Raw genomic sequence first — 55,433 nt, forward strand, 5'->3', positions numbered from 1 at the left:
CGAGCTGACCGGCCGGGCGGCCGCACAGAGCCGTCAAGGCCGGTGGCGGGAGCTGACCGGCCGGGCGGCCGCACAGAGCCGTCAAGGCCGGTGGCGGGGGCTGACCGGACGGTGGTTCGGGAGCCGTCAGTCGGGTGGCGGGCTGTCGGCGCAGGGCGGGGCCGCAAGGTCGGGGCGCCCTGATCCGTCGCAGGGGGCGCGGGCAGCCGGGCCCCCGCCCCTCCGCGACCCGTTCCGGTCGGACCGGCGGCACGTCGCGACGACGTGGTCCGGGCCGTCAGCCGATGGTGAAGGATCCGCCCGGAGGGACCGGGGAGGGGATCGCGGTCGTGTCCGTCACCGGGTGGGCGGTGCCCGTGAAGCGGGTGAGGGAGGCGCCGTGCTCCACGCGCGCGGGGAACGCGTCCGCGGCCGCCCGGCGGGACAGATGGGCCGTGTCGATCTCCTGGTCGGAGGCGACCAGGACCGCGTTGCCGAACCGGCGGCCGCGCAGCACCGCCGGCTCGGCGATCAGGGCGAGCTCGGGGAAGACCTCCGCGAAGGTCGCCAGTTGGGAGCGGAGGAACGCGAACGGCGCGCCGTCGGCCAGGTTCGCGGCGTAGAGGCCGCCCGGCCGCAGGACCCGCCGCGCCTCCCGCGCGTACGCCACGGAGGTCAGGTGCGCGGGCACCCGTGAGCCCCCGAAGACGTCGGCGATCAGCACGTCCGCCGACGCTCCGGGCGCCCGCTCCAGCCACGCTCGGGCGTCCGCCGCGTGCACGGTGACGCCCGAGCCGTCGGGCAGCGGAAGGTGCTCGGCGACCAGGTCGAGCAGAGCCCGGTCGGCCTCCACGACGTCCTGCCGTGAGCCGGGCCGGGTCGCCGCCACGTAACGGGGCAGCGTGAGCGCCCCGCCGCCGAGGTGCAGCACGGACAGCGGTGCCCCCTCGGCGGCGGCGCTGTCGAGGACGTGGGCGAGCCGGCGCGCGTACTCGAACTCGAGGTGCGTCGGCTCGTCCAGGTCGACGTACGACTGCGGCGCGCCGTCGACCGTGAGGAGCCAGGCCCGCTCCCGGTCGACGTCGGGCATGAGCCTGGCGGTTCCCCCGTCGACGTCCCGGATGACCGGTATCTGCTCGTTCACGCTCTCATTGTGCCCGTACGGCACGAGCCCTCTCAGGCCAGGGCCGTCACCGTGCCGGCGCCGACCGTGCGGCCGCCCTCGCGGATCGCGAAGCCGAGACCGGGCTCCAGCGGTACGTCGCGGCCGAGTTCGACGGTCATGGTGACCGTCTCCCCCGGACGCGCGACCGCCGCCCCGCCCAGGTCGACGTCACCGACGACGTCCGCGGTCCGGATGTAGAACTGCGGCCGGTACCCGGTCGAGACGGGGGTGGTTCGGCCGCCCTCCTTCCCCGACAGGACGTAGACCCGCGCGGTGAACCGCCGGCTCGGTACGACGCTGCCCGGCGCCGCCACCACGTGCCCGCGGCGGACCGCGTCGCGCGCGACCCCGCGCAGCAGCAGGGCGACGTTGTCGCCGGCCTCGGCCGACTCCATGGGCTTGCCGAAGGTCTCGACCCCGGTGACGACCGTCTCGGTCCCCGCGCCCAGCACCTCCACGCGGTCGCCGACCCGCACCGTGCCGCGCTCGACGGCTCCCGTGACGACGGTGCCGCGGCCGGTGATGGTGAGGACGTTCTCGACGGGCATGAGGAACGGCGCGTCCACGTACCGCACGGGCATGGGCACATAGGTGTCCACCGCGTCGAGCAGCGCCTCGATGGCCGCGGTCCAGCGTGGGTCGCCCTCCAGGGCCTTCAGTCCGGAGACCCGGACGACGGGGACGGAGTCGCCGCCGTAACCGTGCGCGGTCAGCAGCTCCCGTACCTCCAGCTCGACCAGGTCGGTCAGCTCGTCGTCGCCCGCGTCGGCCTTGTTGAGGGCGACCACGATGTGGTCGACGCCGACCTGACGGGCGAGCAGGACGTGCTCGGCCGTCTGCGGCATGATCCCGTCGAGCGCCGAGACGACGAGGATCGCCCCGTCGAGCTGGGCCGCGCCGGTCACCATGTTCTTGACGTAGTCGGCGTGTCCGGGCATGTCGACGTGCGCGTAGTGGCGGGTGTCGGTCTCGTACTCGACGTGCGCGATGTTGATGGTGATGCCGCGCTGGGCCTCCTCGGGCGCGCGGTCGATCTGGGCGAACGAAACGTAGGAGGTGGCGCTGCCGGTCCCGCGCTCGCTGAGGACCTTGGTGATGGCGGCGGTCAGGGTGGTCTTGCCGTGGTCGACGTGGCCCATGGTGCCGATGTTCAGGTGCGGCTTGGTGCGCACGTACGCCGTCTTGGGCATGGTTCGCTCGTTCCTTGAGCTCGAAGCGTGTGAGGGGACCCCGGGGCCGGACCGACCCTCCCCCTGTGGGGTCCGCCGGACGAGCCGGGGAGGGTCAGCTTCGGGCGCCGTCGCATGCGGCCGCGAGGAACGTGGAATCGACAACGGCAGCCTTCGGCGCGGCCGCGACTGCGGGCCGTGCTGCGAGGAAGGCGTACCGGAACATGCCCCTGATCATGGGGGTGCGGGGCGGTCCGCGTCGAAGGGTTTTTCACGGCGGGGAGTACGGTGGGGAGTTCGGCGCGGAGCTCCGGGAGGCGCCTCTGCGCCGCGTGTCCGGGCCCTCGGTCCCGCCCCTCAGGAAGGGGCGACGTGCTTGAGCGCCTCGCGCGCGGAGAGCGGGGAGAGACGGCCGCGGTGCCGCTCGACGAAGGCGCGGACCTCGGCCGGGTCCGTCTTCGCGTACTCCCGCAGGGACCAGCCGATCGCCTTGCGGAGGAAGAAGTCGGTGTCGGCGGCGCGCCGCAGGCAGTGGGCGAAGAGCCGCTCGCTGTCCGTCGCGTCCCTGAAGCGGAGTTGGTGCAGCAGGGCGGTGCGTGCCACCCACGGGTCGTCGTCCTCGATCCACTCGTCCATCCGCGCCGCGAGCGCCCGGTCGGCCGCGACGAGACCGCCGACGACATGGGCGGCGAGAGGGTCGACCGTGTCCCACCAGGAGTCGGTGGTGACGAGGCGACGGGCGACGGGCAGGAAGCCGGAGGAGCACCGCCGGACGTGTCGGCGCAGGTAGTCGACGGCGAAGTAGTGGTACTCGCGCTCGGGGAGCGCGAAGCAACGCAGCGCGACGGCGGTGCAGTCGGCCTCGTCGGGGCCCGGGATGCCGTCGAGGACCGTACGGGAGAGGGCGCGGCGCTCGGGGGTGCGGATGCCGAGGAAGGGGACGACGCCCTTCATGTACGCGACCATCTCCTGCGCCCGGAAGGGATCGCCGGCTGCCGGGTAGACCTCGGTGAGGCGGGCGAGCACGGTGTCGGCGAGCGCGCTGCCGGGCACGGCGGATGCCGGGGGCGCCGTGGCCGAGGCGGGCTCGGCGGTCGCGGCGGGTTCCGAGGGGACGGCGGTCGTCATGGGGTTCACCGTACGACCGATGACGGACATCACGGCGATCACATGGGCTTGTCGGTTACTCTCCCCGGATGCTCGACCCCGTCACCCGGCCGCCGGGCTCCCTCGCTCCGCGGCTCTCCCGGGCCCTGCTGTCGCCCTGGTCCCGGCTGTCCCTCCTCGTCCTGCTTCTCCTCTCCGCGGCGACGGCCGTCGTGCTGTACGAGCCCCAGCGCCTCCTTGCGGCCGGCTGGCCGCCGCAGACGAGCGGCGTGGGAGCGGTGGTGCTGTTCGGGCTCGCGTACGGGGCGTGCACGGCCGCCTTCGTGCCGCGGCCGATCCTGAACCTGGCGGCGGGCGCGCTCTTCGGCACCCAGGCCGGGCTGGTGGCGGCGGTGGCCGGGACGGTCCTGGGAGCGGGGATCTCCTTCACCCTGGGCCGGGTGCTGGGGCAGGACGCGCTGCGGCCGCTGCTGCGGGGGCGCTGGCTGAAGGCGGCGGACGGGCAGATGAGCCGGCACGGGTTCCGCTCGATGCTGGCGATCCGGCTCTTCCCGGGGGTGCCGTTCGCCGCCGCCAACTACTGCGCGGCGGTCTCCCGGATGGGGTACGCGCCGTTCCTCCTGGCGACGGGGATCGGGTCGGTCCCGAACACGACGGCGTACGTGGTGGCGGGCAGCCAGGCCGGCTCGCCGACCTCGCCCGCCTTCCTGATCTCGATGGGCTTCATCGTCGTGTCCGGGCTGGCCGGGGCGACCGTCGCCTGGCGCAAGCGCCACGGCCTGCGGTCGACGCCGCCGCCGGCCGCGACGCAGCCGGTACGGGTCCTGACGGGCGCGGGGGCGGGTTCCACGCCCGAGCGGTGACCGCCCCGTAGGACGCGAGGTGTCCGGCCTGGCCGGGCCGGCGGGGGCGGGGGGCCACCTCACCAGCGGGGCGACAACCCCCGGCCCGGTGCCGGAGCGTGGCGCGGCCGGACGGCGGGGGCCGGACGGCGGGGGCGCCGGCTCCTCAGAGGGCCTCGACGATCATCGCGTTGGCCAGGCCGCCCGCCTCGCACATCGCCTGGAGGCCGTACCGCGCGCCGCGGGCCCGCAGGGCGTGGACCAGGGTGGTCGTGAGCCGGGTGCCACTGGCCCCCAGGGGATGACCGATCGCGAGGGCGCCGCCGTGGACGTTGACCCTGGCCGGGTCGGCCCCGGTCTCCTGCTGCCAGGCGAGCACGACGCTCGCGAACGCCTCGTTGATCTCGAACAGGTCGATGTCGTCGAGGCCGAGTCCCGCCCTGCGCAGCACCTTCTCCGTCGCGGGGATCACTCCGGTCAGCATCAGCAGCGGGTCGGAGCCGGTCACCGCGAAGCTGTGCAGCCGGGCGAGCGGGCGCAGCCCGAGCCGCTCGGCCGTTTCGGCCGCCATGACGAGCACGGCCGAGGCGCCGTCGTTCGTCGGGCTGCTGTTGCCGGCGGTCACCGACCAGTCGATCTGAGGGAAGCGCTCGGCGAGGACCGGGTCCTGGAAAGCGGGCCGGAGCCCGGCCAGGATCTCGGGGGTGGTCCCGGGCCGCACCGACTCGTCGCGGCGGAAGTCCCCGTAGGGGACCACCTCGGCGTCGAAGAGCCCCGCCTCCCAGCTCCTGGCCGCCCTGGCGTGCGAGGACGCGGCGAACTCGTCCATCGCCGCGCGCCCGATCGACCACTTGGCGGCGATGAGTTCCGCGCTGATGCCCTGCGGGACCAGGCCCTCGGGGTACCGCTCGGCGACCCCGGGCCCGAACGGGTCGGCGCCGGGCGGCACGTTCGACCACATCGGGACGCGGCTCATGGACTCGACCCCGCAGGCGACGGCGATGTCGTACGCCCCCGAGATCACGCCCTGGGCGGCGAAGTGCACGGCCTGCTGCGAGGAGCCGCACTGGCGGTCGACGGTGGTGGCGGGCACCGATTCGGGGAGGCCCGCGCCCAGCCAGGCGTACCGGGTGGTGTTCATGGCCTGTTCGCCGACCTGGTCGACCGTTCCGCCGATGACGTCGTCGACGAGGGCGGGGTCGATGCCGCTGCGCTCGACGAGGGCGGCGAGCGTGTGGGAGAGCAGGGCGACGGGGTGGACATCGGCGAGGGCCCCGTTGGCCTTCCCCTTGCCGATGGGCGTGCGGACTGCTTCGACGATGACGGCATCGCGCATGACGACGGCTCCTCGTTCACCTGAGAGTTGGAAAACTGGACCTACACTCGCGAGTAACATACTCCAGTGAGTTTGATTTTCAAACCCTCTCGGCGTTCCTCCCTTAGGCTGAGCGCATGAAGGCCGCCCCCCGCCCCTGCTCGATCGCCGACGCCCTCGCCCTCGTCGGGGAGAAGTACGCGCTGCTCGTCCTGCGCGAGATCTCGCTCGGCGTCCGCCGCTTCGACCGGATCGCACGGAACACCGGCGCTCCGCGCGACATCCTCACGGCTCGTCTGAAGCGGCTGGTGGAGGCCGGAATCCTGGAGAAGGTGCCGTACAGCGAGCGTCCGCAGCGCTTTGAGTACCGGGCCACACCGGCCGGTGAGGAGCTGCAGCCGGTGCTGCTCACACTCATGGCCTGGGGCGACCGCCATGTGAACCCCCAGAACAGGCCGGTCGTCCTGGAGCACAGCTGCGGCGAGGTGCTCAGCCCTCGGGTGGTGTGCGCCTGCTGCGGTGACGAGGCGGACGCCACGAGCCTGACTCCCCATGTACGGGCGCCGGGCTGGACCACGAACGGGCCCGTCGGGAGCTGAGGGCGCGGGGCCGGGAGACCTGGGATCGGGGCCTTCACCCAGGGACGGTACGCTGCGCAACGACCGGCGGTCGATCTCCGATCCGACCGCCCCTTCTGACCGCACGAGCACATTCGGGACGGCCCTAGCCCCATGAGTTGGTTCGAATCATTCATCCTCGGACTCGTCCAGGGGCTGACGGAGTTCCTTCCCATCTCCTCCAGCGCGCACCTCCGGCTCACCGCCGCGTTCGCCGGCTGGCAGGACCCGGGCGCGGCCTTCACCGCGATCACCCAGATCGGCACGGAGACGGCGGTCCTGATCTACTTCCGCAAGGACATCGCGCGGATCGTCTCGGCCTGGTTCCGCTCGCTGCGGGACAAGTCGATGCGCGGCGACCACGACGCCCAGATGGGCTGGCTGGTCATCGTCGGCTCGATCCCGATCGGTGTGCTCGGCGTGACGCTCAAGGACCAGATCGAGGGCCCGTTCCGTGATCTGCGGCTGATCGCCACGACCCTCATCGTGATGGGCATCGTCCTCGGCATCGCGGACCGTCTCGCCGCCCGCGACGAGATCGGCGGACGGCACCGCGTCGTCCGCGAGCGCAAGACGCTCAAGGACCTGGGCGTGCGGGACGGCCTGATCTTCGGCTTCTGCCAGGCGATGGCCCTGGTCCCCGGCGTCTCCCGCTCGGGCGCGACGATCTCCGGCGGTCTGCTCATGGGCTACACCCGCGAGGCGGCCGCCCGCTACTCCTTCCTCCTGGCCATCCCGGCGGTGCTCGCCTCGGGCGCCTACGAACTGAAGGACGCCACCGAGGGTCATGTGTCCTGGGCACCGACGGTCTTCGCGACGCTCATCGCCTTCGCCGTCGGCTACGCCGTGATCGCCTGGTTCATGAAGTTCATCACCACGAAGAGCTTCATGCCCTTCGTGATCTACCGGATCCTGCTGGGTGTGCTGATCCTGGCCCTGGTCTGGTCCGGCACCCTCGAGCCGACGGAGGGCGTCACCGCCGGCCACTAGGCCGAGGGGCAGCAGGCCCCCACGACGGCGCTTTCGGAGGGTTTCCTCCGGAAGCGCCGTTCTCGTTTCGCCGGCCTCCTGCCGAGACACCTTTTCGCAGGTGGCGGTGGAGAACCGCCCGCCCGGCGACCCGAACACGTGCCCGTACGGCTCCCCGGCCGATCCGGGCCTTCCGGCGTTCCGGCGCTTCACCCGGTCGGACCATTCGTCTGGCGACCGACGTTCCCCCGGCACACGATGAGTCGGACGCGTGAGCACCCCTTGATCGGCGCCACTTCCCAGGTGCGCGGGGCGCTGTCTCCCTTCCAGCCCTACCGAGGCAGCGGTCGATCTCCTCGCCCTCACCGCTGGAGGAATCCACCATGGCAACTTCGCACTCACCCCGCTGGCAGCACGCCGTCGTCACCGGCGGCGCCGGCTTCGTCGGTTCACACCTGTGCGCCGCGCTGCTCGACGAGGGCGTGGCGGTGACCTGCGTCGACGACTTCAGCACCGGCCGGCGGGAGAACGTCTCCCCGCTGCTGGACCGACCGGGCTTCGAGCTGCTGGAGGCGAACGTCTCCGAGCCGTTCCAGGTCGCCCGGCCGCCCGACCTCGTACTCCACTTCGCCTCCCCCGCGTCCCCCGCCGACTATCTGCGTCTCCCCCTGCACACGCTGGACGTCGGCAGCCTGGGGACGAGAAACGCCCTGGCGGTGGCCCACGGCTCCGGCGCGCGCTTCGTCCTCGCCTCCACCTCGGAGGTGTACGGCGACCCCCAGGAGCATCCGCAGAACGAGCGGTACTGGGGCCATGTCAATCCCGTCGGACCCCGCAGCGTCTACGACGAGGCGAAGCGCTTCGGTGAGGCGCTCACCACGGCCGAGGCGTCGGCGAACGGGACCGACACCGCGATCGTCCGGCTCTTCAACACCTACGGCCCGCGGATGCGCGGATACGACGGCCGGGCCGTACCGACCTTCATCCGGCAGGCGCTGGCCGACGAGCCGCTGACGGTCACCGGTGACGGGCTGCAGACCCGGTCGCTGTGCTACGTGGACGACACGGTCCGAGGCATCCTCGCGACGGCCGCCCACACCATGCGCGGACCCGTGAACCTCGGCAACCCGGACGAGATCACCATGCTCGACCTGGCCCGCTGGATCATCGAACTCACCGGCTCGCGCTCGCGGATCCGTTTCGTCGAGCGGCCCACCGACGACCCTGCCGTCCGCTGCCCGGACATCACCCTGGCCCGCGACAAGCTCCAGTGGGAACCGACCGTCCAGGCCGAAGAAGGGCTGCGCCGCACCATCGCCTGGTTCCGCGCCCACGGCCCCGCCGAATCCCCCACCGTGCGTCGCGCCGACTGAGGCAGCGGTCCCCGACAGCGGAAAGGCCCTGGCACCATGCGAGTTCTCGGAATCAACGCGCTCTTCCACGACCCCGCCGCGGCGCTCGTCGTCGACGGCAGGACGGTCGCCGCCACGGAGGAAGAACGTTTCTCACGGCGTAAGCACGGCAAGCGGCCGGTGCCGTTCTCCGCCTGGGAGCTGCCTGAGCAGGCCGCCCGCTGGTGCCTGAAGCGGGCCGGGCTGCGACCGCAGGACCTCGACGCCGTGGCGTACTCCTACGACCCCTCGCTGGCGCTGCCGGCCGAGGTCATGGGGCTCGACGACCCCTGGGACCATCTGCGGCAGACGTACGCGCGTGAGGTCCCCGGGTTCCTGAAGACGGCGCTGCCCGGGCTCGACCCGGGGATCGTCCGCTTCGTCGGCCACCACATGGCGCACGCCGCGTCGAGCGCCTTCGCCGCGCGGGACGCCGAGACGTCCTCCGTCCTCGTCCTCGACGGGCGGGGCGAACGCGCCTCGCACCTGTCGGCCCGGCGCGTGGGGGACCGCCTCGAACCACTGCACTCCCAGGAGCTGCCGGAATCCCTCGGCCTGGTCTACGAGGAACTCACCGAGCACCTCGGATTCCTGCGCTCCTCCGACGAGTTCAAGGTGATGGCACTCGCCTCGCACGGCTCCCCCCGCATGCTGGACGCGCTGCGCCGGTACGTGCACCCGACCGGCGACGGCGGTTTCCGCGCCGGTGGCGTGCCGTGGTCCGAGTTCTGTCCGCCGCGCGCCCCCGACGAGCCGTGGACCCAGGACCACGCCGATGTCGCGGCCAGCGCGCAGGCCGTCCTCGAGGAGACGATGCTCGACCTGGTGCGCTGGCTGCACGGCCGCACCCACGACAGCGTCCTGACCCTCGCCGGCGGTGTCGCGCTCAACTGCGTGGCCAACGCGCGGATCGCCCGCGAGGGCCCCTTCTCGCGGGTGTGGGTCCAGCCGGCCGCGGGTGACGCCGGCACGGCTCTCGGCGCCGCCCTGCTGCTGTCCGCGGAAGCGGGCGACGAACCCGAGCCGATGCGGGGAGCCGACCTCGGCCGTGACTGGACGGACGCCGAGCTCGCCGGCTGGCTCAAGACCGCGGCCGTTCCGTTCGAGCGGCCCCCGGACATCGCGGAGACCGTCGCCGAGGCGCTGGCCGACAACGCCATCGTGGCCTGGTTCCAGGGACGTTCGGAGTACGGGCCGCGCGCGCTCGGGCACCGGTCGCTGCTCGCGCACCCGGGGCACGCGGGCAACCTGGAGCGCCTGAACGACGTGAAGGGCCGCGAGCAGTTCCGGCCCGTCGCCCCGATGGTGGCGGCCGACCGGGCGGCCGAGATCTTCGACGGCCCGCTGCCCAGCCCGTACATGCTCTTCGTCCACGACGTCGCGGCCGAGTGGCGCGAGCGCATCCCGGCCGTCGTGCACGTGGACGGCACGGCGCGGATCCAGACCGTCGACCGGGAGCAGGAACCGCTCGTGGCGCGGATGCTCGACGCGTTCGAGCGCCGCACCGGCCTTCCGGTCGTCGTCAACACCAGTCTCAACACGGCGGGAAGGCCGATGGTGGACGACCCGCGCGACGCGCTGGAGTGCTTCGGCTCCTCGCCGGTCGACCTGCTGGCCATCGGACCGTTCGCCGTACGCCGCGGCGAGGCGTTCCGCGCCGGCGCCAACGGGTGGTCCCGGTGACGGGCCACGGCGGGGCGCCCGCGTACGCCGTCGTCGTGCCGACCCTGGGCCGGCCCAGCCTCCGTCGCTGCCTCGACGCCCTGGCCGCGTCCGCCGGACCCGCGCCCTCGCGGCTGGTGATCGTCCACGACCGTCCCGGCGCCGACGGCTCGGTGCCCGAGCTCGCCGTCCCGGGCGCTCTCCGGCCCGTCACCGTCGTCGTGCCGGGCCGGGCGGCCGGCCCGGCGGCCGCCCGCAACGCCGGTGTCGCGGCGGCCGGTCCGGTCCCGTGGATCGTCTTTCTCGACGACGACGTCATCCCCTCGGACGGCTGGGCCGAGGACCTGGCCCGGGACCTCGCCACGGCGTCCGAGGTCACCGGGGCCGTCACCGCGCACATCGACGTGCCGCTGCCCCCGGACCGCCGCCCCACCGACTGGGAACGCAACACCGCCGGTCTGGCCACCGCCCGCTGGATCACCGCCGACATGGCCTTCCGCAGGGAGGCGCTGGACGCCGCCGGTGGTTTCGACGAACGGTTCGGCCGCGCCTACCGGGAGGACGCGGACCTCGCCCTGCGGCTCCTCGGCGGCGGCTGGACGCTCGCCGCGGGAACCCGCAGGACCGCGCATCCGGTACGGCCCGCGGACCGCTGGGTCTCCGTGCGCCAGCAGGCCGGCAACGCCGACGACGTGCTCATGACGCGGCTGCACGGACCGGACTGGCGGATCCGGGCGGGCGCGCCTCGGGGCCGCTTCCCCCGCCACGCGGCCGTGGCCGCCGCGGGCGTCGCCGGCCTGTCCTGCGCCGCGCTCGGCCGGAGGACGGCCGCGGCGGTGTGCGGCGCGCTCTGGCTCGCGGGCACGGCGGAGTTCGCCGTCGCCCGCATCGCCCCAGGCCCCCGTACACGGGAGGAGATCACCCGGATGATCCTGACGAGCGCCCTCATACCGCCGGTCGCCGCCTGGCACCGGCTGCGCGGCCATGTCGTCCACCGCGGCGCCCTGCCGCGCGGTCCCGCCCGCTCCCCCGAGCCGGTGCCCCCCACGGCGGGCACGCCGCGTCGCGCGGAGGTCGGATCATGACCGGCCCCTCCCCCGCCCGGCTCCGCCCCGCGGACGCGCGCGTGGACGACCGCCTGTCCCCCTGCGCCGCACCCGCCCTGTCCGCGGGCGGCGCGTCCGCGAACGCCTCCGCGCGCGCGGACGGGCCCTGGCTGCTCGAGGGCGACCTCTTCGGCGCCCCGGCGCCGCCCCGGCCGCTGTGGGCGCGGGGACCGTACGCACGGCTGCCGGAGGCGGTGCTCTTCGACCGTGACGGCACCCTGGTCACCGATGTGCCGTACAACGGCGACCCCGACCTCGTGGTCCCCATGCCGGGCGCCGCGGCCGCCGTCGCGGCCCTGCGCAGTCTGGGCATCCCCGTCGGGGTGGTGAGCAACCAGTCGGGCGTGGCCCGTGGCCTGATCACCCGTCAGGACGTCGAGGCGGTACGGCGGCGCGTGGACGGGCTCATCGGCCCCTTCGCCGTGTGGGCGGTGTGCCCGCACGGTCCGGGCGACGGCTGTGCCTGCCGCAAGCCCGCCCCCGGTCTGATCCTGGCCGCCTGCGCGCGGCTCGGGGTCCGGCCCTCGCGCACGGTGGTCGTCGGCGACATCGGCTCCGACATGGAGGCCGCCCGTGCCGCGGGCGCCCGGGGCGTGCTCGTACCGACGGCGGCGACGCTGCCCGGCGAGGTGGCGGCCGCCGCCGAGACCGCCACCGGCCTCCCGGCCGTGGTCCGCATGCTCCTCATGGGCGCCCGCGGCCTCGCCGACACCGCCCACCGCGGCGGTGCCCGGTGACCGCGCCGCGCACGCTGGTCGTGCGCCTCGACAGCGCCGGGGACGTCCTGCTCGCCGGGCCGGCCGTCCGGGCGGTGGCGGCGGGCTCCTCGACGACCACGATGCTGTGCGGGCCGCTCGGCGCTCCCGCCGCCGCCTTGCTGCCCGGGGTGGACGACGTCCTCGTCCACGACGCTCCCTGGGTGGGCCTGGAGCCGCCGCCGGTGTCCGCCCACGCGTGCGCGGCGCTGATCGACGCCGTCGCCGCCCGCCGCTTCGACCGCGCCCTGATCCTCGTCTCGTACCACCAGAGCCCGCTGCCCGCCGCGCTGCTGCTGAGGCTCGCGGGCGTGCCGTGGATCGCGGCGGACAGCGAGGACTACCCCGGGGCGCTGCTCGATCTGCGCCACCGCCGCCTGCCGGGCCGGCACGAGACGGAGGCGGCCCTGGACCTGGCGCACGCCTGCGGATTCGATCTCCCGGCGGGCGACGGCGGGGCGCCCCGGGTCCACAAGCCGCCGGACACCACCGCCTTGACCGGCCCCGAGCCGTACGTCGTGCTCCATCCCGGCGCCGCCGTCCCGGCCCGCGCGTGGAGCCCCGACCGGGCGGCCCGGGCGGCCGACGCGCTGCACCGGGCAGGCCACCGGGTGGTCGTGACGGGCGGGCCCGCCGAGAAGGCCCTGACGGCGCGGGTCGCCGCCCGGCACGGCCTCGACCTCGGCGGGGCGACCCCCGATCTGGCCGGCCTCGCCGGGGTCCTGGCCCGCGCGCGGGTCGTCGTGACCGGCAACAGCGGTCCCGCGCATCTGGCCGCGGCCGTCGGAACGCCCGTGGTCTGCCTGTTCGCCCCGGTGGTGCCGGCCGAACGGTGGCGGCCCCACAAGATCCCCCACGTCCTGCTCGGCGAACAGAACGCCGCCTGCGCCCTGAGCAGGGCGCGGGTCTGCCCGGTGGAGGGGCATCCCTGCCTCGACGGCGTGAGCGATGCCGAGGTCCTCGCGGCGGTGGCCGCGCTCCTCGACCGGACCGGCCGCATGGATCGGACGGACCGGACGGCTCCCGGCCTCGCTCCGGTCCCGCCGGAGGGCCTCCACGGAGCGGAGCGAGGAGCGACCGTATGAACATCCTCCTGTGGCATGTGCACGGTTCCTGGACGACCGCGTTCGTCCAGGGGCCCCATACCTATCTGGTACCGGTCACCCCGGACCGGGGACCCGACGGACGCGGCCGGGCCGAGACCTTCACCTGGCCGTCGACGGTGCGCGAGCTCTCTCCCGAGGAGCTCGCGGACGCCCCGGTCGACCTGGTCGTGCTCCAGCGTCCGCACGAGGAGGAGCTCGCCACCCGCTGGCTCGGCGGGCGCCGCCCGGGCCGGGAGATCCCCGCCGTGTACGTGGAGCACAACACACCCCGCGGGGACGTGCCCGACACCCGGCACCCGATGGCCGACCGAGCGGACCTGACGCTCGTTCACGTCACCCATTTCAACCGGTTGTTCTGGGACAACGGCACGACCCGCACCGCCGTGATCGAGCACGGCATCGTCGACCCCGGCCACCTCTACACCGGCCGCCTGCCCAGGGCCGCCGTGGTCGTCAACGAGCCGGTCCGGCGGCGCCGTTACGTCGGTACGGACCTGCTCGCGCAGCTGGCCGAAGCCGCACCGCTCGATGTCTTCGGCATGCGGACGGAAGGGCTCGCCGATCATCTCGGACTGTCCGCCGACCGGTGCCGCTCCGCCGACCTCCCCCAACGGCACCTGCACGCCACTCTGGCGGAACGCCGCCTGTACCTCCACCCGGTGCGGTGGACGTCGCTGGGCCTGTCCCTGCTGGAGGCCATGCATCTGGGGATGCCGGTGGTGGCCCTCGCCACCACCGAGGCCGTGGAGGCCGTCCCCGCCGGAACGGGCACGCTCTCCACCCGCCCCGAGGTACTCGCCGACGCGGCCCGCCGCTATCTGGCCGAACCGGAGGCGGCGGCCCAGGACGGCGCGCGCGCCCGGCAGGCGGCCCTCGAACGGTACGGCCTCAAGCGCTTCCTGGACGACTGGGAGCACCTCATCGCGGAGGTTCGGTCATGACATCCTTCTCCTCCCTCGACGGCCGTCCCCTGGACATCGCCCTCGTCTCGGAGCACGCCAGCCCCCTGGCCGCGCTCGGCGGCGTCGACGCCGGCGGGCAGAACGTGCACGTGGCGCAGCTGGCGGGGGCGCTCGCCGACCGGGGCCACCAGGTGACGGTGTACACCCGGCGCGACGCGGAAGAGCTGCCGGTCAGCAGGCCGCTGCGGCCGGGAGTGGAGGTGCACCATGTGCCCGCCGGCCCTCCGCGGCAGGTGCCGAAGGATGAACTGCTGCCGTACATGAGCGACTTCGCCCGCTATCTCGCGGGGCGCTGGCGCGCGGGTGCCCCCGACGTCGTCCACTCGCACTTCTGGATGTCGGGGCTCGCCGCGCTGTGGTCGGCCTACGAGTCGCGGCTGCCGCTGCTGCACACGTACCACGCGCTGGGCACGGTCAAGCGGCGGCACCAGGGCCGCGCGGACACCAGCCCGCCCGCCCGGATCGCCTGTGAGGCGGAGGTCGGCCGGGGGTGCGACCGGGTGGTCGCCACCTGCCGGGACGAGGTGGACGAACTGGCGGCCATGGGGATACCGCGCGAGAAGGTCGACGTGGTGCCCTGCGGGGTCGACCCGGAGGTGTTCCGCCCGGACGGGCCGGTCGCGGACCGGGGCGCGTACCCCTATCGGCTGCTGCAGCTGGGCCGGCTGGTGCCGCGCAAGGGCGCCGCCGTCTCGATCGCGGCGCTGGCCCGGTTGCCGGGGACGGAGCTGGTGGTGGTCGGCGGCCCGCCCGCCGGAGGGCTCGACACCGATCCCGAGGTCCGGCGCCTGAGGAAGCTGGCGGCGGAGGCGGGCGTGGCGGACCGGGTCCAGCTGCTGGGCGGCGTTCCGACGGCGGAGGTGCCGGCCCTGATGCGCAGCGCCGACGTGGTGCTCTGCCCCGCGGACTACGAACCCTTCGGCATCGTCCCGCTGGAGGCCATGGCCTGCGGCCGGCCGGTCGTCGCCAGCGCCGTCGGCGGACAGCTGGACACGGTCGCCGACGGGGTCAACGGGCGGCTGGTGGAGCCGCGTGACCCCGAGGCGCTCGCCGCGGCGGTCACCGGCCTGCTCGCCGACTCCGCGCTGCGCAGGGCGTACGGGAACGCCGGTCGCCGGCGCGTCCTGGACCGCTTCTCCTGGGCGCGGGTGGCGGCGGCGACGGAGGTGTCCTACCGCACCGCCCTCGCCGCGCGCGCCCCTGTCGCGTGAGCGCCCCGGTCCCGGGACGGCCCTGGGGCCCTGAGACGGTCCTGGTCAGCGGGACGGTCCCGGGCCCCGAGACGGTCCTGGCCCGCGCCCGGCCGGCGGAACCGGACCCCACGACTCGACGACCCACGACTCATGCCTCACGACCTGAAGCCCGTCACCACCCGAAGCCCGTCACGCCCGAAGCCCATCACCACCCGAAGCCGTAGGACTCGGAGCCACACGACGCACAGCCCACGACTCGAAACCGCCAGGACGCGGAGCCCGGAAGGACTCGAAGCGGAAGGAGGTGCGGCGGGCGCGCTCGACGAAGCGCCGGCCGACACACCATGAGCGAATCGCACACCTATGAGAGCGCACAGCTCCACTGCCGGTCACTGCAGACCGCCCTCGACCGGCTGAGCCGCGAGGGCCTGGGGCAGCTCGCGCGGTGGGGCGACCGACTCGCCGAGGTGCTTCCCGCCGGTGGCCGGCTCCTGGCGGCGGGCAACGGCGGCAGCGCCGCCCAGGCCCAGCACCTCACGGCCGAGCTCGTCGGCCGGTACCAGCGCGAGCGGCCCCCCTACTCGGCGCTCTCCCTGCACGCGGAGACCTCCAGCCTCACCGCGATCGGCAACGACTACGGCTTCGAGCAGGTCTTCGCGCGCCAGGTCGCCGCGCACGGGCGCGCCGGTGACCTCCTCCTGCTCCTGTCGACCTCCGGCCGCAGCGCGAATCTGCTGTCGGCCGCGATGACGGCCCGCTCGGCCGGCCTCACGGTCTGGGCCATGACGGGGGCGGCCCCCAATCCGCTGGCCGAGGCGGCCGACGAGGCGCTGTGCGTCGACGGGGCGACGACGGCGACGGTCCAGGAGGCGCACCTGGTCGCCGTCCACCTGCTCTGCGAGTTCTTCGACGCCGCTGTGGCGGCCGCGCCGCGGGAGGTCACGATCGACGCGTCCGCCGCGGCCCCGCGCACCGGCGCCGTGAACGGCCGGCCCCACCCGTCGGCCCGCCCCGCCGTCGCCCCGCTGAGGAGGATGCCGTGAACGAAGACGGACCGCTGGTCGTCGTCGGCGACGTGCTGCTCGACCAGGACGTCGACGGCCGGGCCACCCGCCTGGCCCCCGACGCGCCCGTCCCCGTGGTCGACGTCCTGGAGGAGCGGGCCCGCCCCGGCGGGGCCGGGCTCGCCGCCGCACTCGCCGCCCGGCACCACGGTCCCGTCGTGCTGGTCACGGCGCTCGGCCGGGACGAGACCGGCGACATCGCCCGCCGCGCCCTCCGGGAACGCGTGGACCTGGTCGAGATCCCCTTGGAGGGCACGCTGCCGGTGAAGACGCGGATCCTGGCCGACGGCCGCCCCGTGGTCCGGGTCGACCGGGGCGGCGGGACGCCGGGACGGCCCGGGGCGCGGGCCCTCTCCGCACTCACCGAGGCGCGGGCGATCCTGGTCGCGGACTACGGGCGCGGAACGGCGGACGCCCTGCGCGCCGCGCTGACGGCGGCGGCACCCCGCGTGCCGCTGGTGTGGGATCCGCATCCCCGGGGCGGCCCTCCCGTGGCCGGGGCGCGGCTGGTGACCCCCAACGCCGCCGAGGCGAGCGCGCTCACCGACCTGACGGGGACCTCGCTCGGCGCGCACGCCGACCGCGGCCGGGAGCTGGCCGAGCGGTGGGCCGCCGGCTCGGTCGTCATCACGCTCGGTGCGCGGGGCGCGCTCCTCGTCCGGCCGGGCGCGGCGCCGGTGCTCGTCCCGGCTCCGTACCGCGCGGGGGGCGATCCGTGCGGGGCGGGCGACTGCTTCGCCGCCGTGGCGGCCGCCGCGCTCGCCGAGGGCGCCCTGCCGGAAGAGGCCGTCACGCGCGCGGTCGCCGAGGCGGCGGACTTCGTGGGGGCGGGCGGGGCGGGCAACCGCGGCCTGTGGGAGCCGCCGACCGCGCCCGCCGTGGAACGGCCGCTGCCCGGCGACGCCGTACGACTGGCCCGCGAGGTCCACGCGCGCGGCGGCACCGTGGTGGCCACGGGCGGCTGCTTCGACCTGCTCCACGCGGGACATGTGGGGCTGCTGGAGAACGCGGCGCGGATCGGGGACTGCCTGATCGTCTGCGTCAATTCGGACGCGTCGGTGACCCGGCTCAAGGGCCCGGGCCGGCCGCTGAACCCGCTGGCGGACCGCGTGCGCGTGCTGAGTGCCCTGGACAGCGTCGACGCGGTGATCGCCTTCGACGAGGAGACACCCGTACGGCTCCTGGAATCGCTGCGTCCCGATGTGTGGGTCAAGGGCGGGGACTACGCCGCCGAGGACCTTCCCGAGGCGGAGGTGCTGCGCACCTGGAACGGCCAGGCGGTCGTGCTGCCCTATCTCGACGGCCGCTCCACGACCTCCCTCGCCCACCGGGCGGCCCGCGCCGCGGCCACCCCGCCGCCGCCCGCCGCCCGATGACGGCCGGGGGCGCGAGGCCGACCTCCGGAGGGGGGAACGCAGCGGGAGCGGAGCCGTACGGGAGCGGAGGCGACCGGCCGACGGTGCTCGTGCTGCGCGCGCTCGGGCTGGGCGACGTGCTGACCGCCGTGCCCGCCCTCCGGGCGCTGCGCCGCGGGTTCCCCGGCCACGAGATCGTGCTGGCGGCGCCGGGGCCGCTGGAAGAGGTCGTACGGGCGACGGGCGCCGTGGACCGGCTGCTGCCGGCGAGCGCCCCGGGACGATCGGTCCCGGCCTCGCTGGCGTGGACCGGCCCGCCGCCCGCCCTGGCGGTCGACCTGCACGGCAACGGGCCGCTCAGTCACCGGCTCCTCGAACGGTTGCGGCCGGGCGCGCTCTGGGCGTTCCGCCATCCGGAGTTCCCCCGGCTCGACGGCCCGCCGTGGCGGCCGGACGAGCACGAGCGGGACCGCTGGTGCCGGCTGCTGCGCTGGTACGGGCTGGCGGCCGAGCCCGGGGAGACGCGCATCCCGGCGCCCTGCGGTCCGTCCCCCGTGCCGGGGGCCGTGGTGATCCATCCCGGCGCGGACTCCCCGGCCCGGCGCTGGCCGACGGAACGGTTCGCCGCCGTGGCGTGCGCCGTGCGGCGGGCGGGTCGTCCGGTCGTGGTGACGGCGGGGCCCGGCGAGGAGCCGCTCGCACGGGCGGTGGCCGCCCGCGCCGGCCTGCCCGCTTCGGCGGTCGTGGGCGGGGCCCGGGGTGTGCCGTTCGCCGTGCTGTGCGCGCTCCTCGCGGAAGCGCGCTGCCTGGTGGTCGGGGACACGGGCATCGCCCACCTCGCGACGGCGCTGGGCGCACCGTCCGTGGTGCTGTTCGGCCCGGTGGCACCGCGCCTGTGGGGGCCGCCGCCGGGCGGTCCGCACCGTGTCCTGTGGCATCCCTCCCCCGGGGCCGACCCCCTGCGGCCGGGAGACGCCCACGGCACCGAGCCGGACCCGCGTCTGCTGCGGGTCACGGTCGGCGAGGTGCTGACGGCGATGGAGAGCGTCGTCCGGAGCGTGGTCCGTCCCGGCGAGACGGGCCGGAACGGACCCGCGGGGTCAGACGGCGGTGCCGAGCCCGGTACGGGGAGAGGCGAGCTGGGCGGTCTTCGGCACCAGGGCTTCGGCGAGCGGGGCTTCGACGACGGTGGTGACCGCCGCCTTCACCGTACGGCGGCCCCGGGTGAGGAAGGCCGCGCCGACCGTGGAGGCGACCAGCAGGCCGCCCGCCACGAGCGCTCCGCGGACCCCGAGCACCTCCATGAGGAGGCCGAGGGTCGGGGGCGCGGCCAGGCCCCAGAGCGTGCGGATGCTGCTCCAGGCGCCCAGCACGCGGCCCCGCATATGGGCCGGCGGGTCGGTCTGCAGGACGGTGTTCTGGGCCGTGTCCGCGACGGATTCGGCGATCGCCATGGGCAGGACCAGCACGAGCAGGACGGCGACCGACGGCGAGAGGCCGGCGAGGACCTGGAGCAGCGCGCCGGCGAGCGTCAGCATGCCCACGAGGCGTACGCCGGGCCTCTGCAGGCGGGCTCCCAGCACCGCTCCGACGATTCCGCCGACGGCCAGGACGGTGGCCACGGTGCTGAACGTGCCGGCGTCGCCCGCGAGGGGTCCGGTGACCAGGACCACCAGGGTCAGCGAGTAGTTGCGGCCGAAGAGCGCGCTGATGCCGTTGAGGCCGGCGAGCGCGACGAGCCGGGGGCGGCGGGCGAAGAAGACGAGCCCCTCGCGTACACCGGTGTCGCGCGGCGCCTTGGCGCCCCGCCCCCTCGTGCCCTTCGGGCGCGCCCGGGGGACGGCTCGCTCCTGGCGTCGTACGGGCTTGAGGAAGGGGATCACGCAGGCCACGAAGAGGAACGAGAACCCGTTGGCGACGTAGGCCGCCGCCGTGCCCAGCACCGCGACGGTCACACCGGCGAGCGCGGCTCCGGCCAGCCGTCCGGCGCTGTGGGCGAGGGAGCCCACGCCGATGGCGGAGGGGACGTCCTCGGTGCGGACGAGGTCGTTGCCGAGCAGGGCGCAGGCGGGGCCGTCCACGGTCGCGATGAGACCGGTGAGCGCGGCCAGCACCATGAGCAGGGGCAGGTTCAGCTGGTCGAGCGCGACGAGGACGGCGGTGAGCACGGCGACGGCGCCGAGCAGGACCTGGCCGACCGCGGCCGTCAACTTCCTGGGCCAGCGGTCGACGACCGCGCCGCCCAGGGTTCCCAGGAGCAGGCCGGGCGCGGCCTGGACGGACATGGAGAGGCCGGTCGCGGCGGCGGAGCCGGTGATCTGGAGGACCAGCAGGTTCTGGACGGTGAGCTGCATCCAGGTGCCAGCGTTCGAGACGAAGTTGGCGACGGCCCACCAGCGCATGCTGCGCCCGCGCAACGAACGCCACGGCGAGCGGTCGCTCCGGGACGCCTCGGCACCGGGGACGCCCGTGGGGGCGACGGCCGGAGCGGCGGCGGGCGGAGTCTCGGCGAACGAGCTGTCGACGGCCGAGGGCGTGGTGGACGAGGGCGTGGTGGAGGAAGGCACAGGGATACCAGGGGGGTGCGCGGCGACGCGGACGGGGAGAGCGGCAGGGATCCGCCCCGTCCGCGGTGTGCCTGAGCGGCGTTCCGCGGGGACTCGGTGAGCGGCGGGAGGTCCCGGCGACCCATCGTGGCAGACGGCTCTCGAGAAGCGGTCGGACGATGCGGCGGCGCCGTGCGGGAGGGGGCCTCGGCGGCCCCAACTTCCGTACGGAGAAAGCTTTTCGGCGCTTCTGGTGGGCTTGCTCACACCCGGTCGCGGACCCCGCCCGCGACCCTTCGCGAGGTGAGGCGGGCCACACGCGGCCGCCGGCCCCGATTGGGCCCTGCGGCGTAATCCACCGCGCCCTCCACGGCACACCGTCCGCAGAGTGGGACGAGGACGACCACACCGGAGGAAGAACCGAATGAACAGCGGAGTACAGGTGGAACTGAGAGGCAAGCAGGCACTGGTCACGGGCGGCGCCCGGGGGCTCGGGGCCGCGATCGTGGGGCGGCTCGCGCGCGCCGGGGCGTCCGTGCTGGTGGCGGACGTACGCCAGGACCTCGCGAAGGAGCTGTGCGAGAGTCTGCTCGCCGAGGGGTGCCAGGCCCGCCCCCTCGTCCTGGACGTCCGGGATCCGGAAGCCGTGGCCGAGGTCTTCCGCGATCTCGAGACGAGCGGAGAGGCGGTCGACATCCTGGTCAACAACGCCGCCGTGGACGTGACGAAGTCGGTGGCCGAGCTGACCGCCGAGGAGATGACCCTGGTCGTCTCCACCAACCTGCTGGGCCCCATGTACCTGTGCCGCGAGGCCTACGGGCGGATGGTGGCGCGCGGCGGCGGCCACATCGTGAACATCCTCTCGACGGCGGCGATCCGCACATGGACGGAGGCGGGCCCCTACGCGGCGGGGAAGACCGGGCTGCGCACGTTCACCCACACCCTCTTCAAGGAGGCGCAGCGCGACTGCCCGGGCATCGGGGTCACCGGCGTCGTGGCCGGAGGGATGGAGACGGCCTTCATCATGGACCGCTTCCCGGACACGGACGTGTCGCTGCTGCAGAGCCCGGAGATCGTGGCGGACACCGTCATGTACGCGCTGTCCGTGCCGGCCGGCAGCGCGCTGGCCGAGGTGGTGGTCGTACCGCGCCGCGAGACGTCCTGGCCCTGAGCCCTGACCGTCCGCGATGCGCGTCGGCCGAAGACTCGGAGCCGGACGAGGCTCCGAGCCGGTCGAAGATCCGCATCGGTCGGAGATCCAGGTCGGTCGAAGATCCGCATCGGTCGGAGGAGACGGGGAAAACGACCGCCGGAAAGCAAGCGAGAGCCACCCGTCCGGACGGGCCCCTCCGATCCGGAATCGTCCTTCGAGGAGGAAGCACAGCCATGGCCGACACACTCGGGTTCACCCCCAGGACGGCGATCGTGACCGGCTCCGACTCCGGCATCGGCCGCGCCGTCGCGGTGCGGCTGGCCGAAGAGGGCATGGACGTCGGCATCACCTGGCACAAGGACGAGGAGGGCGCCTCCGCCACGGCCGAGGAGGTGCGCGCCCGGGGCCGGCGGGCCGCGGTCGCCCGGCTCGACCTGACGAGGCTGCCGGAGGCGGCGGACGTGATCGACCTCCTCGCCGAGGAGCTCGGCGGGGTCGACGTCCTCGTGAACAACGCGGGTGTCGGTACGGCCACTCCCTTTCTCGACCTCGACCTCGCGACGGTCCGGCAGGTGCTCGACGTGGATCTGGTCGGCCCCCTGCTCTGCTCCCAGCGCGCGGCCCGCCGCATGATCGGCCAGGGCACCGGGGGCCGCATCGTCAACGTGACCTCGGTCCACGAGCATCAACCCCGGGTGGGCGCGGGCCCGTACTGCGCGGCCAAGGGCGGTCTCGGACTGCTCACCCAGGTCATGGCGCTGGAGCTGGCGGAGCACGGGATCACGGTCAACGCGGTCGCCCCGGGTGAGATCGCCACGCCGATGACCGGTCAGGAGGACGCGAACGTGCGTGGCGCCTCCCGCCCGGGCATCCCGCTCGGCCGGCCCGGGGACGCCCGCGAGGTCGCGGCCGTGATCGCCCTGCTCGCGGGCCGGGACGCCTCGTACGTGACCGGGGCCTCGTGGGCGGTGGACGGCGGGATGCTGCGGATGGGGCCGATGGCCGGTTCCCACCTCGACAGCGACGACTGGCGCAGGCCGTAGGCGTCCCCTCGACCGGTCCCTCCGCTCGTGTGTCGGGCGGCGGGACCCGGGAAGCCGCTGTGCGTACGTGTACGGAGGAAGGAGCCGATCATGACCCAGAACGAGCCGGGCCAGGACGCGGGAGCCGCGGGAGCGGAGGGGAACGGGGGCCGTGGCGACGACGTCTACCAGCCGACGAACGCGGACGTGGACAACCGCCCCACCGACGACCTCGACCTGGAGAACGCCGTCGACGTCAACCAGCTCGACGACATGCGGACACCGGGCTACTCACCCCCCGACCGTCCCCGCGCCGTCACGCGGCACGGGACGACCAACCGTGAGCAGCGCGAGGGCGAGTCGCTCGACGAACGCCTCGCTCAGGAGGTTCCCGACGTCGTGCCGCCGGAGGGCGACGGCATCGGCGACCTCGTCGGCGGGCAGGGGGAGACCGTGGACCCGGAGGCGGGTGCCGCGCGGGCGGGCCGCCTCACCCCGGTGGACACGCCGTCACGCCAGCACACCGGCGCCGTGGCCCGCGACGTCGGAATCGACGACGGCGCGGCGTCGGCCGAGGAAGCGGCGATGCACGAGCTGACCGACATCGAAGGACCCGAGGAGAACGAGGAGAACGTCCGGACGGGCACGGACCGGGAGGACCGGTGAAACGCCGGGGCCGGCGGTCCGCCCCGGGAAGGGCGCCGCACGTCCCGCCGCCGTCGCATCCGTGTCGATCGTGCCGAACGGAGCCGCAACCACCATGAACGGCACCTCCTCGAAGGCCCCCCTGTCGACGCGGGACTCCGGTCCCGCGCTGCTGGGCATCTATCTCAACGACCATCTGACCGGGGCGGGCGCCGGCGTCGACGTCATGCGCCGCATCTGCCGCGCGCACCGGGGCCAGGACTTCGCCCCCCAACTAGCCGAACTGGCCCAGGAGGTGAGCGAGGACCGCCGGACCCTGCGCGCGATCATGCAGTCGCTCGGCGTCCGTCCACTGCGCGGCAGGACCGCCCTGGGCCGGATCGCGGAGAGGATCGGCCGGATGAAGCTCAACGGCCACCTCTTCTCCCGTTCCCCGCTGAGCGACCTCCTCGAACTGGAAGCCATGCGCGTGGGTGTGGAGGCCAAAGCGGCCGGATGGCGCACCCTCCACGCGCTCGCCCGCACCGACTCCCGCCTCGACCCGGACCAGCTGGACGGGCTCGTCCAGCGGGCGCGGCGCCAGTCGCAGACGCTGGAGGCCCTGAGGCTCCGGGTGGCGGCTCACGTCCTCACGACGGGCGAGCGACTGCCCCCGGGCCACGCCTGACGAGCGCCGGGCCACCGGTGACGGGCGGCCCGGCCCGTACGTGACGGCCGGCCTCCGCCGATACGACGGAGGCCGGCCGCGGTCGGACGCCACCTTCACCCGGTGCGCGTCACCCGGTGCTCGCACCCTGTGCACGTCACCCGGTGCTCGTCACCTCTTGCCGACGTGCCGGTTGTGCCGCGTACGCCCCGTGCCGCCCGTGCCGGCCGTGTGTTCTGTCCGGCCGGCCCGCCCCGCACGTCCGGTGTGCCGCGTATGGCCCGTCAGCACCTCCTGGACCTTCGCCCTGAAGCCCTGCCGGAGTACGGCCGCGCGGTCGCTGTCGCCCTTCAGAACGGCCGTGGCCGCCGCCTCGATCTGGTCCAGTGAGGCATGGGGCGGGATCGGAGGCACCGCCGGGTCCGTGACGAAGTCGAGGACGCACGGCCGGTCCGCGCCGAGGGCCCACTCCCAGGCGCCGGTCACGTCACCGGGCTTCTCCACGCGCACGCCCTCCAGACCGACGGAGCGGGCGAAATCCGCGTACGGCACGTCGGGAAGGGCCTGGGAGGGCAGGAACTGCGGGGCCCCGGTCATGGCGCGCATCTCCCAGGTCACCTGGTTGAGGTCCTGGTTGTTGAGCACGGCGACGATCAGCCGCGGGTCCTCCCAGTCCTGCCAGTACTTGGCCGCCGTGACCAGCTCGGCCATGCCGTTCATCTGCATGGCGCCGTCGCCGACGAGCGCCACCACCGGCCTGTCCGGGTGCGCGAACTTCGCCCCGATGGCGTACGGCACGCCGCACCCCATCGTCGCGAGGGTCCCGGAGACCGATCCCCGCATCCGGCCGCGCATGCGCACATGACGGGCGTACCAGTTCGTCGCCGAGCCGGAGTCGGCCGCCAGGACGGTGTCCTCGGGGAGGAGGGCGTCGAGGGCGTGCACGACGTGCTCGGGGTTGACCGGGTCGGCCTCGACCGCGGCCCGGCGCTCCATGACCTCCCACCACCGGGCGTTGTTCTTCTCCACCGTCTGGCGCCAGCGCCGGTTCTTCTTCCGTTCCAGCAGGGGCAGGAGCCGCCCCAGGGTCGTCTTCGCGTCCCCGACGAGGTTGACCTCGAAGGGATAGCGCAGGCCGACCATGAAGGGGTCGATGTCGATCTGCACCGCGCGCGCCTGGTCGAACTCCGGCAGGAACTGCGTGTACGGGAAGCTGGAGCCGACCACCAGAAGCGTGTCGCAGTCCCGCATCAGCTCGTAGCTCGGGCGCGTCCCGAGGAGGCCGATGGCGCCGGTCACGTACGGCAGGTCGTCGGGCAGCACGTCCTTGCCGAGGAGCGCCTTGGCCACCCCGGCCCCCAGTACGTCCGCCAGCCGGCCGATCTCGGCCTCGGCGCCCCGCGCCCCCTGCCCGATCAGGACGGCGGGCTTCTTGCCCGCGTTGAGCACCTCGGCCGCCCGCGCCAGGTCGTCGTCGCCGGGGACGGGCAGGGAGGAGGCGACGCCGAGGCTGGAGGGGACCATCTTGAAGGCGTGCTCGGGCGGGGTGTACTCCAGCTCCTGGACGTCGGCGGGAATGATGACGGCGGTGACGGTCCGCCGGGCGGCGGCCGTGCGCATCGCCCGGTCGATGACGTTGGGCAGCTGCTGCGGGACGGTGACCATCTCGCAGTACTCGGCGACGTCCTTGAACAGGCTCAGCAGGTCGACCTCCTGCTGGTAGGACCCGCCCATCGCGCTGCGGTTGGTCTGCCCGACGATCGCCACCACCGGTACGTGGTCGAGTTTGGCGTCGTAGAGCCCGTTGAGCAGGTGGATGGCGCCGGGCCCGGAGGTGGCGGCGCAGACGCCCGTCCTTCCGGAGAACTTGGCATAGCCCACCGCCTGGAGCGCGGCCGTCTCCTCGTGCCTCGCCTGGACGAACACCGGCTTGTTGTCGGCCCGGCCCCAGGCGGCGAGCAGGCCGTTGATGCCGTCGCCGCCATAGGCGAAGACGTGCTCCACGCCCCACTCGCGCAGCCGCTGCAGAACGTGGTCGGACACCTTGATCGACACGGGATCCCTCTCCTCTCGGCGAAGACTGCGCCGACGGCGGGCGCCGGCGCTCCCCCGACGCAGGGCGGCTTCCCCGGAGAGCCGGGTGTGAACGTCGGGACGCGGCCGGGGACGTGCGTCGTCCGAGGAACGGAGGCCCGGTCGACAAAGAACGTGATGAGGACACACTCCACGTGATGCCCCGCTCCGAGGGTCACCGTGCGTCACCACCCTCACGCCCGGGCATGACCGGGCATGATCGGCGGCACCGGGGGCAGCAGCACGACGTCAACACCGGGGCGGAAGCGGGGCGCGGACCGGTCCTCGGGCCGGCCGCACGCCCTCGCCGTGGCGGCGGACGTCAGGAACGCCCGCGCACGCCACGGCGGCCGCCGAACGAAGGGACTGCCGGTCATGAGCACGGTGGTGAGGACACGTGAGCCGGGGCCGGACACGGTGCCGGGCGTGCGAGCGCACCCACCCGAACTACCCGAGCCGCGCGGCGAGCTGTCGGACTCCGTACGCGCCTACCTGCTGGGGCGCCCGACACCCCGGCTCGCCGACCGATCGCAGGTGCGGCGAGCGGACCCGTACGGCGAGGATCTGCAACTCGCCCTCCACCTCTGCTACGAGCTGCACTACCGGGGCTTCGCCCAGGTGCCCGACGACAAGGAGTGGGACCCCGATCTGCTGCGGCTGCGGGCCCTCATGGAGGAGCGGTTCGAGGACGCCCTGCGGAGCCGCTGCGGTCGCTTCGCGTCCTTGGACGAGGCGTTCGACGCGATCCTGACGGAGCCCGCCGAGGGCGACGGCGCCTCCCACTTCCTGCTGCGGCGTGGAGAGCGGTGGCACCTGAGGGAGTACGCGGCACTGCGGTCGGTCTACCAGCTGAGGGAGGCCGATCCCCATCTGTGGGTCATCCCCCGCCTGCGGGGCCGCGCCAAGGCGGCGATGGTGACCGTGGAGTACGACGAGTACGGCTGCGGCCGCCCGGAGCGCATGCACGCGCGGCTCTTCGCGGACCTCATGGAGGACCTGGACCTGGACCCCGGCTACGGCCGGTATCTGGAGTCGGCCGGGGCGCAGACGCTGGCGACGGTGAACCTCATGTCGCTCCTGGGGCTCCACCGCGCCCGCCGGGGCGCTCTCGTCGGCCATTTCGCCGCCGTCGAGATCAGCTCCTCCCCCGCCGCGTCCCGGATCGCGGCCGCCATGCGCCGGCTCGAGGCGGGCGACGCGGCGGTGCTGTTCTACGACGAGCACGTCGAGGCCGACGCCGTGCACGAGCAGCTCGTACGGCGTGAGGTCGTGGGCGGCCTGCTGGAGGACGAGCCCGGCCTCGCCGGCGACGTGGCGTTCGGCATCGAGGCGACGGCGCTGCTGGAGGACGACCTCTCGGCGCACGTGACCGGTGCCTGGAGGGAGGAACAGTCGGCGCTGCGGGTTCCGCTCGGCGAGGGCCGGGACGGGGATGCATCCCGCTCCAGTGGGTAGAGGCAGGTCTCCCGCCGCTCGAACGGCGTGCGGTCGACCCTCCGGGAGGAGGCACTGATGAACCTTATGGCAGGACGCCGGGAACGGTCCCTCGCGGCCACCCGCCTCGCACAGGACGCGGTACCGCAGGACGGCGCACCGGAGCCGGGTGCGGCACAGGACGCCCCGGCACAGGCCGGTGCGCCACAGCAGGACGCCGGGGCGCGGGGCGGCACCCGGCAGGCTGGTGCACCGCAGACCGGTGCGCCCCACGACGCCCGTGACGACGCCCACGCGCCGGCGCTGCCCCCGGACCACACCCAGGCGATCCTGGAGGCGACCAAGCACGTCGCCGCGGTCCTCAAGACCTCGGGGTGTCCGTTCGCCCTGGTCGGAAGTGTCGCCGCGTACGCGCACGGCATCCCTGTCCGACTGCAGCACGACACCGACTTCGCCGTGCGGCGCGAGGACGCGGAGACGATCACGCGTCTGCTCGCGGAACACGGCGTGCGGATCGTCGATCCCCCGGAGGACTGGCTGATCAAGGCCCGTTCCCACGGCGAGCAGATCGACCTCATCTTCGCCCTCGCCGGGCGTCCGGTCACCACGGAACTGCTCGACCGGGCCCCGACGCTCCCCGTGGACTCGGTGCACATGCCGGTCCTCGACCCGACCGACCTCCTGAGCAGCCGGCTCGCGGCGCTGTCCGAGCACCACTGCGACTTCGGCGCCCTCCTTCCGCTCGCGCGCGGTCTGCGCGAACGGATCGACTGGGACCGGCTGCGCAGGGAGAACGAGGAGGCGCCCATGGCCGCGGCCTTCCTCTACCTGCTCGAACTGCTCGATGTGATCGACGGGGCCGAGGCCCCCGATCGCGAGGAGGACGATGGCCCATGAAGGCAGTCACCTGGCAGGGCAGGCGCAAGGTCTCCGTGGAGACGGTGCCCGATCCCGTCATCCAGGACCCCACCGACGTCATCGTGAGGATCACCACGACCGGTCTGTGCGGCTCCGATCTGCATCTGTACGAGGTGCTCGGCCCCTTCCTCGACGCCGGCGACGTCCTCGGTCACGAGCCCATGGGCGTGGTCGAGGAGACCGGTCCCGAGGTGCGGGGGCTGCGGCCCGGACAGCGCGTCGTCATCCCGTTCAACGTCTCGTGCAACCGGTGCGCGATGTGCGACCAGGGGCTGCACTCCCAGTGCGAGACGACACAGGTACGGGAGTACGGCACGGGAGCGGCGCTGTTCGGGTACACCAAGCTGTACGGCCACGTGCCGGGCGGGCAGGCCGAGTTCCTGCAGGTGCCCTTCGGCGACACCCTGCCGATCCCCGTGCCCGAGGGGCCGCCCGACGACCGGTTCGTGTACCTCTCGGACGTTCTTCCGACCGCGTGGCAGGCGGTCGAGTACGCCGCCGTGCCCCCGGGTGGCTCGGTCGCGATCCTCGGGCTCGGCCCGATCGGCGACATGGCCGCCCGTATCGCGGCGTTCCGGGGTGCCGGGCAGGTCATCGGCATCGATCTCGTCCCCGAGCGGCTCGCCCGCGCGGCGGCACGGGGCGTCCGCACCCTCGACCTCGTCGAGCAGGGCGAGGATCTGGTGGACACGGTGCGGGACCTCACCGGCGGCCGCGGTCCCGACGCGGTCATCGACGCGGTGGGCATGGAGGCCCACGGAGCGCCGCTCGCGCGGGGCCTGCACACGATGGTGTCCCTGGTGCCCGCGCCCCTCGCCCGCCGCCTGATGCGGCGGTACGGCGTCGACCGGCTCTCCGCGCTGCATCTGGCCGTCGAGCTGGTCCGGCGGGGCGGCACCGTCTCGCTCAGCGGGGTCTACGGGGGCGCGGCCGATCCGATGCCGCTGCTGGTCATGTTCGACAAGCAGATCCAGTTGCGGATGGGCCAGGCGAACGTGCACCGGTGGGTGGACGACCTGTTGCCGCTGCTGACGGACTCCGACCCGCTCGGTGTGGAGGACTTCGCCACGCACCGCCTCCCCCTGAAGGAGGCGCCCGAGGCGTACGAGATGTTCCAGGAGAAGCGGGACGGGGCGGTGAAGGTCCTGTTCACGCCCTGAGCGTGGGCCGACCCGTACGGAACGGAGAACCCTCCACACGGGATGTGTGGAGGGTTCTCCGGCGTCGGCGTCGGCGTCAGCCCTTGCCGAAGATGGCCTTCTGCACGTCGTCGGGGCCGCCGTACTCCTTGCCGCCGGACGCGCTCTCGAGCTTCTCGGCGACGCGGTCGTCGGCTCCGTTGTCGCGGGCGAGGCCGGCCAGATCCTTCGCGGAAGCGGGGTAGTGCGCGCCCTTGAGCGCCTTCTGCACATCGATGGGGCTGATGTCCGCCATGACGTCCTCCGTCCTGTCGGGTCGTGTTCTTCCTCTCCCGCCCCTCACCCTCAGGGCGTGGCCCCAAACGTCGTGGATCACGACATCGGGCCGTGGATCGAGTCCGCGGACGGTGTTGGGTGCCGGGTCGCCGATCCGTCGCGGAGCATGAAGAAGGCCGGGCTCGCCGGCCCGGCCTCCTTCCTTCTGTGCGCACCGTCACCCGGTCGCCGGCGGCTCCCACTTGCCGCTCGGCATGGTGCCCGTCCCGGTGCCGGACTCCCCGGGCTTGATGCGGCCGCGCCACCCACCGGTCTCCTGCGCGCGGTCCTCGATGTAGCCCTTGAACCTCCTCAGGTCCCCCCGGATCCGCAGATCGAGGAGCCCCGTCTTGTCCCCGGCCTGCTCGACCATGCCCTCCGGCTCGAAGTCCATGGCCAGGCTCACGCGCGTGTGCGCCTCGTCGAGCGGCTGGAACGTGACGACACCCTTCTGCCGGGTGTCGCCGCCGACCGTGCGCCAGGAGATCCGTTCGTCGGGGAGCTGGTCGACGATCTCGGTGTCGAACTCACGCCGGACTCCGGAGACCTTCGTCTTCCAGTGACAGTGCTGGTCGTCCAGCTGACGGACCTCCTCCACGCCCTCCATGAACGTGGGGAACTCCTCGAACTGCGTCCACTGGTTGTACGCACGGCTCACCGGCACGTCGACGTCGATGGATTCCTTCACCATACTCACGGAAATTCCTCCTCACTCGGTCAAGCCGGACGAACCGGCCTGTCACTCGCGTGCCCGACGCTCGTGACTTCATTCCTCACGGGCCTCATGGGCCACTGTCACGGCAGCGGCACTCCGCCGGTGGCGTTGAGGATCTCGCCCGTGATGTAACTGGCCTGGGCGGACGCCAGGAAGACATAGGCGGGCGCCATCTCGGCCGGTTGTGCCGGCCGCCCGAGAGGCGACTGCTTCCCGAACTCGGCGGTGTCGGGCATCGTCGCCGGGATGAGAGGCGTCCAGACGGGCCCCGGCGCCACCGCGTTGACCCGGATGCCGTCGGACGCCACCATCTGCGCAAGTCCCTGGGTGAACGTGACGATCGCGCTCTTGGTCATCGCGTAGTCCAGCAGCGGCGGACTGGGCTTGTACGCCTGGACGGAGGTGGAGTTGATGACGCTGCCGCCCCGCGGCATGTGCGGCAGCGCGGCCTTGGTCAGCCAGAACATCCCGTACAGGTTGGTGCGCAGCACGCGGTCGAACTGCTCGGTGCTGATGGCTTGGATGCCGTCGGGCTGGGCCATCTGGTAGGCCGCGTTGTTGATGAGGACGTCGATGCGCCCGAAGTCGGCCACCGTGCGTGCCACCAGCTCCGTGCAGCGGTCCTCCTCGCGGATGTCGCAGGCGACGGCGACGGCCTTGCGCCCCGCGGCCTCCACGAGCCGGGCGGTCTCGTCGGCGTCGTCCTGTTCCTCGGGGAGGTACGTGAAGACGATGTCGGCGCCCTCGCGCGCGCAGGCGAGCGCGACCGCCCTGCCGATGCCGGAGTCGCCTCCCGTCAGCAGGACCGTGCGGTCGTGCAGCAGCGCGTGCCCGTGGTAGCTCTCCTCGCCGTGGTCGGGCGGGGGATCCATGGGGCCCGTCCAGCCGGGGTGCTCCTGTTCCTGGTCGGGGAAGTCGGGGCGCGGCCGGCCGGCCGCCGGGTCCGGCTCAGGGGTGGGCCGCTCGTCGGGGGTGGGGTGCGGGGTCACGCCGTTCCTCCTTCGTACTCGATCCGTCTTCGTACTCGATCCGTGGTGCGCCCGGACGGCCGGGCGATGTCACTCCGACGCCTACTCCTCCTCGTTCCCCTCCTGTTTCCGGCTCTCCTTCTCCTGCGCCTTCTCCCGCTCGCGTCGCTCGCGGCGCAGACGCGGCCGGTGGCTGGTGTCGCAGAAGGGGGAACGAAGGCTGCGCCGGCACATGCAGAGGGCCACCACGGGGCGGTCGCAGCGGCGCACCGTTCCGTCCGGCATGACGATCTCCACCGGGCCCTCGACCAGCAGGGGGCCTTCCCTCAGCGGGGTGAGGCGCGTCGCCTCGGCCCGTGGGGGCCGTTCAGGGCTTTCATGCCCTTCCGTCCGTTCCGTCGAGAGAGACATCGTTCACCACCGATCCGCTCGTTCCGTCCCCCGGCAGGTGCCCGCTCCCCCGCCGGTCATGCGGCGGGTCCCCCGTCGTGCGGAGGTCCGCCCGTCAGGGGGCCGTCGTCATGCGCGGGTGGCACGGATGACAAGCAGCTCTTCGGTGCGCAGGCCCCGGGGAACCAGGCCCCTCGTCTCGAACCAGTCCGCCCGCGCGCTCATCACCGGCCCGAAGGGCTGGGTGCGCCGGCCGACCACCTCGGCCCGCAGCCCGGCGCGGGCCAGTCCGTCCAGGCTCGCGGCGACGCCGGAGAGGGAGGACTGGACGAGCAGCAGCACGCCGTTCCTGGTGAGCAGCCTGGGCGCCTGGCTGCAGATGCGGTCGAGGAGCAGGCGCCCGTCCGGGCCGGCGTCCCACGCCCTGCGCAGTCCGTACGCGGGCGGGCTGGGGTCCTCGGCCGGTACGTACGGCGGGTTGGCCGTCACCAGGTCGAACCGCTCGTGGGCCACGGGTTCGCCGAGGTCTCCCCTGCACAGCCGTACCCGGCAGGCGTGAAGGCGGGCGTTGAGCCAGGCGGTCGCCACCGCGGCCCAGGAGACGTCGACGGCGGTGGCCTCCAGACCGCGGCGGGCGGCGGCGATGGCGACGACCCCTGTGCCGGTGCACAGGTCCAGTGACCGGGATCCGGGCCGCAGATCCTCGGCCTCCAGGCTCTCCACCAGCAGGTTCGAGTCCCCTTGGGGCGCGTAGACGCCGGGGGGCGTGATCACTCTCATGAAGCGCGGATGCCCGGACCGGCGCGACCCAAGCGTCACGGGATTCGACCCGTTCGTCGCCGGGATCGACCCGTACGTCAGGAGGAGAGGAGTTCAAGAACCGCCTGCTCCACCGCCCCCTGCGTGGCGGGGCGGCCGAAGGTCCCGTGCTCGCCCAGGCGGTCGAGGGCGGGGGCGATGGTGACGCCCTCCTCGAAGCGCTCGAAGACGCGGGGATCGATGTAGGAGGCGCGGCACACGGCGGGGGTGTTGCCCAGGTACCGGCTGACCTCGCGCACCGCCCGCGCCTCGGTGCGCCGGGTGCCGTCGCGGTTGTCATGCGCCTCGTCCGTGGTGACGGCGAGCGCGACGGCCGCCAGGACGGTGGCGTGCCAGGTGCGGAAGTCCTTGGCGGTGACCTCCGTTCCGGAGAACCGGCGCAGTGCGTCGTTGAGGTCGTCGGCGGTCAGATCGTGCCAGGCGCGCGACTGCCAGTAGGCGAAGAGGCGCGCGCTGCCCGGCGGACGGCGCAGCAGCGCCCGTACGACCGTCTCGGCGGGGGCGTCCACGAGGCCGCGGACGACGTGCTTGCCGCCCTTCGCCGGATAGCTGAACGTCATCGCACCCCGGCCGCAGGCCACATGGCTCCGCTCCATGGTGGTGAGCCCGTAGGTCTGGTGGTCGCGCGCGTAGCGCTCGGACCCGATCCTGAAGAAGCCGAGGTCGAGAAGGCGTACGGCGCAGGCGGTGACCCGGTCGTGGGTCAGCCCCCGGCTCCCCAGGTTCTTGGCGACGTGCGCGCGCACGTCGGGGAGGGCGGCGGCCATCTCGCGTACGTGCTCGTGCTTGGCCCGGTCCTGCCGGGCGCGGAACTCCGCGTGGTAGAGGTACTGCCGCCGGCCGGCGTCGTCCGTGCCGACCGCCTGCAGATGACCGTTCGGCCAGGGGCAGATCCAGACGTCCCGCCACGCGGGCGGGATCGCGAGGGCGCGGACGCGCGCGAGCTGGTCGGAATCCGTCAGCAAAGCGCCCGACGTGTCCCGGTAGGCGAAGCCCCGGCCGCGCCGGACCCGGCCGAAGCCCGGCCGGCGGGGGTCGCTCGTCCGCAGTCGCATGGTGTCGTCCTCCGGCATGCCGGCGCGAGACGGCCTCGCGCGGGGTACCCGTGGGTTCGCCGAGCGGATGCCCGCAGGCCCCGGACTCATGCCGGGCGCGCCCCCATCGGGCGCTCCCCCGCCCCTCCGTGGGTTCCGGGGCCTCTCGGCGCCCCGCCGCTCCCGTCGCTCCCCTCGCTCCCGTCCCTCCGGGCGCTCCCCCGCCCCTCCGTGGGTTCCGGGGCCTCTCGGCGCCCCGCCGCTCCCGTCGCTCCCCTCGCTCCCGTCCCTCCGGGCGCTCCCCGGCGTCCGCCCGTACCGGGGCATTTCCCTCGGCTTTCCGGGCAGTCGCCCCGCATGAATTGTCTTACCGGCACAAGCGACTCCCACTGGATGCGGACGGCGGCGATCCCGGCCCACCCGCCCCTGACCGAGGACACCGACGCGGATGTCGCGGTGATCGGGGCGGGCATCGCCGGACTCAGCACCGCCTGGGAACTCTCCCGGGCGGGCCGGCGCGTGATCGTGCTGGAGGCCGGCCGCGTGGCGGCCGGCGTCACCGGCCACACCACGGGAAAGCTCTCCGCCCTGCACACCACCGTCTACGACGGACTGCGCTCCTCGCACGGCCCCGACGCGGCGCGCCTCTACGCCCGGTCCCAGATGGACGCCCTCCGGCATGTGGGGGAGGTCGCCGCCGAGCTGGGCGTCGACTGCGAACTGGAGCCACGGCCCGCGCTCACCTACTGCGAGGACCCCGAGGGCGTCGACGCCCTGCGGGCCGAGGCGGAGGCGGCGAAGGACGCGGGCCTGGACGCCTCGTTCGTCACGGAGACGGACCTGCCGTACCCCGTCGCGGGCGCGGTGCGGGTGGAGGACCAGGCCCAGTTCCATCCGCTGAAGTACCTGCGCGCGCTGGCCGCCGATCTGGTCGCGCGCGGGGGACGGATCCACGAGCACACCCGGGTGACCTCCCTGGACCGTTCGGAACCCCTCCGGCTGACCACGTCCTCGGGCGTCACCGTGACGGCCCGGAACGTCGTCGTCGCCACCCATCACCCGGTCTTCGACCGCGGCCTGCTCACCGCCCGCCTCACCCAGCACCGGGACCTGGTCGTCGCCGGGCCGTTGCCGAGCGGTCAGGATCCACAGGGGATGTACATCACCAGCGAGAACGGCAAGCGTTCGGTGCGTACCGCTCCGTTCGGTGACGGCAGGCTGTTGATCGTCACCGGCGAGGTCTTCACTCCGGGCACGGAGAGCGACACCGAGGGCCGCTACGCCCGGTTGGCCGACTGGACGCGGGAGCGGTTCGGCGTGACCGTCACGCATCGCTGGGCGGCCCAGGACAACGCCGCGACCGACACCGTCCCGCTCATCGGGCCGCTCCACCACGACGACGAGGGGGTGTTCGTGGTCTCCGGGTTCGCCGGCTGGGGCATGGCGGGCGGGGTCCTGGCGGGCCGGCTGCTGAGCGGACTCATCACCGCCCCGGACGCCCCGGCCGAGTGGGCCGGGCTCTACGACCCCCGGCGCCCGGCATCGGTTCTCCGCAGCGCGCCCGCCCTCGCCAAGGCGCAGTGGGAGGCCGGCAAGCACTTCGTCAAGGACCGCCTGGACACCGTGGTCGGATCCGATGCCTCACGCACGGTGGACGACATCCGACCGGGCGAGGGCGCGGTGCTGCGGGTCCACGGCAAGCCGTGTGCCGTCCACCGCGACGAGACGGGGGCCCTCCACTCCCTGTCGGCGGTCTGTACGCACCTCGGGTGCCTCGTCGCCTTCAACCCGGCGGAGCGGACCTGGGAGTGCCCCTGTCACGGCTCCCGTTACGACACCGACGGCGAGGTCCTGCAAGGGCCGGCCCTGCAACCGCTGGAGCGGTACGACCCCAAGGACCTGGAGAGCTAGCCGGGCCCCTCACCGGCTCTCCGGAGCCCGTCCGCGGCCGACGGGAGGGTCGATGGACCGCGGACGGCGGACGGGCTCGTGTCCGTTCGGGTGGGTACCGGGTTCCGCGCCGGATCGGGACGGGCCGCCGGACTCGGGGGAATCCCCGGCGGCTCTTCTCTGGTGCGCCCCTCCCGAAGGGACGCCCCGATCCTCCCGCCGGTGGGAGGGAAGGGCGAGCGTGTGCGCCGCCTGTGCCGAGGCGTTCCGTTCACACCCCGTGTGAACCCGGTCGCACGGCCCGCCGGGCGGGATCGGGGCGTTCGTCGCACCCTGGAGGCATGGCCTGGCAAGCACCCATCGTCGTGCACCGCCTGTCCCCCGGGGGCGGGCGGCGCGTGACCGTGCGCGGGCAGATCGTGGGCCTCGCGCACAACGACACCGACCTCGTCGAGTTCCTGCGCCGCGCCGGACTCGAGGACGCCGACGTGATCCTGGACGATCCCCATCTGGTCGAGTGGCGTGGTGGCCGCCCCCACCGGTGGGAGGCGGCGTGAGTGCCGGCTCCGGCTCCGGCCTTACGGCTGGTCGGCGTACGGCACCCGGGCGATCTCCCTGATCCCGCCCAGCGTTCCCCACTCGTTCCGGCCGAGTCGCGTCAGCGGACGCATGAGCGTGACCTCGGGGTGGCCGTCCGCCATCACGGACTCGTCCACCGCCGCGTGCACGACCCGTCCGAACACGACGGTCGAGTCGCCGAGCCGCAGCGTGCTGTGCAGTTCGCACTCCAGCGCCACCGGCGAGTGCGCCACTCGCGGCGGCTTGACCCGCAGGCTCGGCTCGCGTTCCACCCCGCAGGCGTCGAACTCGCTCACCCCGCGCGGAAAGTCCGTCGCCGTGGCGTTGATCTGCTCGAAGAGCGGCTCGGGCGCGAGGTTCACCACGAAGGTTCCGGTGTCCTCGATGTTGCGCAGCGAGTCCTTGCGGCCCACGGAGGTGAACTGGACCACCGGCGGGTTCACCGAGGAGATCGTGAAGAAGGAGTGCGGGGCCAGATTGTCGGTCCCGTCGGCCGAGGTCGTGGAGATCCAGGCGATGGGCCGGGGCACGACGGTGGCGGTGAGCAGGCGGTAGAAGGAGTTCCGGTCGCCGCGGTCGGGATCGATGTCGATACGCATGACGAAAAGTATGACCGGTATCGGACCATGCCCACCCCGCACGGCTCTTGGCCCCGTGCCTCCCCCTGCCCGACACTGAGCCGATGACACAGCGCGTGGATCTCGCGACCGTGATGGACCGGCTGGCCATCGACGACCTCGTCACCGGATACGCGGTGGCGGTGGACGACTCCGACTGGACGGGCTACCGGGCGCTGTTCACCCGCGACGGCACGGCCGACTACCGCGATTCGGGTGGTGTGGAGGGCCCGGCGGCCGATGTCGCCGACTGGCTCGCGGAGACGATGCGGCTGTTCCCGGTGCGCCAGCACCTCATCGTGAACCGCCGGGTGACCATCCAGGATCTCGGCGGCTACCCCGGCGACTCGGCGGAGGTCCACGCCGACTATGTGAACCCGATGCGGTTCGAGTCGGGCGAGGACTTCGTCTGCGGCGGGCGTTACGAGTTCTCCCTGCTGCGTACGGACGCCGGATGGCGCCTGCGATCCGTCGTCGTACGGGAGAAGTGGCGCCGCGCCTAGGAGCCGTGTGGCGCGCACACTGGAGGCGACACCTGGAGGCGCGGCGTGGGGATTGCGTTCGGCCGTCGTGGCACCGGCGCGGAGCAGGGGCCCGGTGCCCCTGCGTGGCGCCCGCGCCGCTCCCGTACGGGAAGCGGAGCCCCGCCCCGTACGGGAAGCGGAGCCCCACCTCGTACGGGAGCCGAACCGCCGTCCCGTAGACCTGTGGCGACCCCGCACCGCGCCGCCCGTGCCGCGCTCGCCGTCGTCGCCGGCGCGCTGCCCGCGCTCGCCTTTCCGGCCCCCGGCCTCTGGTGGCTGGCCTACGTGGCCCTCGTCCCCTGGCTGTTGCTGCTCCGCAGCGCCCCCACCGCGCGCCGCGCGGCCCTGGAGGGCTGGCTGGGCGGCATCGGGTTCATGGCGGCCATGCACCACTGGCTGCTGCCGAGCCTGCACGTCTTCCTGCTGGTCCTGGCCGCGTTCCTCGGCCTGTTGTGGCTGCCCTGGGGGTGGCTGGTGCGGGCGATGCTCGGTGACGGGCCGTCCGGTCCGCGTGCCGCCGCGGCGCTGCTGGTCGTCCCTTCCGGCTGGCTGATGATCGAGCTGGTGCGTTCCTGGGAGGGTCTGGGCGGGCCGTGGGGCCTGCTGGGCGCGAGTCAGTGGCAGGTCGGGCCGGCGCTGCGGCTCGCCTCCGTCGGCGGGGTGTGGCTCGTGTCCCTGCTGGTGGTGGCGGTCAACACGGCCGTGGCGCTGCTTGTGGTGTCCGCGGCCGCCGCCCGGATGGCGGCGCTGGTCGGACTCGTGGTGTGCGCACTCACTCTGGGCGTCGTCTGGTGGGGAACCGCCCCGCCCCGGGAGAGGGGGACGGCACGGATCGCGGTCGTGCAGCCCGGGGTGTTCGACGGGCCCGGTGGTGCCGAACGGCGGTTCGCCCGGGGGGAGGAGCTGACGCGTGAGCTCGCCGGCCGGGATCCGGACCTGGTCGTGTGGGGCGAGAGCAGTGTCGGAGCCGATCTCACCTCGCGCCCCGATCTCGCCGCCCGGCTGACGGCCCTGTCCCGTGCGGTGGACGCGCCGATCCTCGTCAACGTGGACGCCCGCCGCTCCGACCGGCCGGGCATCTTCAAGAGCGCGGTGCTGATCGGGGAGCGGGGTCCCACCGGCGACCGGTACGACAAGATGCGGCTCGTGCCGTTCGGTGAGTACATCCCGGCGCGCACCGTCCTCGGCTGGGTGACGTCGGTCGGCAAGGCGGCCGGCGAGGACCGGCGGCGCGGCACCCGGCCCGTGGTGATGACCCTGCCGGCCGACGGAGCCGATCCGGCGCTGCGGATCGGTCCGCTGGTCTGCTTCGAGTCGGCCTTCCCCGACATGTCGCGCCGTCTGGTCCGCGACGGCGCCGACCTGCTGATCACCCAGTCCGCGACCTCGACGTTCCAGAACAGCTGGGCGCCCGCCCAGCACGCGTCGCTCGCGGCGCTGCGCGCCGCGGAGTCCGGCCGGCCGGTGGTGCACGCGACGCTGACCGGCGTCAGCGCGGTCTACGCACCCGACGGCCGCCGGATCGGTACGCCGCTGGGCACCGACCGCAGCGCGGCGGCCGTCCACGAGGTCCCCCTGGCCGGCTCGACCACCGGTTACGTCCGGTTCGGCGACTGGCCGCTGTACGGCGCCCTGACCGTGCTGGCCGCGCTGTGCGCCGCCGAGGGCATGGGGGCGCTCAGGGGGCCTGCGTCAGGGCTTCGCGCACCACGCGCTCGCACAGCTGGTGGGTCGACAGGGCGTCCCGCGCGCTGATCGGCCTGCCGGCCCGTACGGCGTCCAGGAACGCGAGGACGGCCTGCTCGATGCCGCGCTGCCGGGCCACCGGCACCCAGTCCCCGCGGCGCCGGACGGTCGGCTGGCCCTTGTGGTCCACGACGTCCGCGAGGTTGAGGACCTGGCGCTTGGTGTCCTGGCCCGAGACCTCGAGGATCTCTTCGGTGGAGCCGTTCATCCGGTTCATCATGCCGATGGCGGTGAACCCGTCGCCGGAGAGCTGGAGGACGACGTGGTGCATCAGGCCGTTGCGGATCCGGGCCCGTACGTCCGTGTGCTCCACCTCTCCCGGCAGGAGGAAGCGCAGGGTGTCGACGACGTGGATGAAGTCGTCGAGGACGAGGGTGCGGGGGTCCTCGGGCAGGCCGATCCGGTTCTTCTGCATGAGGATCAGCTCGCGCGGGTGGTCCAGGCACTGCGCGTAGCTGGGGGCCATGCGGCGGTTGAAGCCGACGGTGAGGCCGACCCCCTGCTCCTCGGCGAGCGCCACGAGCCGTTCGGAGTCGGCGTACTCATATGCCAGCGGCTTGTCGACGTAGGTCGCCACGCCGGCCTGGAGGAGCCGGGTGACGATCTCGGCGTGCACGGCGGTCGGCGCGTGCACGAAGGCTGCGTCGAGGCCGGCGGAGAGCAGCGAGTCGAGGTCGCTGTGGCGCCGCACGGCCGGGACGTGGTGTGTTTCGGCGACCCGCTCCAGGGTGGCCCGCGTCCGGGTCTGCAGATGGAGCTCGACCCCCGGAAGCGCGGCGAGGACCGGGAGATAGGCCTTCTGCGCGATGTCGCCGAGTCCGATGCAGCCGACCTTCACGGGGTCTCCCTAGCGCTGGGTGATCTGTCGTTCGCGCCGGTCAGCTTACTCGCGGGCGTTCCGCGGCAGCCGGGGGCCGCCAGTCCGCGATGCCGTCGAATCCGCGCAGGACGAGGCCGGGGCCGTAGCGCGAGACGGCGGCGATGAGCCCGTTGCGCAGGGCGACGGCGGGCCGGGCGGACAGCAGGGCGAGCCGGCCGGTCCGGGCGGCCTGGCGGACGATCGCCGTGGTGCGCGGCCGCCGGTCGGCGGTGTACGCGGCCAGGGCGCGGCTCGGCGGAAGGTCCCGGCCGGCGTGGTGGGCCAGGACGATGGCGTCCTCGATGGCCTGGTTGCCGCCCTGGCCGAGGGTGGGCTGCATGGCATGGGCGGCGTCCCCGAGGAGGGCGACGCGGCCGCGGTGGAAGGCGGGGAGCGGCTCGGGCATGTGGTGGACGTCGTGGCGCAGGACCTGCGCCGGGTCGACGGCGGCGAGGATCGCGGGCACCGGGTGGTGCCAGTCGCCGAAGAGGCGCAGCAGTTCGGCCTTCTCGTCGTCGGGGGCGTGGGCTCCCTCGGGGGCGGCGGCCATCGCGTAGGCGTAGACACGGCCGTCCTTGAGGGGCTGGGTGCCCCAGAGGCGGCCGGGGCCCCAGGTCTCGTGCGGAGGGAACGGCCGCTCGGGGGCGGGGACGACGACGCGCCAGGTGGTGAAGCCGGAGTACGCGAGGCCGGTGTAGCCGGGGAAGAGGGTCCGGCGGACGGCGGAGCGGATGCCGTCGGCTCCGAGGACCAGTTCGGCCTCGATGTCCCCGTCGGGGGTGCGGACGACGGCGGGCCGCTCGTCGTCGCCGGGGTCGGCGAGGGAGGCGGTCACTCCGGTCCGTACGACGTCGTCGGGGAGGGCAGCGGCGAGGAGGTCGACGAGGGTGGCGCGGTGGAGCAGGACGAGGGGCCCGCCGAAGCGGGCGGCGGCGGCCTTGGCGCTGGTGCGGGCGAGCCAGCGGCCGTCGGGGGCGCGCATGCCGCCGTCGCCCTGCCAGGCGGACAGCTCACGGACACGGTCGCCGAGCCCGATGACGTCGAGGGCGCGCTGGGAGTTGGGCGCGAGGCCGATACCGGCCCCGACGGGCGTGAGGGCGGCGGCGCGTTCCAGGACGGTGACGTCCCAGCCGGTGCGGTGGAGGGCGACGGCGGCGGTGAGACCGCCGATGCCGGCTCCTACGACGACGGCACGGTGCTGCTCCATGACTGCTCCTCGGGGACTACAGGTGTAGTGACTTCTTGACCGTACTACAGGTGTAGTCGCCTCGGTAGATAGGTTGTCCCCATGACCGCACGCACCCCGGCGTCCGCCTCCGCTCCGGCCTCCGCCGCCCCGTCCGTCTCCGCTCCGGCGTCCCCTTCCTCGTCCACGTCCCGCGCCGAGCGGATCGGCGACGCCGCTCTGGACCTCCTCGTCGAACGCGGCATGCGCGGCCTGACCCACCGGGCCGTGGACGAGCGGGCGGGGCTGCCGCAGGGCTCGACCTCCAACCACGCCCGCACCCGCCAGGCGCTGCTGGAGACGGCGGTCCGCCGTCAGGTCGAGCGGGAGGCCGGGGTTCTGACCCCGCACGAGATGCCGGGGCCGGGCGCCGTACTCGGGGATCTGGCGGACGCGCTCGCGCTCGCCCTGCACCGGTATCTGACCGACCACCGGGCGCTGTTGGTCTCGCGCTACGAGCTCGCCCTGGAGGCCACGCGCCGACCCGAGCTGCGCGCCTTCTTCGACGCGGCGGGGGCGGTGTTCCACGGGCCGCTGATCGCGATGATGGCGGACGCCGGCTCCCCCTCCCCCGAGCGGCACGCGCTGTCCGTGATCGCCTGGTCCGAGGGGCTGATGTTCTCCTGCGCCGCCGGGTCGTTCCACTCCGCGGTGCCGAGCCGGGACGAACTGCGCACCGGGTTGGCGGAGTTGCTGCGCGGCATGCTCGGCGCGTGAACCGTGCCGGATCACCCGGCGCCCCGCCGGCGTCTCGTGCGGGACGGCGGACCGGACCTCCCGCGTCACCCGCGGGGCGCCCCTCACCCGTGCGGGGCATTCCCCGCCGGTAGGGGCGCGAAGATCACCGCCCGACCACCAGAGTTGCGCGGGTGCATGGAACCAGAACCACAGCGAAGATCCTGGTCGGGGTGGCCGTCGCCGCCCTCTCCGGCTGCGTCTCGATCGAGTCGCCGTACCCGGCCCCCGAACCGCCGAAGGAGGTCAGCCGGCCCGTCCAGGACGCGGACGGAGACGTCGACGTGGACGTGGCCCCGCAGATCGTCGAGGGACCGGCGCGTGAGGCCCTCGAGGCGGCGCTGCCTCCTCCCCCGCCCTCCTCACCGCGCACGGCCCCGATGAAGAAGCACAAGGAGAAGGGCCGGGCCGGCGCTTCGACGGGCAAGAAACGGCCTCCGTCCGTGCCGCGCCCGCACACCCGGGTGCCGGACATGAAGCCGCCCGAGACGCCCCGTCCGCCCCGCTCCCGGGCGGAGGCGTGCGAACTGGGCGAGCGGTACGGAGGCTGGCACCCCTCGAGCGACCAGGCGAAGATCTGCCGGGGTACGTACAAGAACTGAGCGCCGCCGCCTACCGCTAGCGCGCGCGGAGTCGTACCTCGAGGCGCGCGATCGCGGCGCGTACCCCGTTGCCGTACCCGTCGTCGTCCAGGGCGTCCGACGCCGCGCGGGCCCGGTCCAGATGGACCCGCGCCGCGTCGGGGCGCTGCAGCTTGAGGTAGTCGGCGGCCAGGTTGAGGTGGAGCGAGGGGTACAGCGCCCGCAGCGCGGCCGCGGAGTCGTGCGCGGCAGGCCGCTCCTCGCTCAGCCCCTCGGCCGCCAGCAGGGCCCGCAGGTCCCAGGCCAGCTCGTCGTCCGGGTCGTCCTGCGCATCGGCCATGTAGTGGGCGAGGGTGCAGCGGTGCAGGGGGTCACCGTCCGGACCGATCTGCCCCCACAGCACCCCGAAGCGATTGCGCGCCTCCTCGCGGTCCCCGCCGTGCAGCAGCATCCTCGCCTGCCCGATCCGGGTCATGACGCCGTCGTCCGCCACCTGCTGCTGCTCGGTCACTACGGCCTCCACGCGCTCTCCGTCCGGGAACTCCGAAGCTAGCCGCAGGGGCCACCGATCCGGTACAGGCTCGGGCGGGGACGGGGGCCTGTCAGCCGGGCGGGCTCACCGCCCGGCCGACAGCAGGCCCGGCCCGGACGGCAAGCCCCGCCCGGGCACCCTCGCGGGCGGACGGCTCAGCCCAGGTTCGGAACGCGCCAGTCGATCGGGTCGTGGCCCTGCGCCGCGATCGCCTCGTTGATCTGCGTGAACGGGCGGGATCCGAAGAACTTCTTCGCGGACAGCGGCGAGGGGTGGGCACCCTTCACCACCACATGGCGCTCCTCGTCGATCAGCGGGAGCTTCTTCTGCGCGTAGTTCCCCCACAGCACGAAGACGGCCGGGTCCGGCCGGGAGGCCACCGCGCTGATCACCGCGTCGGTGAACTTCTCCCAGCCCTGGCCCTTGTGCGAGTTGGCCTCGCCGGCACGGACGGTGAGGACCGCGTTGAGCAGCAGCACGCCCTGCTCGGCCCACGGCATCAGATAGCCGTTGTCCGGCACCGGGTGGCCGAGCTCCTCCTGCATCTCCTTGTAGATGTTCCGGAGGGACGGCGGCGTCTTGACGCCGGGCCGGACGGAGAAGCAGAGGCCGTGCCCCTGCCCCTCCCCGTGGTACGGGTCCTGGCCGAGCACCAGGACCTTCACCTTGTCGTACGGAGTCGCGGCGAGGGCGGCGAAGACCTCGTCGCGCGGCGGGTAGACCGGCCCCTTCGCCCGCTCCTCCTCGACGAAATCGGCGAGCTGCTTGAAGTACGGCTTCTGCAGCTCTTCGCCGAGGACGCCGCGCCAGGACTCGGGCAGCATGTCGGTGTCGGTCACGTCAACAACCTCCGGTGAACCAGGTCTTCCTACGTACGGAAGAACCTACCGGTGGCCACTGACAACGCCGCTACCAGCTGGTCTTGCGGCCGAGCTCCCACATCTGCATGACGGTCTGCGGGTCGAGGGCGCGCTCGGCGCCGGCGATGTCCTCACCGGCCGCGATGTACAGCTTGCCCTGCCACAGCGGGAGGAGACGGACGTCCTCCACCATGATCTCCTGCGCCTCCTTGAACTCGTCCGCGACGGCCCCGCGGTCGCTCTCGCGCCGGGACTTCGGGAGGATCTCGTCGGTGATGCGGGGGCTGATGTACGGCGTACCCAGCGCGTTCTGCTTGCCGACGAACGGGGCGATGAAGTTGTCCGCGTCCGGGAAGTCGGGGAACCAGCCGCGGCCGAAGACCGGGTACTCGCCCTTCTGGTAGCCCGGCGCGAACTCCTTCCACGGCCTGCTCTTCAGGGTCACCTCGAAGAGCCCGGAGGAGTCGAGCTGCCGCTTGAGCTCGGCGAACTCGAGCGCGGTGGCGGAGCCGTACCGGTCGGTGGTGAACCAGAAGGTCAGCGCGACGGGCTCGGTGATCCCGGCCTTGCGCAGGATCGCCTTGGCCTTGGGGACGCTGGGCTCGCCGAAACGGTCGAAGAACTCGGTGGTGTGACCCGCGATGCCCTTGGGGACCATGGAGTACAGCGGCTCGGCCGTGCCCTTGTACGCCTTGGCGACCAGTTCCTCGCGGTCGACGATCTGCGCGATCGCCTTGCGGACCGGCTCCTTGGCGACGGAGGGGTCACGGGGGTTGAAGACCAGGTAGCGGATGTCGGCGCCGGTCGACTCCACGAGCTGGAGCTTCTTGTTCGCCTCCGTGTCCTCCTGGAGGTCGACCACCTCCTCGGCGGTCAGACCCCGGTAGGTGGCGTCGATCTCGTTCTTCTTCAGCGCGTCGACCATCGGCTCGGACTCCTTGAAGTACCGGATGGTCACACCGCCGTTCTTGCGGTCCGCGTACCCCTTGTAGGTGGGGTTCTTGGTCAGCTCGGCCTTTTCGCCCTCGACGTACTCGTCCAGGACGTAGGGGCCGGAGCCGGTGAGCTTGCCGTCCTCACGGAGCTTGTCCGCCGGGTACTCCGCCGGGTCCACCAGCGACATCGCGGGCGTCGCGAGGACGAAGGGGAAGGTCGCGTCGGGCTTGTTCAGCTTGAACACGATCGTCCGCTCGCCCACGGTCTCGATCGCGTCGAGCGAGCCGAGCATCCCGTTGGGACCGCCCTCGACGTTGATCTTGCGGATGCGCTCGATGGAGTGCTGGACCGCCTTGGCGTCCAGTTTGTGCCCGTTCGAGAAGGTCAGGCCGTCGAGGAGTTTGCACTCGAAGACCCGGCTCGCGGTGTCCGTGAATTTGCAGTCGGCGGCATCCGACTGCGGGATCGTACTGCCGGTCGGGAAACTCACCAGCGTCTGGAAGACATTTCGGAACAGCTCCCAGGAATTGTCCCAAGCGGCTGCCGGATCAAGCGTGGTGGGAGAACTCGTCGTGCCGACGACGATTCTCTGCTCCCCGGCGGATTCAGCGTCCGAAAACAGGCTGCATCCGGACACCAGGGATATGGACGCAAGGGCTGCAGCGGCCTGCAGACTGGTCCGGTTGAACACGTGCACGCTCCTCGTTCAGCCATGGGTCGGCCGACCATACCGCAGCGCCCCGCCAGGTCAATGTTCGACCCTGACGGGGCACTTGAGGCATTCAATACAGAACCGGGGCCAAACCGGTCATGAATTCAGGGAAGTGTCCGGATATCGGTCACGCGACACCGGCGTTGAGGAAAATCCCCCCGTCGACCACGAGAGTCTGCCCGGTGATCCAGTCCGACTGGTCGGACGTGAGGAAGGCCGCGGCGCCGCCGATGTCCTCCGGGACACCGAGCCGGCCGAGCGGGTACGCCGCCGCCGCCTCCGCCTCCCGGCCCTCGTAGAGCGCCTGGGCGAACTTGGTCTTGACGACGGCCGGGGCGATCGCGTTCACGCGGACCACGGGCGCGAATTCGTGCGCCAGCTGGAGGGTGAGATTGACCATGGCCGCCTTGCTCATCCCGTACGCGCCGATGAACGGCGAGGCGGAGAGGGCGGCGACGGACGCGATGTTCACGATCGCGCCGCCGTTGTCCTTCTGCCAGGCGTGCCAGGTCTGCTGGGCGAATCCGAGCGCCGAGATCACATTCGTCTCGTACACCTTGCGGGCGACATTCAGGTCGAGGTCGGCGATCGGCCCGAAGACGGGGTTCGTGCCGGCGTTGTTGACCAGGAAGTCGACCCGGCCGAAGGCCTCCATCGTCGCCGCGACCGCGGCGGCCTGGTGGGCCTCGTCGTGGGCCTTGCCGGCCACGCCGATGACCCGGTCGGCGCCGAGCTGCTCGACGGCCTCCTTGAGGGCCTCCTCGCCACGGCCCGTGATGCACACGCGGTCGCCGCGGGCGACCAGCGCCTCGGCGACGCCGTAGCCGATGCCCCGGCTGGCGCCGGTGACCAGAGCGACCTTGCCGGACAGCTCGGGCAGTTCCTTCGTGCTCATGTACGTCTCCTTTTCCGCGCGCGCGTCAGTTGAGCGGGCCGCCGGCCACGTACAGGACCTGGCCGGAGACGAAGCCCGCGTCGTCGCCCGTGAAGAAGGCGATGGCGTTGGCGATGTCCTCCGGCTTGCCGACCCGCTGCACGGGGATCATGGAGGCGGCCGCGGCCTGGAAGTCCTCGAAGCCCATGCCGACGCGCTCGGCGGTCTGCGCGGTCATCTCGGTGACGATGAAGCCCGGGGCCACGGCGTTGGCGGTGATGCCGAACTTGCCGAGCTCCTTGGCGAGGGTCTTGGTGAAGCCCTGCAGGCCGGCCTTGACGGCGGAGTAGTTGGCCTGGCCCCGGTTGCCCAGCGCGGAGGACGAGGAGAGCGAGACGATCCGGCCGAAGCCCGCGTCCACCATGTGCTTCTGGCACGCCTTGGCCATCAGGAAGGCGCCCTTGAGGTGCACGTTCATGACGAGGTCCCAGTCGGCCTCGGACATCTTGAACAGCAGGTTGTCGCGGAGCACGCCCGCGTTGTTGACGAGGATCGTCGGGGCGCCGAGCTCGGTGGCCACGCGCGCGACGGCGGCCTCCACCTGGGCGCTGTCCGAGACGTCGCAGCCGACGGCGATGGCGGTGCCACCGGCGGCCGTGATCTTCTCGACGGTGTCCTTGCAGGCCGCCTCGTCGAGGTCGAGTACGGCGACGGCGCGGCCCTCCGCGGCCAGCCGTACCGCGGTGGCGGCGCCAATGCCCCGCGCCGCGCCGGTCACGACGGCTACGCGCTGCTCGGTGGTCGACATGCTGGTTCTCCTCGCCCTTGGATCATCCCTGGATGTGCGGCCCCACACGGTGCGTCCCATACATGAGCGACCGCTTAGTACCTTCCGCAGACGAGACGCTAGAAGCCCTGGCACCCGGTGTCAACGGCCCACCGGGTGCACCGGATCACTCCCAGGGTGTTCCGGGCGCTCAACGCACCAGCAGATCGAGCAGCCTTTCGACCTCGCCCTCCGGATCGGAGGTCAGCCCCGTGTGCACCGGGCCCGGCTGGACGACCGTGGAGCGCGGCGCGATCAGCCAGCGGAAGCGCCGTCCGGCGTCGTCACGGGCGGCCTGTCCGGCGTCCTCGCCGCCTCGGCACACCCCTTCGACTCCGTGCAGCGCGGCCCGTACGCCGACCACGTCCGCGCCGGGGTCGAGCGCCTTCAGCTTGGTCTCGTCCAGATGGGTGCGGGCGGCGACGAAGGACTTGGCGCGGCAGTAGACCACCACGCCCGCGTTGAAGAACTCTCCGCGCTCGACGCGGGGGACGACGCGCAGCACCGCGTACTCGAAGACATCGCGGTCGCTCACGGCGTTCGGTCCTTCCGGGTGGGGTGGGGCCGGGGGGCGAGGCGTTCGGCCAGCCAGCCGGGGGGTTGCGAGGGGCGGCGCTCGGTACGGGCGCCGAGGGTGATCCGCTCGTGGATGGTGGCCGCCCGCGGAAGCAGCGCGTCCACATAGGCGCGGCGCACGGCGTCGGTGGAGTCGAAGCCCGGCTCGTCGACGAGCCATTCGTCGGGCACGTCGGCGGCGACCTCGGTGAGCAGCTCCCTGGTGACCAGGGGCGCGAGCTCGGCCGCGGCGGCGGCGACGTCCGGCGAGAAGGGCGCGAGGGCGTGGTCGGACGCGTCGTACGGCTTGGCGGCGGAGGCGAGGGCGCCCGGCCAGTTGTGGTGCCAGATCATCGTGGCGCCGTGGTCGATGAGCCAGAGGTCGCCGTGCCAGACCAGCATGTTCGGGTTGCGCCAGGACCGGTCGACGTTGTTGATCACCGCGTCGAACCAGACGACCTTCCCCGCTTCCTTCGGGTCCACCTCGTACGCCAGCGGGTCGAAGCCCAGCGAGCCGGGAAGATAGTCCATGCCGAGGTTGAGCCCGCCGCTCGCCTTCAGCAGCTCCTGCACCTCCTGGTCGGGCTCGGAGAGCCCGATCACGGGGTCGAGCTCGATGGCGACCAGCTCGGGCACGCGCAGCCCGAGCCGGCGGGCGAGCTGCCCGCAGATCACCTCGGCGACGAGGGTCTTGCGCCCCTGCCCGGCACCGGTGAACTTCATGACGTACGTGCCGAGATCGTCGGCCTCGACGATCCCGGGGAGCGAACCGCCCTCACGCAGGGGCGTGACGTAGCGGGTCGCGGTCACTTCTGTCAGCATTTTCCCAGGTCACCTGATTCTTTCGCCTTGCTCCCGGCATCCGGCACGAAGTGAGCATAGTAACTGAGCGTGACAGTCCGTGAGGAGTGCCCGACCCGTACGCCGACTCGAGCGGCTCTCCGGTTACGACGACGCGCGCCGCCAGGAGCGCGCCCGAGGTGACGCGCCGCCATGACGGGGCTGCGGCCGGGCCGGTGGGGTGACCGTCAGGCGGGCCACCGCGCGCCGACGCGGGAATCAGCGCATCCGTTCGGGGCCACTTGGCCGAAGCAGGGGTGTGCAGGTGACCGGGAGCGTGAAGGGATTGTGCATGCTGGGACTGGGGCCAACCATGGCCGAGCCGGTCGAGGCCGTCGGCGGTCCGCTCACCGCCCGCGACGCGGCCCGCGCCGTCGAGGCGGAGCTCGGGCGTGTTCTCGACGAAGGGCTGGAACGTGCCCGCGGCGCGGACCCGGTGTTCGCCCGCGACATCGCCGACCGCGTCGCCTCGTTGGTCCTGCGCGGCGGGAAGCGGCTGCGCACGGCGTTCGCCTGGTGCGGATGGCGTGCCGCCGGCGGGTCGGGGGACGCGACGGCGGTCCTGCGCACGGGCGCGGCCCTCGAACTCGTCCAAGGGTGTGCGCTCATCCATGACGACGTGATGGACGGATCACCTTTGCGGCGCGGCGCACCGGCGGTGCACGTGGACCTCGCCCGGATGCACGAGGACGCACGCATGGCGGGCTCCCCCGAAGCGTTCGGGACCTCCGCGGCCGTGCTCGCCGGCGACCTGGCGTTGGCCTGGGCTGACGACCTGCTGACCGAGACGGCGCTCGGTTCGCCGCACGGCCCGCGACTCCACCGTGAGTGGCAGGCCATGCGCGGCGAGATGGTCGCGGGTCAGTACCGGGACATCCACGCGCAGGCCACGCGCGCGTCCGGTGTCGACGAGGCGGTGATCATCGCCACCCTGAAGAGCGCCCTGTACACGGTGGAGCGCCCCCTGGCGCTGGGCGCCTCCGTGGCCGGCGCCGAGGCCGCCGTACTGGACGCGCTGCGCTCCGCCGGACGGTGCGCCGGTCTGGCCTTCCAGCTCCGCGACGATCTCCTCGGCACCTTCGGCGACCCGGCGACGACGGGCAAGCCCGTCGACGACGACCTCCGGGCGCGCAAGCTCACGTATCTGCTCGCCGTCGGCCACCGGCTCGCCGAAACCTCCGGCGACCGGGAGGCCGCGGACGTACTGGGCCCGGGCACGCCGTCCGTGTCCGACGACACCGTGCGCCGTATGCGCGCCGCGCTGGAGCGCACGGGGGCACGGGCGGTCGTCGAGTCGAAGATCGTCGAGCTGGCCGCGGCGAGCCTGCGGCACTTCGACCGGACCGGCGCGGAGCCCTTCGTCCGGCGGGAGTTCGCCGACCTGGTCGAACGAGCGTCCGGGATCGCGCCTTCTCGCTCGGGAGGGCCGGCGTGAGGACGGTACCGGGTGCCACGGACCACGTGGTCGTGGTGGGCGCAGGACTCTCCGGCCTCGCCTGCGCGCTGCATCTGCTGGGTGCCGGTCGCCGCGTGACGGTCGTGGAACGGGACGGCGGTCCCGGGGGCCGGGCGGGCCGCGTACACCTGGCCGGCTACGAGATCGACACGGGGCCGACCGTTCTCACCATGCCGCACCTGGCCGACGAGGCGTTCGCCGCCGTGGGCGACAGCCTCGACAGGCACGTCGAGCTGACGGCCCTGCACCCCGCCTACCGGGCCTGTTTCGCGGACGGCACCTCGCTCGACGTGCACACCGACGGTGAGGCGATGGAGGCGGAGGTCAGGCGGTTCGCGGGACCGGCGGAGGCCGCCGGTTACCGCGGACTGCGGGACTGGCTGGAGCGGCTGTACCGGGCCCAGATGCGGCGGTTCATCGACACGAACTTCGACTCTCCCTTCCAGTTGCTCCACCCTGACCTGGCACGGCTGGCGGCGCTGGGCGGATTCGGCCGACTGGACCGGCGTATCGGCCGTTTCCTCTCCGACCCCCGTCTGCGCCGCGTGTTCTCCTTCCAGGCCCTCTACGCGGGCGTGGCGCCGGCCAGAGCTCTCGCGGCCTATGCGGTGATCGCCTACATGGACACCGTGGCCGGCGTCTGGTTCCCGAAGGGTGGCATGCACGCGCTGCCGCGCGCGATGGCGAACGCGGCGGAACAGGCGGGCGCCGAGTTCCGCTGGTCGGACGAGGCGACGGTGCTGGAACGTTCGGGCGGCCGGGTCCGTGCCGTGCGTCTGGCCTCGGGCGAGCGCATCCCGTGCGACGCCGTGGTGCTGACGTGCGAGCTGCCCGCCGCTCACCGCCTCCTGGGACGCGCTCCGAAGCGCCCGGTGCGGTTGCGCCACTCACCGTCCGCCCTCGTCCTGCACGCCGGAACCGACCGCACCTGGCCCGCTCTGGCCCACCACACCCTGTCCTTCGGCGCCGCCTGGGAAAGCACCTTCGACGAACTCACCCGCTCGGGACGGTTGATGAGCGACCCGTCCCTGCTCATCACCCGGCCGACCACGCACGATCCCGGCCTCGCTCCACCGGGCAGGCACCTGCACTACGTCCTGGCGCCCTGTCCGAACACCGACGTGGGGCTGTCCGGCGCCGAGTGGCGGGACCTGGGGCCGCGCTACCGCGACAGCCTGGTCACCGAGCTGGAGCGGCGGGGACTCGACGGGTTCGCGGACAGCATCGAGGAGGAGCTGCTGGTGACGCCGCTGGACTGGGCGGCGCTGGGCCATGCGGCGGGCAGCCCCTTCTCGGTCTCCCACACCTTCGCCCAGACCGGGCCGTTCCGTCCACGCAACCTGGTGCGCGACCTGGAGAACGTCGTGCTGGCGGGCTGCGGCACCACCCCAGGCGTCGGCGTACCGACCGTGCTCATCAGCGGCAAGCTCGCCGCCGCCCGCGTGACCGGCGGCCGCCCGGCGCACACCCGTCCCGCACGGCGCGGCACAAGGGCCGTCGCACCGACCGCGGAGGGCGCCCATGACCCGTCGTGAACTGGACGCGGCGGGCATCACCGACCCCGCCCTGCGCACCGCCTACACCGACTGCCGGCGCCTCAACGCCCGCCACGGCAAGAGCTACTTCCTGGCCACCCGCCTGCTGCCGGTGGAGCGCCGGTCCGCCGTGCACGCCCTGTACGGCTTCGCCCGCTGGGCGGACGACATCGTGGACGACCTCGACCGGCACCGCGCGCCCGGGGAACGCGACCGTCTGCTGCGGCGTCTGGAGGGCGACCTCGCGCACGGGCTGCGCACCGGACAGGGCGACGAGCCCGTGGTGCGGGCCGTGGCCGACACCGCCGAACGGTACGACATCGCGCACACGCTGTTCGCCGACTTCCTGGCCTCGATGCGCAGCGACCTGCACGTCACGGACTATCCCACCTACGCCGACCTGCGGGGCTACATGCACGGCTCGGCCGCGGTGATCGGCCTGCAGATGCTGCCGGTCCTCGGCACGGTCGTCCCCCGCGAGGAGGCCGCGCCCCACGCGGCGGCCCTCGGGGTGGCCTTCCAGCTCACCAACTTCATCCGGGACGTCGGCGAGGACCTGGACCGGGGACGCGTCTACCTCCCGGCCGATCTGCTCGGCGCCCACGGCGTGGACCGGCCGCTGCTGGAGTGGAGCCGCCGTACGGGCCGCACCGACCCGCGCATCCGCGCGGCCCTCATGGCCGCCGTGGCCCTGACGAGGACGGTGTACCGGGCGGCGGAACCCGGCCTCGCCATGCTGGACCCGCGGACCCGCCCCTGCATCCGAACGGCGTTCGCCCTCTACGGCGGCATCCTCGACGCGATCGCGGACCAGGGGTACACGGTGCTCCAGCGTCGTGCGGCGGTCTCCCGGGGCCGCCGCGCGGCGACGGCGGCGGCCGGACTCGTGCAGATCGCCGGAGCGCGCTGGCGCGGCCGGCGCGCCGGGCGTCGGGCGCCCCACCCGGGCGTCGACCCCGCTGCCGTGGAAGAAGCCCGTGAAGTGAGTGACCGGAAGGGACCCGTACGGTGAGTGAACGAGCGGAACGGCCCCGCTGGACACCGCCGTTGCGGCGGCGCCGCCCCTCGGAGTGGGCGACCCAGACACCGACCTGGCGGGAAGCCCGCCCGGCTCTGATCGCCGACGCGCTCAAGCGGGCCTCGGCTCGCCCTTCCGGGAACTGGTACGTCGTCGGGGCCTCTCGCGAGGTGGGAGCCGGGGACCGTCCCCGCGGCAGGACGGTGGGCGGTGTGGAGGTCGTCCTGTGGCGGTCGGAAACCGGTGAGCTGCACGGGGGCCCGGGCATCTGCCCGCACCTGGGCGCACCTCTGCGGGACAGCAGGGTGGTGTGCGGGACCCTGGTGTGCCCCTGGCACGGACTGGCCCTGGACGGCGGGCCGTTCGCGGGATGGCATCCGTACCCGGTTCATGACGACGGCGTGCTGGTGTGGGTCCGGCTGGACGCGGTCGGCGGCGAGGAACCGACGGACCGTCCCGTGGTGCCGGTGCGGCCGGCGGCGGGCGACGGGGTGGACGCCGTCTTCACGGCCGTCGGGCGGTGCGAGCCTCAGGACGTGGTCGCCAATCGGCTCGACCCGTGGCACGGGTCGTGGTTCCACCCGTACTCGTTCGTCGACCTGGCCGTGGCCCGGACACCTCAGGACGAGGACGACGACGTCTTCGTCGTCGACGTCTCCTTCCGGGTCACCGGCCGTCTGGTGGTACCGGTGCGGGCGGAGTTCACCGCTCCGGAGCCCCGCACGGTGGTCATGCGGATCACGGAGGGGGAAGGGGCCACGTCCGTGGTGGAGACGCATGCCACGCCCCTGACCGGGGAGTCGGCCCAGCGGCCGCGGACAGCCGTCGTCGAGGCGGTCGTCGCCGCCTCGGACCGGCGCGGCTTCGCGTTGGCGCGGGCCGTGGCGCCCGTGCTGCGCCCGCTGATGCGCCGGACGGCCGGCAGGCTGTGGCGTGACGACCTCGCTTACGCGGAGCGGCGCTGGGAGCTGCGCAGCACGGGGCGGTTCCCGGGCTGACACCGGTGCGACGGGAGAGGCGGCGCCGGTCACGACGGCGCCCGGTCCCGTCTGCCCGGTCAGGCCCGGGCCCCGGCCCTCACCGCTTCCCGATCCCGCCGAGGGCGCGCAGCGCTGCCGAGCGGCCGGCCCGGGGAACCGTCCACAGTGTCTGTCCGCGCACTCCCCAGCCCGCGAGAAGGGTTCCGGCCGCCAGGAACCCGGTGGTGGCCGCGCGTTCCATCAGGGCCACGGGCAGGTCGCTGCGGATCGCGTCGCCGGCCAGTGTCACCCTCGGGTGGGGCGTCACCACGGTGGGCCGCCGGGCGTGCGAACCGACCGGGAAGAAGGGGCAGTCGGAGCGCCATTCGTGCCGGGCGTCCACGATCCCTGCCTCCCGGGTCTCCGGGTACACCCGATGGAGGCTGTCGATCAGGCGGTTCTGCACGGTCGTCGGTGTCGCGCCCGCGGCGACGGCGTAGGCGTGCAGCTCCACCACGGAGCCGCCGCTTCGGGCGGCCCAGCGGGCGGCCTGCCCCTCGTAGCGGTCGAGGACGCTGATGTTGTCGAGGCCGTCGTAGCCGCTGGTGCCGAGGAAGCCGGGACGGTCGGGGCGGACCGGCCGGTCGAGCCAGAGCCGGGAGACGAGGAAGGGCGGGGCGGTCGCCAGGGCGGCGATGTCGTCGCGCCAGGCCGGAGTGCCGAGGCCGGGTGAGGCGGCGACGACCCCGCGCAGTGCTCCGGGGTCGAGGGCGAGGACAGCGGCCTCGTACCGGTCCACGGCACGGTCCGTCCGCACCTCCACCCCGCCGTCGGCGTCGGGGTGGACGCCGCGCACGGGTGTGCTGGTGCGGATGTCCGCTCCGTGGCTCTGGAGGTAGTCGCCGAGCGGCTCCCACAGGGCGTGCGGGAAGGGCTCGTCCGGCACGTCGAAGAGCAGGCCCTCCGCGGAGCCGAGGAAGTAGATGTGGAACATCAGCAGCAGTTCCGCGGCGGACAGTTCCCGTGGGTCGGCGAAGAAACTGCGGGAGAACACCTCGAAGGCCAGATGATGCGCCGCCGGGGGGAAGCGGACGCCTTCCAGGAACGCTGTCGCGCTCATGCCGTCGAAGCGGTCGTAGACCTCGGGCACGCGGACGTCGAGGAGCGGCAGCGCCGCGCGGGCGTCCATGCGGGCGAGGTCGCGCCAGCCGAAGGTCGGGCTCAGGGCGACGAAGCCGAGCGCGCTGAGCGGTGGGGTGCGCGGGACACGGGCGAAGCTGTCGGTCAGTCCGCCGCTGTGCCGCAGCGGATAGTCGGGCAGCGGGCGGAGACGGTCGAGTCCGGGATCGGTCCGCCGCAGCAGACCGCGCAGGTTGTAGTACTGGCGGAAGAAGGCGTGGAAGCCGCGGCTCATGGTCACCAGGGAGCCGTCGGCCAGACGGGTGGGCCGGCCGGCGAGGCGTCCGCCGAGCGACTCCTCCCGTTCGTAGAGGGTGACGCGAGCGCCGCGTTCGACCAGCAGCGTGGCCGCGGCCAGGCCGGCGATGCCCCCGCCGACGACGGCGACGGCGGGCGCGTCGCCCGGGGGGAAACGGTCCCGCCCCGGCGCGGGCAGCACGATGTCGGCCTTGCGGTCGCGGCCCCGTCGGGCCGTCCGGGGGGAAGCGCTCACCGAGCGTCCTCCACGTGCTGCGCGGCAGAGCCGTTGCGGGCCAGGAAGGTGTGCAGGATGCCGGTCTGCCAACCGGCCACGGGAGCGGCGCGTACGCCGTCGAAGCCCGCGTCCGACAGACGCGCGGTGAAGGCGGGAACGGTGTCGAAGTCGAGGACGCTGCGCCACAGATGCCGGTAGAGGGCGCGGTCGCCGCTGAGTGTGCCCGCGGGGATGATCACCCCCTGGCAGACGGCCGTCCACAGGGCACGATGGACGGCGGAGCCGCTGAGACTGTACTCGTGGACGACGAGCCGGCCGCCCGGTCGCAGTACCGAGCGGACAGCCG

53 protein-coding genes and 1 pseudogene (1 of these 54 only partly in view) are annotated in these 55,433 nt (G+C 73.5%); 30 read left to right on the forward strand and 24 right to left on the reverse strand.

Going from position 1 to position 55,433, the window contains the following annotated elements:
- Positions 1 to 277: 277 nt before the first annotated feature.
- From ACZ4VW_RS10685 to ACZ4VW_RS10695, 3 genes are all read right to left on the reverse strand, one after another.
- On the reverse strand, positions 278 to 1,123 hold the full coding sequence (locus ACZ4VW_RS10685; protein ID WP_467960669.1) for a spermidine synthase: 846 nt from the start codon (positions 1,121 to 1,123) through the stop codon (positions 278 to 280).
- Positions 1,124 to 1,155: 32 nt separating this feature from the next.
- A complete protein-coding gene (gene tuf, locus ACZ4VW_RS10690) occupies positions 1,156 to 2,334 on the reverse strand; it encodes an elongation factor Tu (RefSeq protein WP_467960671.1) in 1,179 nt (392 codons plus the stop codon).
- A gap of 336 nt (positions 2,335 to 2,670) precedes the next feature.
- Positions 2,671 to 3,441, reverse strand: a complete 771-nt coding sequence (locus ACZ4VW_RS10695) for a DNA alkylation repair protein (protein ID WP_467960673.1) — start codon at positions 3,439 to 3,441, stop codon at positions 2,671 to 2,673.
- A 68-nt stretch (positions 3,442 to 3,509) separates the two neighbouring features.
- Here ACZ4VW_RS10695 and ACZ4VW_RS10700 point away from each other — a divergent pair, with 68 nt between their 5' ends.
- The gene (locus tag ACZ4VW_RS10700; RefSeq protein ID WP_467960675.1) at positions 3,510 to 4,283 is read left to right on the forward strand and encodes a TVP38/TMEM64 family protein; all 774 of its coding nucleotides are present in this window, start codon (positions 3,510 to 3,512) and stop codon (positions 4,281 to 4,283) included.
- Between the two features lie 145 nt (positions 4,284 to 4,428).
- Here ACZ4VW_RS10700 and ACZ4VW_RS10705 read toward each other — a convergent pair whose 3' ends face one another.
- Positions 4,429 to 5,598: a thiolase family protein gene (locus ACZ4VW_RS10705; RefSeq protein ID WP_467960677.1), complete on the reverse strand. Its 1,170-nt coding sequence runs from the start codon at positions 5,596 to 5,598 to the stop codon at positions 4,429 to 4,431.
- A 116-nt stretch (positions 5,599 to 5,714) separates the two neighbouring features.
- On the opposite strand from ACZ4VW_RS10705, the gene ACZ4VW_RS10710 reads away from it, so the two are divergent.
- From ACZ4VW_RS10710 to ACZ4VW_RS10765, 12 genes and pseudogenes are all read left to right on the forward strand, one after another.
- On the forward strand, positions 5,715 to 6,176 hold the full coding sequence (locus tag ACZ4VW_RS10710) for a winged helix-turn-helix transcriptional regulator (protein WP_467960679.1): 462 nt from the start codon (positions 5,715 to 5,717) through the stop codon (positions 6,174 to 6,176).
- Positions 6,177 to 6,308: 132 nt separating this feature from the next.
- The gene (locus tag ACZ4VW_RS10715) at positions 6,309 to 7,184 is read left to right on the forward strand and encodes an undecaprenyl-diphosphate phosphatase (RefSeq protein ID WP_467960681.1); all 876 of its coding nucleotides are present in this window, start codon (positions 6,309 to 6,311) and stop codon (positions 7,182 to 7,184) included.
- Positions 7,185 to 7,546: 362 nt separating this feature from the next.
- Entirely contained in the window at positions 7,547 to 8,536 is a 990-nt protein-coding gene (locus ACZ4VW_RS10720; protein WP_467960683.1) for an NAD-dependent epimerase/dehydratase family protein, read from the forward strand.
- A 36-nt stretch (positions 8,537 to 8,572) separates the two neighbouring features.
- Positions 8,573 to 10,237, forward strand: coding sequence for a carbamoyltransferase family protein (locus ACZ4VW_RS10725; RefSeq protein ID WP_467960685.1), 1,665 nt, complete (start codon positions 8,573 to 8,575; stop codon positions 10,235 to 10,237).
- Positions 10,234 to 11,301 (forward strand): glycosyltransferase family 2 protein, encoded by a 1,068-nt coding sequence (locus ACZ4VW_RS10730; protein ID WP_467960687.1) that lies wholly within the window; start codon positions 10,234 to 10,236, stop codon positions 11,299 to 11,301. The genes ACZ4VW_RS10725 and ACZ4VW_RS10730 overlap by 4 nt, the downstream gene beginning before the upstream one ends.
- Positions 11,298 to 12,059 (forward strand): D-glycero-alpha-D-manno-heptose-1,7-bisphosphate 7-phosphatase, encoded by a 762-nt coding sequence (locus tag ACZ4VW_RS10735; RefSeq protein ID WP_467960689.1) that lies wholly within the window; start codon positions 11,298 to 11,300, stop codon positions 12,057 to 12,059. Before ACZ4VW_RS10730 ends, ACZ4VW_RS10735 begins: the two co-directional genes overlap by 4 nt.
- The gene (locus ACZ4VW_RS10740; RefSeq protein WP_467960691.1) at positions 12,056 to 13,162 is read left to right on the forward strand and encodes a glycosyltransferase family 9 protein; all 1,107 of its coding nucleotides are present in this window, start codon (positions 12,056 to 12,058) and stop codon (positions 13,160 to 13,162) included. The genes ACZ4VW_RS10735 and ACZ4VW_RS10740 overlap by 4 nt, the downstream gene beginning before the upstream one ends.
- Positions 13,159 to 14,124 (forward strand): glycosyltransferase, encoded by a 966-nt coding sequence (locus ACZ4VW_RS10745; RefSeq protein WP_467960693.1) that lies wholly within the window; start codon positions 13,159 to 13,161, stop codon positions 14,122 to 14,124. The genes ACZ4VW_RS10740 and ACZ4VW_RS10745 overlap by 4 nt, the downstream gene beginning before the upstream one ends.
- The gene (locus ACZ4VW_RS10750) at positions 14,121 to 15,356 is read left to right on the forward strand and encodes a glycosyltransferase (protein ID WP_467960695.1); all 1,236 of its coding nucleotides are present in this window, start codon (positions 14,121 to 14,123) and stop codon (positions 15,354 to 15,356) included. The genes ACZ4VW_RS10745 and ACZ4VW_RS10750 overlap by 4 nt, the downstream gene beginning before the upstream one ends.
- A gap of 326 nt (positions 15,357 to 15,682) precedes the next feature.
- The gene (locus tag ACZ4VW_RS10755) at positions 15,683 to 16,381 is read left to right on the forward strand and encodes a D-sedoheptulose-7-phosphate isomerase (protein WP_467960697.1); all 699 of its coding nucleotides are present in this window, start codon (positions 15,683 to 15,685) and stop codon (positions 16,379 to 16,381) included.
- On the forward strand, positions 16,378 to 17,778 hold the full coding sequence (gene rfaE2, locus ACZ4VW_RS10760) for a D-glycero-beta-D-manno-heptose 1-phosphate adenylyltransferase (RefSeq protein ID WP_467960699.1): 1,401 nt from the start codon (positions 16,378 to 16,380) through the stop codon (positions 17,776 to 17,778). Before ACZ4VW_RS10755 ends, rfaE2 begins: the two co-directional genes overlap by 4 nt.
- Positions 17,775 to 18,602: pseudogene (locus ACZ4VW_RS10765) on the forward strand (glycosyltransferase family 9 protein); the annotation flags it as partial. The gene rfaE2 and the pseudogene ACZ4VW_RS10765, both read left to right, overlap by 4 nt.
- A gap of 255 nt (positions 18,603 to 18,857) precedes the next feature.
- Here ACZ4VW_RS10765 and ACZ4VW_RS10770 read toward each other — a convergent pair.
- Positions 18,858 to 20,159, reverse strand: a complete 1,302-nt coding sequence (locus ACZ4VW_RS10770) for an MFS transporter (protein WP_467960826.1) — start codon at positions 20,157 to 20,159, stop codon at positions 18,858 to 18,860.
- A gap of 568 nt (positions 20,160 to 20,727) precedes the next feature.
- Here ACZ4VW_RS10770 and ACZ4VW_RS10775 point away from each other — a divergent pair.
- From ACZ4VW_RS10775 to ACZ4VW_RS10790, 4 genes are all read left to right on the forward strand, one after another.
- The gene (locus ACZ4VW_RS10775) at positions 20,728 to 21,474 is read left to right on the forward strand and encodes an SDR family oxidoreductase (protein WP_467960701.1); all 747 of its coding nucleotides are present in this window, start codon (positions 20,728 to 20,730) and stop codon (positions 21,472 to 21,474) included.
- A 215-nt stretch (positions 21,475 to 21,689) separates the two neighbouring features.
- A complete protein-coding gene (locus ACZ4VW_RS10780; protein ID WP_467960703.1) occupies positions 21,690 to 22,499 on the forward strand; it encodes an SDR family oxidoreductase in 810 nt (269 codons plus the stop codon).
- Positions 22,500 to 22,589: 90 nt separating this feature from the next.
- The gene (locus ACZ4VW_RS10785) at positions 22,590 to 23,144 is read left to right on the forward strand and encodes a DUF5709 domain-containing protein (protein ID WP_467960705.1); all 555 of its coding nucleotides are present in this window, start codon (positions 22,590 to 22,592) and stop codon (positions 23,142 to 23,144) included.
- Positions 23,145 to 23,238: 94 nt separating this feature from the next.
- Positions 23,239 to 23,790 carry a hypothetical protein gene (locus ACZ4VW_RS10790; protein WP_467960707.1) on the forward strand — a complete coding sequence of 184 codons (552 nt, stop codon included), beginning with the start codon at positions 23,239 to 23,241 and terminating at the stop codon, positions 23,788 to 23,790.
- A gap of 150 nt (positions 23,791 to 23,940) precedes the next feature.
- On the opposite strand, the gene ACZ4VW_RS10795 is transcribed toward ACZ4VW_RS10790, so the two are convergent.
- Positions 23,941 to 25,824, reverse strand: coding sequence for a thiamine pyrophosphate-requiring protein (locus tag ACZ4VW_RS10795; RefSeq protein ID WP_467960709.1), 1,884 nt, complete (start codon positions 25,822 to 25,824; stop codon positions 23,941 to 23,943).
- Between the two features lie 444 nt (positions 25,825 to 26,268).
- Here ACZ4VW_RS10795 and ACZ4VW_RS10800 point away from each other — a divergent pair, with 444 nt between their 5' ends.
- The 3 genes from ACZ4VW_RS10800 to ACZ4VW_RS10810 are packed head-to-tail and all read left to right on the forward strand — an operon-like array spanning position 26,269 to position 29,354.
- Positions 26,269 to 27,297: an iron-containing redox enzyme family protein gene (locus ACZ4VW_RS10800; protein ID WP_467960711.1), complete on the forward strand. Its 1,029-nt coding sequence runs from the start codon at positions 26,269 to 26,271 to the stop codon at positions 27,295 to 27,297.
- A 57-nt stretch (positions 27,298 to 27,354) separates the two neighbouring features.
- The gene (locus tag ACZ4VW_RS10805) at positions 27,355 to 28,173 is read left to right on the forward strand and encodes a nucleotidyltransferase family protein (RefSeq protein ID WP_467960713.1); all 819 of its coding nucleotides are present in this window, start codon (positions 27,355 to 27,357) and stop codon (positions 28,171 to 28,173) included.
- Entirely contained in the window at positions 28,170 to 29,354 is a 1,185-nt protein-coding gene (locus tag ACZ4VW_RS10810) for an alcohol dehydrogenase catalytic domain-containing protein (protein WP_467960715.1), read from the forward strand. The genes ACZ4VW_RS10805 and ACZ4VW_RS10810 overlap by 4 nt, the downstream gene beginning before the upstream one ends.
- Positions 29,355 to 29,430: 76 nt before the next feature.
- Here the strand turns inward: ACZ4VW_RS10810 and ACZ4VW_RS10815 are convergent, their stop codons facing one another.
- From ACZ4VW_RS10815 to ACZ4VW_RS10840, 6 genes are all read right to left on the reverse strand, one after another.
- The gene (locus tag ACZ4VW_RS10815) at positions 29,431 to 29,628 is read right to left on the reverse strand and encodes a DUF2795 domain-containing protein (protein WP_467960717.1); all 198 of its coding nucleotides are present in this window, start codon (positions 29,626 to 29,628) and stop codon (positions 29,431 to 29,433) included.
- Between the two features lie 198 nt (positions 29,629 to 29,826).
- Positions 29,827 to 30,345 (reverse strand): SRPBCC family protein, encoded by a 519-nt coding sequence (locus ACZ4VW_RS10820; protein WP_467960719.1) that lies wholly within the window; start codon positions 30,343 to 30,345, stop codon positions 29,827 to 29,829.
- 98 nt (positions 30,346 to 30,443) lie between these two features.
- Positions 30,444 to 31,352 (reverse strand): SDR family oxidoreductase, encoded by a 909-nt coding sequence (locus ACZ4VW_RS10825; protein ID WP_467960721.1) that lies wholly within the window; start codon positions 31,350 to 31,352, stop codon positions 30,444 to 30,446.
- Positions 31,353 to 31,433: 81 nt separating this feature from the next.
- Complete coding sequence (locus ACZ4VW_RS10830) at positions 31,434 to 31,742, reverse strand: CDGSH iron-sulfur domain-containing protein (protein ID WP_467960723.1); 309 nt, start codon at positions 31,740 to 31,742, stop codon at positions 31,434 to 31,436.
- A 108-nt stretch (positions 31,743 to 31,850) separates the two neighbouring features.
- Complete coding sequence (locus ACZ4VW_RS10835) at positions 31,851 to 32,501, reverse strand: HemK2/MTQ2 family protein methyltransferase (RefSeq protein WP_467960725.1); 651 nt, start codon at positions 32,499 to 32,501, stop codon at positions 31,851 to 31,853.
- A 77-nt stretch (positions 32,502 to 32,578) separates the two neighbouring features.
- The gene (locus tag ACZ4VW_RS10840) at positions 32,579 to 33,595 is read right to left on the reverse strand and encodes a DNA topoisomerase IB (RefSeq protein ID WP_467960727.1); all 1,017 of its coding nucleotides are present in this window, start codon (positions 33,593 to 33,595) and stop codon (positions 32,579 to 32,581) included.
- Between the two features lie 336 nt (positions 33,596 to 33,931).
- On the opposite strand from ACZ4VW_RS10840, the gene ACZ4VW_RS10845 reads away from it, so the two are divergent.
- Both ACZ4VW_RS10845 and ACZ4VW_RS10850 read left to right on the forward strand, forming a co-directional pair.
- Positions 33,932 to 35,485, forward strand: a complete 1,554-nt coding sequence (locus tag ACZ4VW_RS10845) for an FAD-dependent oxidoreductase (RefSeq protein WP_467960729.1) — start codon at positions 33,932 to 33,934, stop codon at positions 35,483 to 35,485.
- Positions 35,486 to 35,805: 320 nt separating this feature from the next.
- Positions 35,806 to 36,021 (forward strand): hypothetical protein, encoded by a 216-nt coding sequence (locus ACZ4VW_RS10850; protein WP_467960731.1) that lies wholly within the window; start codon positions 35,806 to 35,808, stop codon positions 36,019 to 36,021.
- 21 nt (positions 36,022 to 36,042) lie between these two features.
- Here the strand turns inward: ACZ4VW_RS10850 and ACZ4VW_RS10855 are convergent, their stop codons facing one another.
- The gene (locus ACZ4VW_RS10855; RefSeq protein WP_467960733.1) at positions 36,043 to 36,642 is read right to left on the reverse strand and encodes a flavin reductase family protein; all 600 of its coding nucleotides are present in this window, start codon (positions 36,640 to 36,642) and stop codon (positions 36,043 to 36,045) included.
- A gap of 83 nt (positions 36,643 to 36,725) precedes the next feature.
- Between ACZ4VW_RS10855 and ACZ4VW_RS10860 the strand changes: the two genes are divergently transcribed.
- The gene (locus ACZ4VW_RS10860; RefSeq protein ID WP_467960735.1) at positions 36,726 to 37,163 is read left to right on the forward strand and encodes a nuclear transport factor 2 family protein; all 438 of its coding nucleotides are present in this window, start codon (positions 36,726 to 36,728) and stop codon (positions 37,161 to 37,163) included.
- 204 nt (positions 37,164 to 37,367) lie between these two features.
- Positions 37,368 to 38,939, forward strand: a complete 1,572-nt coding sequence (gene lnt / locus ACZ4VW_RS10865) for an apolipoprotein N-acyltransferase (protein ID WP_467960737.1) — start codon at positions 37,368 to 37,370, stop codon at positions 38,937 to 38,939.
- Here lnt and ACZ4VW_RS10870 read toward each other — a convergent pair.
- Positions 38,863 to 39,768, reverse strand: coding sequence for a Gfo/Idh/MocA family protein (locus ACZ4VW_RS10870; RefSeq protein WP_467960739.1), 906 nt, complete (start codon positions 39,766 to 39,768; stop codon positions 38,863 to 38,865). The genes lnt and ACZ4VW_RS10870 overlap by 77 nt on opposite strands.
- Before the next feature lie 40 nt (positions 39,769 to 39,808).
- Positions 39,809 to 40,996 (reverse strand): FAD-dependent monooxygenase, encoded by a 1,188-nt coding sequence (locus tag ACZ4VW_RS10875; RefSeq protein WP_467960741.1) that lies wholly within the window; start codon positions 40,994 to 40,996, stop codon positions 39,809 to 39,811.
- Between the two features lie 81 nt (positions 40,997 to 41,077).
- On the opposite strand from ACZ4VW_RS10875, the gene ACZ4VW_RS10880 reads away from it, so the two are divergent.
- Both ACZ4VW_RS10880 and ACZ4VW_RS10885 read left to right on the forward strand, forming a co-directional pair.
- Positions 41,078 to 41,731 carry a TetR/AcrR family transcriptional regulator gene (locus ACZ4VW_RS10880; protein ID WP_467960743.1) on the forward strand — a complete coding sequence of 218 codons (654 nt, stop codon included), beginning with the start codon at positions 41,078 to 41,080 and terminating at the stop codon, positions 41,729 to 41,731.
- Between the two features lie 152 nt (positions 41,732 to 41,883).
- Positions 41,884 to 42,351, forward strand: a complete 468-nt coding sequence (locus ACZ4VW_RS10885) for a hypothetical protein (protein ID WP_467960745.1) — start codon at positions 41,884 to 41,886, stop codon at positions 42,349 to 42,351.
- A gap of 16 nt (positions 42,352 to 42,367) precedes the next feature.
- On the opposite strand, the gene ACZ4VW_RS10890 is transcribed toward ACZ4VW_RS10885, so the two are convergent.
- The 7 genes from ACZ4VW_RS10890 to ACZ4VW_RS10920 form a co-directional block, all read right to left on the reverse strand.
- Positions 42,368 to 42,841, reverse strand: coding sequence for a hypothetical protein (locus tag ACZ4VW_RS10890; RefSeq protein ID WP_467960828.1), 474 nt, complete (start codon positions 42,839 to 42,841; stop codon positions 42,368 to 42,370).
- A 176-nt stretch (positions 42,842 to 43,017) separates the two neighbouring features.
- Positions 43,018 to 43,686 (reverse strand): uracil-DNA glycosylase, encoded by a 669-nt coding sequence (gene ung, locus ACZ4VW_RS10895; RefSeq protein ID WP_467960830.1) that lies wholly within the window; start codon positions 43,684 to 43,686, stop codon positions 43,018 to 43,020.
- Positions 43,687 to 43,771: 85 nt separating this feature from the next.
- Positions 43,772 to 45,349, reverse strand: coding sequence for an ABC transporter substrate-binding protein (locus ACZ4VW_RS10900; protein ID WP_467960747.1), 1,578 nt, complete (start codon positions 45,347 to 45,349; stop codon positions 43,772 to 43,774).
- 148 nt (positions 45,350 to 45,497) lie between these two features.
- A complete protein-coding gene (locus ACZ4VW_RS10905; protein ID WP_467960749.1) occupies positions 45,498 to 46,265 on the reverse strand; it encodes an SDR family oxidoreductase in 768 nt (255 codons plus the stop codon).
- 25 nt (positions 46,266 to 46,290) lie between these two features.
- Complete coding sequence (fabG, locus tag ACZ4VW_RS10910; RefSeq protein ID WP_467960751.1) at positions 46,291 to 47,052, reverse strand: 3-oxoacyl-ACP reductase FabG; 762 nt, start codon at positions 47,050 to 47,052, stop codon at positions 46,291 to 46,293.
- A 169-nt stretch (positions 47,053 to 47,221) separates the two neighbouring features.
- Positions 47,222 to 47,605, reverse strand: coding sequence for a DUF3037 domain-containing protein (locus tag ACZ4VW_RS10915; RefSeq protein ID WP_467960753.1), 384 nt, complete (start codon positions 47,603 to 47,605; stop codon positions 47,222 to 47,224).
- Positions 47,602 to 48,447: a HipA family kinase gene (locus tag ACZ4VW_RS10920; RefSeq protein WP_467960755.1), complete on the reverse strand. Its 846-nt coding sequence runs from the start codon at positions 48,445 to 48,447 to the stop codon at positions 47,602 to 47,604. The genes ACZ4VW_RS10915 and ACZ4VW_RS10920 overlap by 4 nt, the downstream gene beginning before the upstream one ends.
- 310 nt (positions 48,448 to 48,757) lie before the next feature.
- Between ACZ4VW_RS10920 and ACZ4VW_RS10925 the strand changes: the two genes are divergently transcribed.
- Genes ACZ4VW_RS10925 through ACZ4VW_RS10940 form a run of 4 tightly spaced genes read left to right on the forward strand, consistent with a single transcriptional unit; the run spans position 48,758 to position 53,472 of the window.
- Positions 48,758 to 49,900 (forward strand): polyprenyl synthetase family protein, encoded by a 1,143-nt coding sequence (locus ACZ4VW_RS10925; protein ID WP_467960757.1) that lies wholly within the window; start codon positions 48,758 to 48,760, stop codon positions 49,898 to 49,900.
- Positions 49,897 to 51,456 carry a phytoene desaturase gene (locus ACZ4VW_RS10930; protein ID WP_467960758.1) on the forward strand — a complete coding sequence of 520 codons (1,560 nt, stop codon included), beginning with the start codon at positions 49,897 to 49,899 and terminating at the stop codon, positions 51,454 to 51,456. The genes ACZ4VW_RS10925 and ACZ4VW_RS10930 overlap by 4 nt, the downstream gene beginning before the upstream one ends.
- Positions 51,443 to 52,468, forward strand: coding sequence for a phytoene/squalene synthase family protein (locus ACZ4VW_RS10935; RefSeq protein ID WP_467960760.1), 1,026 nt, complete (start codon positions 51,443 to 51,445; stop codon positions 52,466 to 52,468). The genes ACZ4VW_RS10930 and ACZ4VW_RS10935 overlap by 14 nt, the downstream gene beginning before the upstream one ends.
- Entirely contained in the window at positions 52,465 to 53,472 is a 1,008-nt protein-coding gene (locus ACZ4VW_RS10940) for a DUF5914 domain-containing protein (RefSeq protein WP_467960762.1), read from the forward strand. The genes ACZ4VW_RS10935 and ACZ4VW_RS10940 overlap by 4 nt, the downstream gene beginning before the upstream one ends.
- Positions 53,473 to 53,551: 79 nt before the next feature.
- Here the strand turns inward: ACZ4VW_RS10940 and ACZ4VW_RS10945 are convergent, their stop codons facing one another.
- Together ACZ4VW_RS10945 and ACZ4VW_RS10950 are read right to left on the reverse strand one after the other, a co-directional pair.
- The gene (locus ACZ4VW_RS10945) at positions 53,552 to 55,105 is read right to left on the reverse strand and encodes an FAD-dependent oxidoreductase (protein WP_467960764.1); all 1,554 of its coding nucleotides are present in this window, start codon (positions 55,103 to 55,105) and stop codon (positions 53,552 to 53,554) included.
- Positions 55,102 to 55,433 carry the 3' portion of a methyltransferase domain-containing protein gene (locus ACZ4VW_RS10950; protein WP_467960766.1) on the reverse strand. Its footprint extends 403 nt past the window's final position, so 332 of the gene's 735 nt are visible here — the last part of the coding sequence; its start codon lies beyond the right edge, outside the window; the stop codon is at positions 55,102 to 55,104. Before ACZ4VW_RS10950 ends, ACZ4VW_RS10945 begins: the two co-directional genes overlap by 4 nt.

The sequence above is a fragment of the Streptomyces sp. NPDC029139 genome (genome assembly GCF_055564335.1).

Bases quoted from the DNA above. Each gene is read 5' to 3' on its own strand.
- ACZ4VW_RS10935 (WP_467960760.1), top strand. From the start codon at position 51,443: ATGACCCGTCGTGAACTGGACGCGGCGGGCATCACCGACCCCGCCCTG.
- ACZ4VW_RS10720 (WP_467960683.1), top strand. From the start codon at position 7,547: ATGGCAACTTCGCACTCACCCCGCTGGCAGCACGCCGTCGTCACCGGC.
- ACZ4VW_RS10785 (WP_467960705.1), top strand. From the start codon at position 22,590: ATGACCCAGAACGAGCCGGGCCAGGACGCGGGAGCCGCGGGAGCGGAG.
- ACZ4VW_RS10805 (WP_467960713.1), top strand. From the start codon at position 27,355: ATGAACCTTATGGCAGGACGCCGGGAACGGTCCCTCGCGGCCACCCGC.
- ACZ4VW_RS10695 (WP_467960673.1), bottom strand. From the start codon at position 3,441: ATGACGACCGCCGTCCCCTCGGAACCCGCCGCGACCGCCGAGCCCGCC.
- ACZ4VW_RS10830 (WP_467960723.1), bottom strand. From the start codon at position 31,742: ATGTCTCTCTCGACGGAACGGACGGAAGGGCATGAAAGCCCTGAACGG.
- ACZ4VW_RS10860 (WP_467960735.1), top strand. From the start codon at position 36,726: ATGACACAGCGCGTGGATCTCGCGACCGTGATGGACCGGCTGGCCATC.
- ACZ4VW_RS10775 (WP_467960701.1), top strand. From the start codon at position 20,728: ATGAACAGCGGAGTACAGGTGGAACTGAGAGGCAAGCAGGCACTGGTC.
- ACZ4VW_RS10700 (WP_467960675.1), top strand. From the start codon at position 3,510: ATGCTCGACCCCGTCACCCGGCCGCCGGGCTCCCTCGCTCCGCGGCTC.
- fabG (WP_467960751.1), bottom strand. From the start codon at position 47,052: ATGTCGACCACCGAGCAGCGCGTAGCCGTCGTGACCGGCGCGGCGCGG.
- ACZ4VW_RS10715 (WP_467960681.1), top strand. From the start codon at position 6,309: ATGAGTTGGTTCGAATCATTCATCCTCGGACTCGTCCAGGGGCTGACG.
- ACZ4VW_RS10735 (WP_467960689.1), top strand. From the start codon at position 11,298: ATGACCGGCCCCTCCCCCGCCCGGCTCCGCCCCGCGGACGCGCGCGTG.
- tuf (WP_467960671.1), bottom strand. From the start codon at position 2,334: ATGCCCAAGACGGCGTACGTGCGCACCAAGCCGCACCTGAACATCGGC.
- ACZ4VW_RS10725 (WP_467960685.1), top strand. From the start codon at position 8,573: ATGCGAGTTCTCGGAATCAACGCGCTCTTCCACGACCCCGCCGCGGCG.
- ACZ4VW_RS10880 (WP_467960743.1), top strand. From the start codon at position 41,078: ATGACCGCACGCACCCCGGCGTCCGCCTCCGCTCCGGCCTCCGCCGCC.
- ACZ4VW_RS10750 (WP_467960695.1), top strand. From the start codon at position 14,121: ATGACATCCTTCTCCTCCCTCGACGGCCGTCCCCTGGACATCGCCCTC.
- ACZ4VW_RS10810 (WP_467960715.1), top strand. From the start codon at position 28,170: ATGAAGGCAGTCACCTGGCAGGGCAGGCGCAAGGTCTCCGTGGAGACG.
- ACZ4VW_RS10745 (WP_467960693.1), top strand. From the start codon at position 13,159: ATGAACATCCTCCTGTGGCATGTGCACGGTTCCTGGACGACCGCGTTC.
- ACZ4VW_RS10815 (WP_467960717.1), bottom strand. From the start codon at position 29,628: ATGGCGGACATCAGCCCCATCGATGTGCAGAAGGCGCTCAAGGGCGCG.
- ACZ4VW_RS10780 (WP_467960703.1), top strand. From the start codon at position 21,690: ATGGCCGACACACTCGGGTTCACCCCCAGGACGGCGATCGTGACCGGC.
- ACZ4VW_RS10840 (WP_467960727.1), bottom strand. From the start codon at position 33,595: ATGCGACTGCGGACGAGCGACCCCCGCCGGCCGGGCTTCGGCCGGGTC.
- ACZ4VW_RS10850 (WP_467960731.1), top strand. From the start codon at position 35,806: ATGGCCTGGCAAGCACCCATCGTCGTGCACCGCCTGTCCCCCGGGGGC.
- ACZ4VW_RS10925 (WP_467960757.1), top strand. From the start codon at position 48,758: ATGCTGGGACTGGGGCCAACCATGGCCGAGCCGGTCGAGGCCGTCGGC.
- ACZ4VW_RS10755 (WP_467960697.1), top strand. From the start codon at position 15,683: ATGAGCGAATCGCACACCTATGAGAGCGCACAGCTCCACTGCCGGTCA.
- ACZ4VW_RS10845 (WP_467960729.1), top strand. From the start codon at position 33,932: ATGAATTGTCTTACCGGCACAAGCGACTCCCACTGGATGCGGACGGCG.
- ACZ4VW_RS10875 (WP_467960741.1), bottom strand. From the start codon at position 40,996: ATGGAGCAGCACCGTGCCGTCGTCGTAGGAGCCGGCATCGGCGGTCTC.
- ACZ4VW_RS10905 (WP_467960749.1), bottom strand. From the start codon at position 46,265: ATGAGCACGAAGGAACTGCCCGAGCTGTCCGGCAAGGTCGCTCTGGTC.
- ACZ4VW_RS10855 (WP_467960733.1), bottom strand. From the start codon at position 36,642: ATGCGTATCGACATCGATCCCGACCGCGGCGACCGGAACTCCTTCTAC.
- ACZ4VW_RS10770 (WP_467960826.1), bottom strand. From the start codon at position 20,159: ATGCGCTGGTGGGCCGTCGCCAACTTCGTCTCGAACGCTGGCACCTGG.
- ACZ4VW_RS10835 (WP_467960725.1), bottom strand. From the start codon at position 32,501: ATGAGAGTGATCACGCCCCCCGGCGTCTACGCGCCCCAAGGGGACTCG.
- ACZ4VW_RS10705 (WP_467960677.1), bottom strand. From the start codon at position 5,598: ATGCGCGATGCCGTCATCGTCGAAGCAGTCCGCACGCCCATCGGCAAG.
- ACZ4VW_RS10710 (WP_467960679.1), top strand. From the start codon at position 5,715: ATGAAGGCCGCCCCCCGCCCCTGCTCGATCGCCGACGCCCTCGCCCTC.
- ung (WP_467960830.1), bottom strand. From the start codon at position 43,686: ATGCTGCCCGAGTCCTGGCGCGGCGTCCTCGGCGAAGAGCTGCAGAAG.
- ACZ4VW_RS10790 (WP_467960707.1), top strand. From the start codon at position 23,239: ATGAACGGCACCTCCTCGAAGGCCCCCCTGTCGACGCGGGACTCCGGT.
- ACZ4VW_RS10920 (WP_467960755.1), bottom strand. From the start codon at position 48,447: ATGCTGACAGAAGTGACCGCGACCCGCTACGTCACGCCCCTGCGTGAG.